This is a genomic window from Nonomuraea sp. B10E15 (assembly GCF_039871615.1).
In the GTDB taxonomy this organism is placed as follows: domain Bacteria; phylum Actinomycetota; class Actinomycetes; order Streptosporangiales; family Streptosporangiaceae; genus Nonomuraea.
The window spans coordinates 1-57671 of the sequence record NZ_JBDPMB010000007.1 but is presented as its reverse complement, the minus strand read 5'-3'; the positions used below and the strand labels follow the sequence as shown (position 1 = coordinate 57671).

The 57671-nt window shown below is 70.1% G+C and carries 51 protein-coding genes, 2 rRNA genes and 1 riboswitch (1 of these 54 running past the window's edge); of the genes, 26 read left to right on the top strand and 27 right to left on the bottom strand.

The window, feature by feature from the left end:
• Both ABGB14_RS21530 and ABGB14_RS21525 read right to left on the bottom strand, forming a co-directional pair.
• A protein-coding gene (locus tag ABGB14_RS21530) for a MarR family transcriptional regulator (protein ID WP_347645593.1) crosses the window boundary here: on the bottom strand, positions 1-319 show its 5' portion. It extends 260 nt beyond the left edge of the window; only the first 319 of its 579 coding nucleotides appear in the window; the start codon lies at positions 317-319; the stop codon falls past the left edge of the window.
• Positions 320-430: 111 nt separating this feature from the next.
• Positions 431-1873, bottom strand: coding sequence for an NCS2 family permease (locus ABGB14_RS21525; protein WP_347645592.1), 1443 nt, complete (start codon positions 1871-1873; stop codon positions 431-433).
• A gap of 82 nt (positions 1874-1955) precedes the next feature.
• Between ABGB14_RS21525 and ABGB14_RS21520 the strand changes: the two genes are divergently transcribed.
• On the top strand, positions 1956-2168 hold the full coding sequence (locus ABGB14_RS21520; protein ID WP_347645591.1) for a DUF2530 domain-containing protein: 213 nt from the start codon (positions 1956-1958) through the stop codon (positions 2166-2168).
• Positions 2169-2284: 116 nt separating this feature from the next.
• Positions 2285-3754, top strand: a complete 1470-nt coding sequence (locus tag ABGB14_RS21515) for an alpha/beta fold hydrolase (protein ID WP_347645590.1) — start codon at positions 2285-2287, stop codon at positions 3752-3754.
• A gap of 150 nt (positions 3755-3904) precedes the next feature.
• Here the strand turns inward: ABGB14_RS21515 and ABGB14_RS21510 are convergent, their stop codons facing one another.
• Together ABGB14_RS21510 and ABGB14_RS21505 are read right to left on the bottom strand one after the other, a co-directional pair.
• Complete coding sequence (locus ABGB14_RS21510) at positions 3905-6937, bottom strand: hypothetical protein (RefSeq protein ID WP_347645589.1); 3033 nt, start codon at positions 6935-6937, stop codon at positions 3905-3907.
• 215 nt (positions 6938-7152) lie between these two features.
• Complete coding sequence (locus tag ABGB14_RS21505) at positions 7153-7953, bottom strand: DUF3027 domain-containing protein (RefSeq protein ID WP_347645588.1); 801 nt, start codon at positions 7951-7953, stop codon at positions 7153-7155.
• Between the two features lie 125 nt (positions 7954-8078).
• Between ABGB14_RS21505 and ABGB14_RS21500 the strand changes: the two genes are divergently transcribed.
• Positions 8079-9611 (top strand): MFS transporter, encoded by a 1533-nt coding sequence (locus ABGB14_RS21500; RefSeq protein WP_347645587.1) that lies wholly within the window; start codon positions 8079-8081, stop codon positions 9609-9611.
• A 5-nt stretch (positions 9612-9616) separates the two neighbouring features.
• Here the strand turns inward: ABGB14_RS21500 and ABGB14_RS21495 are convergent, their stop codons facing one another.
• Together ABGB14_RS21495 and ABGB14_RS21490 are read right to left on the bottom strand one after the other, a co-directional pair.
• Positions 9617-10012, bottom strand: a complete 396-nt coding sequence (locus ABGB14_RS21495) for a cold-shock protein (protein WP_347624328.1) — start codon at positions 10010-10012, stop codon at positions 9617-9619.
• A 94-nt stretch (positions 10013-10106) separates the two neighbouring features.
• The gene (locus tag ABGB14_RS21490) at positions 10107-10727 is read right to left on the bottom strand and encodes a haloacid dehalogenase-like hydrolase (protein ID WP_347645586.1); all 621 of its coding nucleotides are present in this window, start codon (positions 10725-10727) and stop codon (positions 10107-10109) included.
• A gap of 101 nt (positions 10728-10828) precedes the next feature.
• Here ABGB14_RS21490 and ABGB14_RS21485 point away from each other — a divergent pair, with 101 nt between their 5' ends.
• Together ABGB14_RS21485 and ABGB14_RS21480 are read left to right on the top strand one after the other, a co-directional pair.
• Entirely contained in the window at positions 10829-11224 is a 396-nt protein-coding gene (locus ABGB14_RS21485) for a hypothetical protein (protein ID WP_347645585.1), read from the top strand.
• 60 nt (positions 11225-11284) lie between these two features.
• The gene (locus ABGB14_RS21480; RefSeq protein WP_347645584.1) at positions 11285-11902 is read left to right on the top strand and encodes a helix-turn-helix domain-containing protein; all 618 of its coding nucleotides are present in this window, start codon (positions 11285-11287) and stop codon (positions 11900-11902) included.
• Here the strand turns inward: ABGB14_RS21480 and ABGB14_RS21475 are convergent.
• Entirely contained in the window at positions 11895-12872 is a 978-nt protein-coding gene (locus tag ABGB14_RS21475; RefSeq protein ID WP_347645583.1) for a hypothetical protein, read from the bottom strand. The two genes, ABGB14_RS21480 and ABGB14_RS21475, sit on opposite strands and share 8 nt — an antisense overlap.
• 45 nt (positions 12873-12917) lie before the next feature.
• Here ABGB14_RS21475 and ABGB14_RS21470 point away from each other — a divergent pair, with 45 nt between their 5' ends.
• Positions 12918-15344 (top strand): helicase C-terminal domain-containing protein, encoded by a 2427-nt coding sequence (locus ABGB14_RS21470; RefSeq protein ID WP_347645582.1) that lies wholly within the window; start codon positions 12918-12920, stop codon positions 15342-15344.
• A 27-nt stretch (positions 15345-15371) separates the two neighbouring features.
• Here the strand turns inward: ABGB14_RS21470 and ABGB14_RS21465 are convergent, their stop codons facing one another.
• Complete coding sequence (locus ABGB14_RS21465) at positions 15372-16055, bottom strand: hypothetical protein (protein ID WP_347645581.1); 684 nt, start codon at positions 16053-16055, stop codon at positions 15372-15374.
• A gap of 340 nt (positions 16056-16395) precedes the next feature.
• Between ABGB14_RS21465 and ABGB14_RS21460 the strand changes: the two genes are divergently transcribed.
• From ABGB14_RS21460 to ABGB14_RS21450, 3 genes are all read left to right on the top strand, one after another.
• Positions 16396-17874 carry an AMP-binding protein gene (locus tag ABGB14_RS21460; protein ID WP_347645580.1) on the top strand — a complete coding sequence of 493 codons (1479 nt, stop codon included), beginning with the start codon at positions 16396-16398 and terminating at the stop codon, positions 17872-17874.
• 95 nt (positions 17875-17969) lie between these two features.
• Complete coding sequence (locus ABGB14_RS21455) at positions 17970-18326, top strand: DUF4190 domain-containing protein (protein ID WP_347645579.1); 357 nt, start codon at positions 17970-17972, stop codon at positions 18324-18326.
• A 148-nt stretch (positions 18327-18474) separates the two neighbouring features.
• Positions 18475-20121, top strand: a complete 1647-nt coding sequence (locus ABGB14_RS21450) for a DNA repair helicase XPB (RefSeq protein WP_347645578.1) — start codon at positions 18475-18477, stop codon at positions 20119-20121.
• 222 nt (positions 20122-20343) lie between these two features.
• Here ABGB14_RS21450 and ABGB14_RS21445 read toward each other — a convergent pair whose 3' ends face one another.
• A complete protein-coding gene (locus ABGB14_RS21445; protein ID WP_347645577.1) occupies positions 20344-20679 on the bottom strand; it encodes a hypothetical protein in 336 nt (111 codons plus the stop codon).
• A gap of 121 nt (positions 20680-20800) precedes the next feature.
• Between ABGB14_RS21445 and ABGB14_RS21440 the strand changes: the two genes are divergently transcribed.
• Both ABGB14_RS21440 and ABGB14_RS21435 read left to right on the top strand, forming a co-directional pair.
• Entirely contained in the window at positions 20801-22864 is a 2064-nt protein-coding gene (locus ABGB14_RS21440) for an AAA family ATPase (RefSeq protein WP_347645576.1), read from the top strand.
• 64 nt (positions 22865-22928) lie between these two features.
• Positions 22929-23459, top strand: a complete 531-nt coding sequence (locus tag ABGB14_RS21435) for a YbhB/YbcL family Raf kinase inhibitor-like protein (protein WP_347645575.1) — start codon at positions 22929-22931, stop codon at positions 23457-23459.
• 52 nt (positions 23460-23511) lie between these two features.
• Here ABGB14_RS21435 and ABGB14_RS21430 read toward each other — a convergent pair whose 3' ends face one another.
• The 6 genes from ABGB14_RS21430 to ABGB14_RS21405 all read right to left on the bottom strand — a co-directional run bounded on the left by ABGB14_RS21430 (position 23512) and on the right by ABGB14_RS21405 (position 28610).
• Positions 23512-23709, bottom strand: coding sequence for a hypothetical protein (locus ABGB14_RS21430; RefSeq protein WP_347645574.1), 198 nt, complete (start codon positions 23707-23709; stop codon positions 23512-23514).
• 153 nt (positions 23710-23862) lie between these two features.
• Positions 23863-25491 carry a chaperonin GroEL gene (gene groL / locus ABGB14_RS21425; RefSeq protein WP_347645573.1) on the bottom strand — a complete coding sequence of 543 codons (1629 nt, stop codon included), beginning with the start codon at positions 25489-25491 and terminating at the stop codon, positions 23863-23865.
• Between the two features lie 355 nt (positions 25492-25846).
• Positions 25847-26047, bottom strand: coding sequence for a cold-shock protein (locus ABGB14_RS21420; RefSeq protein WP_106250594.1), 201 nt, complete (start codon positions 26045-26047; stop codon positions 25847-25849).
• A 241-nt stretch (positions 26048-26288) separates the two neighbouring features.
• Positions 26289-26564, bottom strand: coding sequence for a MoaD/ThiS family protein (locus ABGB14_RS21415; RefSeq protein ID WP_132331077.1), 276 nt, complete (start codon positions 26562-26564; stop codon positions 26289-26291).
• Positions 26565-26588: 24 nt separating this feature from the next.
• Positions 26589-27821, bottom strand: coding sequence for a threonine synthase (gene thrC / locus ABGB14_RS21410; RefSeq protein ID WP_347645572.1), 1233 nt, complete (start codon positions 27819-27821; stop codon positions 26589-26591).
• A gap of 13 nt (positions 27822-27834) precedes the next feature.
• Positions 27835-27976, bottom strand: a riboswitch (SAM riboswitch).
• Between the two features lie 79 nt (positions 27977-28055).
• Positions 28056-28610 carry an RNA polymerase sigma factor gene (locus ABGB14_RS21405; protein ID WP_132511701.1) on the bottom strand — a complete coding sequence of 185 codons (555 nt, stop codon included), beginning with the start codon at positions 28608-28610 and terminating at the stop codon, positions 28056-28058.
• A 178-nt stretch (positions 28611-28788) separates the two neighbouring features.
• Between ABGB14_RS21405 and ABGB14_RS21400 the strand changes: the two genes are divergently transcribed.
• Entirely contained in the window at positions 28789-30213 is a 1425-nt protein-coding gene (locus ABGB14_RS21400) for a trehalose-6-phosphate synthase (protein ID WP_347645571.1), read from the top strand.
• A gap of 17 nt (positions 30214-30230) precedes the next feature.
• On the opposite strand, the gene otsB is transcribed toward ABGB14_RS21400, so the two are convergent.
• Complete coding sequence (otsB, locus tag ABGB14_RS21395; protein ID WP_347645570.1) at positions 30231-31001, bottom strand: trehalose-phosphatase; 771 nt, start codon at positions 30999-31001, stop codon at positions 30231-30233.
• 39 nt (positions 31002-31040) lie between these two features.
• Positions 31041-31343: a DUF3263 domain-containing protein gene (locus tag ABGB14_RS21390; RefSeq protein ID WP_347645569.1), complete on the bottom strand. Its 303-nt coding sequence runs from the start codon at positions 31341-31343 to the stop codon at positions 31041-31043.
• A 117-nt stretch (positions 31344-31460) separates the two neighbouring features.
• On the opposite strand from ABGB14_RS21390, the gene ABGB14_RS21385 reads away from it, so the two are divergent.
• The 4 genes from ABGB14_RS21385 to ABGB14_RS21370 all read left to right on the top strand — a co-directional run bounded on the left by ABGB14_RS21385 (position 31461) and on the right by ABGB14_RS21370 (position 35379).
• Positions 31461-32267: an SAM-dependent chlorinase/fluorinase gene (locus ABGB14_RS21385; protein ID WP_347645568.1), complete on the top strand. Its 807-nt coding sequence runs from the start codon at positions 31461-31463 to the stop codon at positions 32265-32267.
• Between the two features lie 352 nt (positions 32268-32619).
• Positions 32620-33768, top strand: coding sequence for a S8 family serine peptidase (locus tag ABGB14_RS21380; RefSeq protein ID WP_347645567.1), 1149 nt, complete (start codon positions 32620-32622; stop codon positions 33766-33768).
• Between the two features lie 25 nt (positions 33769-33793).
• Positions 33794-34198 (top strand): OB-fold domain-containing protein, encoded by a 405-nt coding sequence (locus ABGB14_RS21375; protein ID WP_347645566.1) that lies wholly within the window; start codon positions 33794-33796, stop codon positions 34196-34198.
• The gene (locus tag ABGB14_RS21370) at positions 34195-35379 is read left to right on the top strand and encodes a lipid-transfer protein (protein ID WP_347645858.1); all 1185 of its coding nucleotides are present in this window, start codon (positions 34195-34197) and stop codon (positions 35377-35379) included. The genes ABGB14_RS21375 and ABGB14_RS21370 overlap by 4 nt, the downstream gene beginning before the upstream one ends.
• Positions 35380-35432: 53 nt before the next feature.
• Here ABGB14_RS21370 and ABGB14_RS21365 read toward each other — a convergent pair whose 3' ends face one another.
• The 5 genes from ABGB14_RS21365 to ABGB14_RS21345 form a co-directional block, all read right to left on the bottom strand.
• Complete coding sequence (locus ABGB14_RS21365) at positions 35433-36449, bottom strand: dipeptide ABC transporter ATP-binding protein (protein ID WP_347624307.1); 1017 nt, start codon at positions 36447-36449, stop codon at positions 35433-35435.
• The gene (locus tag ABGB14_RS21360; RefSeq protein ID WP_347645565.1) at positions 36433-37479 is read right to left on the bottom strand and encodes an ABC transporter ATP-binding protein; all 1047 of its coding nucleotides are present in this window, start codon (positions 37477-37479) and stop codon (positions 36433-36435) included. Before ABGB14_RS21360 ends, ABGB14_RS21365 begins: the two co-directional genes overlap by 17 nt.
• A gap of 13 nt (positions 37480-37492) precedes the next feature.
• On the bottom strand, positions 37493-38461 hold the full coding sequence (locus tag ABGB14_RS21355; protein WP_347645564.1) for an ABC transporter permease: 969 nt from the start codon (positions 38459-38461) through the stop codon (positions 37493-37495).
• Complete coding sequence (locus ABGB14_RS21350) at positions 38454-39398, bottom strand: ABC transporter permease (RefSeq protein WP_347645563.1); 945 nt, start codon at positions 39396-39398, stop codon at positions 38454-38456. The genes ABGB14_RS21355 and ABGB14_RS21350 overlap by 8 nt, the downstream gene beginning before the upstream one ends.
• 126 nt (positions 39399-39524) lie before the next feature.
• Positions 39525-41033, bottom strand: coding sequence for an ABC transporter substrate-binding protein (locus ABGB14_RS21345; RefSeq protein WP_347645562.1), 1509 nt, complete (start codon positions 41031-41033; stop codon positions 39525-39527).
• A 613-nt stretch (positions 41034-41646) separates the two neighbouring features.
• On the opposite strand from ABGB14_RS21345, the gene ABGB14_RS21340 reads away from it, so the two are divergent.
• The 3 genes from ABGB14_RS21340 (at position 41647) to ABGB14_RS21330 (ending at position 43785) form a co-directional block, all read left to right on the top strand.
• Positions 41647-42582, top strand: coding sequence for an ABC transporter permease (locus ABGB14_RS21340; protein WP_347645561.1), 936 nt, complete (start codon positions 41647-41649; stop codon positions 42580-42582).
• Entirely contained in the window at positions 42575-43441 is an 867-nt protein-coding gene (locus ABGB14_RS21335) for an ABC transporter ATP-binding protein (RefSeq protein WP_347645560.1), read from the top strand. Before ABGB14_RS21340 ends, ABGB14_RS21335 begins: the two co-directional genes overlap by 8 nt.
• A gap of 188 nt (positions 43442-43629) precedes the next feature.
• Positions 43630-43785 (top strand): hypothetical protein, encoded by a 156-nt coding sequence (locus tag ABGB14_RS21330; protein ID WP_165977444.1) that lies wholly within the window; start codon positions 43630-43632, stop codon positions 43783-43785.
• An 835-nt stretch (positions 43786-44620) separates the two neighbouring features.
• On the opposite strand, the gene ABGB14_RS21325 is transcribed toward ABGB14_RS21330, so the two are convergent.
• Both ABGB14_RS21325 and ABGB14_RS21320 read right to left on the bottom strand, forming a co-directional pair.
• The gene (locus tag ABGB14_RS21325; protein ID WP_347645559.1) at positions 44621-45448 is read right to left on the bottom strand and encodes a hypothetical protein; all 828 of its coding nucleotides are present in this window, start codon (positions 45446-45448) and stop codon (positions 44621-44623) included.
• Positions 45449-45908: 460 nt separating this feature from the next.
• Complete coding sequence (locus ABGB14_RS21320) at positions 45909-47225, bottom strand: lysine 2,3-aminomutase (protein ID WP_347645558.1); 1317 nt, start codon at positions 47223-47225, stop codon at positions 45909-45911.
• Positions 47226-47401: 176 nt separating this feature from the next.
• Between ABGB14_RS21320 and ABGB14_RS21315 the strand changes: the two genes are divergently transcribed.
• The 5 genes from ABGB14_RS21315 (at position 47402) to ABGB14_RS21295 (ending at position 54683) form a co-directional block, all read left to right on the top strand.
• Positions 47402-47959, top strand: coding sequence for a DUF1707 domain-containing protein (locus ABGB14_RS21315; protein ID WP_347645557.1), 558 nt, complete (start codon positions 47402-47404; stop codon positions 47957-47959).
• Positions 47960-48134: 175 nt separating this feature from the next.
• Positions 48135-49154 (top strand): phosphate acyltransferase PlsX, encoded by a 1020-nt coding sequence (gene plsX, locus ABGB14_RS21310; RefSeq protein WP_347645556.1) that lies wholly within the window; start codon positions 48135-48137, stop codon positions 49152-49154.
• A gap of 41 nt (positions 49155-49195) precedes the next feature.
• Positions 49196-51508, top strand: a complete 2313-nt coding sequence (locus ABGB14_RS21305; RefSeq protein ID WP_347645555.1) for an HAD-IC family P-type ATPase — start codon at positions 49196-49198, stop codon at positions 51506-51508.
• A complete protein-coding gene (argS, locus tag ABGB14_RS21300; protein ID WP_347645554.1) occupies positions 51505-53232 on the top strand; it encodes an arginine--tRNA ligase in 1728 nt (575 codons plus the stop codon). The genes ABGB14_RS21305 and argS overlap by 4 nt, the downstream gene beginning before the upstream one ends.
• Before the next feature lie 161 nt (positions 53233-53393).
• A complete protein-coding gene (locus ABGB14_RS21295) occupies positions 53394-54683 on the top strand; it encodes a hypothetical protein (RefSeq protein ID WP_347645553.1) in 1290 nt (429 codons plus the stop codon).
• Positions 54684-55040: 357 nt separating this feature from the next.
• On the opposite strand, the gene ABGB14_RS21290 is transcribed toward ABGB14_RS21295, so the two are convergent.
• Positions 55041-55424 carry a cell division protein SepF gene (locus ABGB14_RS21290; protein ID WP_132331033.1) on the bottom strand — a complete coding sequence of 128 codons (384 nt, stop codon included), beginning with the start codon at positions 55422-55424 and terminating at the stop codon, positions 55041-55043.
• Between the two features lie 168 nt (positions 55425-55592).
• On the opposite strand from ABGB14_RS21290, the gene ABGB14_RS21285 reads away from it, so the two are divergent.
• Both ABGB14_RS21285 and ABGB14_RS21280 read left to right on the top strand, forming a co-directional pair.
• The gene (locus ABGB14_RS21285; protein ID WP_347645857.1) at positions 55593-56357 is read left to right on the top strand and encodes a PhzF family phenazine biosynthesis protein; all 765 of its coding nucleotides are present in this window, start codon (positions 55593-55595) and stop codon (positions 56355-56357) included.
• A 345-nt stretch (positions 56358-56702) separates the two neighbouring features.
• Entirely contained in the window at positions 56703-57185 is a 483-nt protein-coding gene (locus ABGB14_RS21280) for a GNAT family N-acetyltransferase (protein ID WP_347645552.1), read from the top strand.
• A gap of 56 nt (positions 57186-57241) precedes the next feature.
• On the opposite strand, the gene rrf is transcribed toward ABGB14_RS21280, so the two are convergent.
• Together rrf and ABGB14_RS21270 are read right to left on the bottom strand one after the other, a co-directional pair.
• A 5S ribosomal RNA gene (gene rrf / locus ABGB14_RS21275) occupies positions 57242-57358 on the bottom strand.
• Positions 57359-57438: 80 nt separating this feature from the next.
• Positions 57439-57671 (bottom strand): 23S ribosomal RNA (locus ABGB14_RS21270); the annotation flags it as partial.

Genomic DNA, 57671 nt, shown 5'->3' with positions numbered 1-57671 from the left:
CGGCCAATTCGCCGGGGGTTATCCCGAAATGCTGTTCCGTCTGGCTGTCGTGCCCGCTTTGCTGCTCGTGGGGTGGCGAGCTCCTGCGCTCGCTCTGATTGTCGCGCCCGCTTCGACCCTCGTTGGCTCGTTCCTTGCTCACTCCTGGCGAGCTCCTGCGCTCGATGGCGGCGAGGGTCGCGAACTGGGTGGGCGTCAGCGAGTGCGCCGCTGCCTGTCGTCGTAGGCGCCTGGTCAGCCTTGCCAGAGAAACGCGCAAGGCCGAAGCCAGGCCTGCGTCGCTGCGCAGGTCCGTCTTGTGCTGGGGTTTGGTTAGCATGAGTCATTACCTTTGCTAACTATAGGCGAAGGCAGGATATTTCCCTAACCGGTTTTTGCCCTCCTGGATACCAGGAAGCCGTCCCGCACGCGCGAGACGGCTCCCACCTGCTCAGACGCCGAAGAGCGCGCGGATCGGTCCGATCGCGAAGTAGAGCACGAAGAGGATCGTGACCGCCCACAGCAGCGGATGGATCTCCCTCGCCTTGCCCCGCACCGCCTTGATCAGCACGTAGCTGACGAAGCCGGCGCCGATGCCGTTCGAGACCGAGTAGGTGAAGGGCATGACCACGACGGTGAGGAACGCCGGAATCGCGATCTCGTAGTCGTTCCAGTCGATGTCGCGGATCGAGGTCATCATCAGGAAGCCGACGACGACCAGCGCGGGGGCCGCGGCCTCGTACGGCACGACCGTGACGAGCGGCGCGAAGAAGATCGCCACCAGGAACAGCAGGCCGGTGACCACGCTCGCCAGCCCCGTGCGCGCGCCCTCGCCGACGCCGGCGGCCGACTCGATGTAGGTGGTGTTGGAGGAGACGGAGCCCGCGCCGCCGGCCGCCGCACCGATCGAGTCGACGAGCAGGATCTGCTTCGTACGCGGGAGCGTCCCGTCCTCCTGGATCAGGTTCGCCTGGCGGCCGACGCCCACCATGGTGCCCATGGTGTCGAAGAAGTCAGTGATGAGCAGGGTGAAGACGAACAACACGGCCAGCAGCACCGATATCCGGCTGAACGCCCCGAAGGGGTCGAACTCCGTGAACAACACCAGCGGGTTGTGGAAGCCGAGGATCTGCTCGGGCATCGTGGGCACGTTCAGCTGCCAGCCGCCGGGGTTCTCCGCCGAGAACGCGCCCGAATCGGTGAGCAACTCCACGATGATCGCCAGCACGGTCGTGCCCGCTATGCCGAGGAGAATAGCGCCCTTGACCTTCCGCGCCACCATCGCCGCCGTGGCCAGCAGCCCGACCACGAACACGAAGATCGGCCACGAGGTGAGGTTGCCCCCGATGCCCATCTCCAGCGGCGGCCCGGCCGGCACCCGCCGTACGAATCCCGCGTCCACGAAACCGATCAGCGCGATGAACAGGCCGATGCCGACGCTGATGGCGGTCTTGAGCTGGGCGGGAATGGCATGGAACACCGCCACCCTGAGCCCGGTCAGCACCAGGATGGCGATGATGACGCCTTCGAGGAAGACCAGGCCCATGGCCTCCTCCCACGTCATCACGCTGGCCAGGTTGAACGTGACGAAGGCGTTCAGGCCGAGCCCGGCCGCCATCGCGAAGGGCACCCGGCCGATGACGCCCATGAGGATCGTCAGCACCCCCGCCACGAAGGCGGTCCCGGCCGCGACCAGCGCCACGTTCGGCGTCGTGCCGTCACCGATGACCTGCTTTTCCACGTCCGTACCCGTGGCAATGATGATCGGGTTCAGCACCACGATGTAGGCCATGGTGAAGAACGTGGCCAGACCACCCCGCACCTCGCGGGAGACGGTGGAACCTCGTGCGGAGATTGCGAAGAAATGATCTATTTTGCTACGTGTGTCGCTCACGACGCGAACAGTGGCAGGCGCGGTGAGCTGCGGAAAGAGCCAGTAATGATTTCGAGACCCGATTGCAAGCTAGGGTGGACACGTGAAGCAGCAGTGGCACCCCGACCCTGAGCCGATCAAGACCAACGACACCGCCGCCGTGGCCGTCGGCACCGCCGTGTGGGCCGTCGCCCTGATCGCCCTGCTGATCGTCAATCCCGCCCCGGAGAACACGTGGTGGATCTGGACCTGCGTGACCGGGGTCGCCTTCGGCCTGTTCGGCATCTGGTTCGTGCGCAGGCCCGGCCGGGAGTGACCGCAGTGGTCCGTTCCGGCTGACATTCGTCATCTCCCGCTGCTCCTCGAAGTCACCCCCAAGTGGTGTTTCCGCCCACTACGTCAGCACTTCTCCGGTGAACCATGCTTATAGGCATGAAGAAGCCCATAGCGACATTCCTCCTGGGCGCGGCGGTTCTCACGGCCTGCGGCACCACCGGCGAACCTGCCCCGGCTGCCAAGGACAAGGACAAGGACACGGGAAGCGTGGCCTGGGCCCAGTGCACGGATCTGGTGGGCCCTGACGGCAAACCGATCCCCCCGCCCGCCGGCACCGAGTGCGGCACGATCGAGGCCCCTCTCGACCACGCCGACCCCGGCGGAGAGAAGATCGACCTCGCCCTGATCCGGATGAAGGCCACCGGCGACCGCCTCGGCTCGCTCGTCTTCAACTTCGGCGGTCCCGGCGCGTCAGGAGTGGACACGCTGGCGCTGGCCGGCCGGGCCTTCGCCGGCCTGAACCAGCGCTACGACCTGGTCAGCTTCGACCCGCGCGGCGTCGAGCGCAGCGCCGGCGTCAAGTGCGGAGGGCAGGTCGACAAGCTTCTGTCCGCCGAAGCGGAGGCCGACGCGGACCGGCTGGCCAAGGAGTTCGCGCAGGCCTGCAAGAAGGACTCCGGCAAGATCCTGCCGCACGTCGGCACCGTGAACGCCGCCAAGGACCTCGACCTCATCAGAGCCGCGGTCGGCGACAGGCAGCTCAACTATTTCGGCTTCTCCTACGGCACCCACCTCGGCGCCGTCTACGCCACCCACTTCCCCAAGAACGTCGGCCGTTTCGTCCTCGACGGCGCCTTCGACCCGACGGTGACCTTCGATGAGCGCGCCGTCATCCAGGCCACCGGCTTCGACCAGGCCTTCGACGCCTTCGCCAAGGACTGCGTGGCCCAGAGCTGCGAGCTCGGCGCCGACCCCGCGGCCGTCGAGAAGACCGTCGAGACCCTGGTCGACAAGCTCAAGACCGAGCCGCTCAAGGTCGGTGACCGCGAGCTCACCTACAGCATGGCCCAGCTCGCCGTCATCACCCCGCTGTACGCCAAGGCGAGCTGGCCGGTGCTTGAACAGGCCGCCGCCGCGGCGCTCAAGGGGAACGGCACCGCCCTGCTCGCCCTGGCCGACTCCTACACCGGCCGCAAGGCCGACGGGACGTACTCGACGATGATGACGAGCCTGCAGGCCATCAACTGCGCCGACAACGCGGACCGGCCCACGGCCGCCGAAACCGCCAGGACCAACGCCAAGGTCAAGAAGATCTTCCCCATCCTGTCGGTCGAGGGCTCGGGCGAGGCGTGCGCGCACTGGCCGGTGCCCGGGAACGACGACGCCAAGCGCGTCGACGCGACGGGCTCCGCGCCCATCGTCGTGGTCGGCACCAAGGGCGACCCGGCCACCCCCTACCGGTGGGCCCCCGCGCTCACCGAGCAGCTCAAGACCGGTGTCCTGGTCACCTACGAGGGCGAGGGCCACGGCGCCTACCTGACCGGCAACGGGTGCGTCATGAAGACGGTGGACGCGTACCTGCTGGAGGGGAAGGTGCCCGGCGAGGGCACCACCTGCGCCGCCTGACCTCTCCGCGATCGCCGCACCCCCACGCGCCACCGGACGCGCGGGGGTGCGCCGGGCCCTGACCTGGGACCCGCGGTGACACGGCCGGGAGGGGTTCGGTCGAGGGAGGACGCGGGGCCGGGCACGTGAAGGGCGGGGCGCCGGCCGGGGTCAGGAGAGGTCGGCCTCGGCGAGCAGGAGAGGAACCGCCTGGGGATCACGCAGCAGGGCGGCCACCGCGAGCCGGTCGTTCCACTGCCCCGTGGCCCACGCCAGCCCTCTGGCCAGCCCGTCGACCCCCGTGCAGTGCACCGCCCCCTCGAAGAACCGCCACGAGCACTCGACCCCGTCGACGAGCAGTTTCTCGTGCTGGACGTACGTCTCCGGCGCCGTGGGCAGCAGGGAGCGCACCTCGCGAGGCACCTGCAGGACCTCACCCTGGGAGGTGACCTCGCCGGAGGCGAGCTCTCCCGCCAGCGGCAGGTCGAGCAGCTCCGACAGCGCCTCGGCCAGGTCGTAGGGGGCGAGCACCAGCGGCCGGTCGGTGACGAGCTGCAGCAGGTCGGGGGCTTCGACCACCACGACGTCGTCGGCCGGGGCCACCACGATGGAGCCCTTCTGCACCGTGCGCACGCGGGAGGGCGGCGCGACCCTGGAGGGATCGACGGCGGCCAGGGCGACCCACAGGGCGCGCAGTTGCGCCCGGTCGACCTCGATCGACTCGTCGGCCATGAGGTCGAGCAGCTCTTCGGGACCGCCGTGGGAGTCGAGCAGCGCGGGCAGCGTGGTGCGTACGCCGAGCATGGACAGGGCGCCTTCGTCGAGGCCCGCGGGGGCGTCGGCGTAGAGGCCCTGCAACAGGGGGTCGGCGCCGGGGAGCCGCAGCTCCAGCGGCCTGCGCCCGCCGAGCACGGGGTGGCGGGCCAGCCACCACGCGGTGTAGGAGGGCACCTCCACGCCCTCGACGCGCAGCGGGTGGAGGGCGGCGCGCAGCGGCGGCCTGGTCAGCAGCTCGAGCGCGGCCGGCCAGTCGGCCACGAGCTCCAGGTCGCGCACCGCCACGAACTCGGGCACCAGCGGCGGCACGTCGAGCTCGGGCAGCAGGTCGAGCACGTGGTCGAGCCAGTCGTCCTCGCCGTCGAGGTCGTGGTCGCACTCGTCCTGGTCGAGCAGCACGTCGGACTCGTGCACGAGCGCGAAGCCGTCGAGCACCCCGGCGGCCGCGAGCACGCGCGAGCCGTAGGTCTCCGCCAGCTCCGAGGCGGCCACGCCGAGGTGGGTGTCGGGCTCGATCAGCCCGGCCAGCGCCCCGTCGGCCAGCATGAGCTCGCCCGCGGGATAGAGCTCGCCATCGGTGCCGCGCAGGGCCAGCTCGGCCAGCCACGGCGCCTCGCCGGGCGCCAGACCGGACGCCTCCACCAGGGACAACACGGCCCGCGCCACCGGCTCGGGGTCGGGGCTGTCGAGCGACTGCGCGACGGCGGCCTTGGTCAGCGGGTCGTCGAGGATCGTCCGGGGCGTGGCCTCGGCGGCGCCGAGCCGCAGCAGCGCGGGATGGGCGGCCTCCGGGTGCACGATGCGCAGCCCGAGCGGCGTCAGGTCGAGGTCGGCGCCGCCGTCGGTCAGGATGAGCGTGCCGCGCGGCCCTCGCACGAGCCGGCCGTCGGTGAGCGGCACCGGCAGCGCGCCCAGCGACTCGGGATCGTCGACGGGCAGCACGTCGTAGAGCGAGCGCCACCACGCCGGCTCGCGCGCCTCCACGGCCTCACCGGACAGCAGGTCGACGACGTCGGCCAGCTCGACCCTGCGCACGCCCAGCGACGTCATCGCCGGATGCCTGGCCGGCCATCCGGCGGGCAGCAGCCCGGGGACGAAGCCGGCGACCGTCTCGAGCAGCTCGGCGGAGGCGCCCGCCACGACGGCGGCCTCGCGGCCCGCGACCACCCATCCGTCGTCGCCCGGCTCGGCCGCCGGGTGCTCGACCCGCCACTCGGCGTCGGGCTCGTAGACCTCTGCCTCGGCGAACGTGGGTGTCTGGACGGCCGGCGCGGGCGCCGACAGCGCGGGCAGCAGCGGCGTCTCGGGCAGCCGGGCCAGCACGGCCCTGCGGATGCGCGCGTCGAGCTCGCCCTTGCCCATGAGGGACGGGACCAGGTCGAGCAATCTGGACGTGCGCGGCAGCTCCTGGAGCAGCCGGACGTAGGCGTCGGCCACCCGCTCGACCAGGAAGTCGGTGAGCAGGCCCTTGGCGACGTGGCGGCGGTCGGTGGCCATCGGGAACGACGCGATCAGCAGCGCGGGCAGGTCGAGCGGCTCGTCGCTGGGCGTGGGCGCGTGCACGACGGCCGGCACCGTGCCGGGTGGCGAGCCCGGCTCGCCGGTGCCGGTCACCGGGACCGCCCAGCGCAGTGACCAGTAGGGGCGGGCACGCTCTTCGGTGGGCCTGTCGGCGAAGAGCCTGCTCACCTCGTCGGGCGTGAACTCGCCCGACTCCGACACGACGTGCCAGCCGTCGGCGACGACCGTGCGGACCGACCCGTCGACGTCGATCTCGATGGACTCCAGCGCGGGCATGCCGAGCAGCAGCGCGGGACTGGTCTCGGTGAGCATCCGCCGGACCGCGTCGACGGCGGCCTGGTCGCGCAGCGGAAGGCGGACGAGCGTGTCGAAACCGTCGGGTACGTCGAGCGGCGGCGCGTCGTACGGCAACCGCAGCAGCGGGACGTGCCCCGAGCGGTCGGCCAGCTCGGAAGCCAGCTCGGGGATCTCCGCCACCGCGGCGGAGGTCTCGGCGCGCGACCAGCGCACGGAGCCGTGCCCGCGCGAGCCGATGGCCGGCTCGTCGCAGACCGAGACCACGGCCGCGAACCCGACGCCGAAGCGCCCCGCCGCGCCGGCGTCGTCACGCTTGCCGGAGACGCGCAGCGTCGACAGGCCCTCGACGCCCGTGGCGTCGAGCGGCGCGCCGGTGTTGGCGGCCGTCAGCACGCTGCCCTGGAGGGTCAGCCGCAGCACCCCTGGCACGCCCGCCTGCAACGCCGCGTCGGCGGCGTTCTGCGCCAACTCGACGATCAGCCGGTCGCGGTAGCCGCCGAGCGCGAAGTCCTCCTCCGCGTTGGCGTCTTCGCGGAACCGGGCAGGCGAGGCCGTCCAGGCGGAGAGCACGGCCGCTCGCATCCGGTCGGTGCCGTAGGTGTCGCTCATCTATCACGATCCTGGTGTGAGGGTAGGGGGCCACCGTAGGTTAGCGGCCTTCACCGACAGGCGAGGCGCATCCGCGCCCCACCTACCCTCACGCCGCCGCGCATGCGCCCTGAGGGATCGCCGACCTCCCCAGCCGCGCGGGCGGCTCGGAAGTGGCCCAGCCCTCGGCCGGGCAGGCCTCGGAGCGGCCGGGCCCTTCACGCCGCCCCCGCGGGTCAGGAGTGGCCAAGCTCCTCGGAGGCGGACGCGTCGACCGAGCCCGTCTCCTCCTCCATCAGGTCGTAGCCCAGATCGTCGAGGATGGGGATGGCCTGCTCCATGGGGGCCGGCAGCACGGCGGCTTCCGAGTGGGCGCCGCAACCGTGGTCGGCGGCCACCACCTTGCCGTCGTCAGGCGCGTATTCGTTGGCGCAGACGCCGAACGACAGCCGGAGCTCACCCGCGAGCAACCAGTAGAAGCCGCAGGTGGAGCACTGCGCGGGAGCGGCGTGTGCGATCGGAGTGTGCGGCCCGTGCTCGCCCGCGTGCCAGCGCCTGGCAGCCCGGTCTCTGCCGATGGCCGAGAGCACACGGGCTCGGCCCAGGCCGTATTCGAAAACCATCTGGCGGTCGGTGTCATCGTCGGTCTCGGTGAAACCCGGCACCAGCCTGTCGTCGTCTTCCGCGGTCGGCAGCAGATCACCCACGCCGAGGTCGCCCGGCCGCAGCCGCTCGCTCCACGGCAGCCACTCGGGCGCCAGCAGCGCCCCCGAGCCGGGCAGGAGGACTGCCTCGCTGACCGTGACCTTCTTCGCGCGGGAGGCACGCGTGACGGTGACGGCCCAGCGCCAGCCGCGATAGGCGCGGTCGAGGCAGGCGAAATAGTGGGTGACGATCCGGTCGCCCTCGCCTTCGTAGCCGAGGTGCTCGCCGGGCTCGCCCGGGCGCGCCAGCTCCTCGGCCGCGGCGCGCGCCAGATCGACCGCGGCGACACAGGCCTGGTCGGGAGCGGAGACGCGGGCCCTGGTGCGGCTCATCGGACCGCCTCCGCCAAAAGGTGCTGTTCGCTCACACTTCATTCTCACCCATGGCGGGACCTAAGAGTCCCACAACGGGGGATCCCGCTCCGAGATCGCGGGTGAATCGGGTAAGACTGGTAGGCGTGCAGGGAGGCTGGGAGCGGGCGCGCGAGGTCTCGCGGCGGATGGCGCACGGCGTCGCCGACGCGGGTCGTGCCACTCTGCGCGCGAGCAGGGCCACGGCCAGCGGCACGGCGCGGGCGGGCAAGGTCACCGCGAAGGGCGCGCAGAAGGTCGGCCGGGCCACGCGCCGCCTCACCCACGCCGACGGCGCCGGCCGCACCGGGCTCGGCCGCCTGATCGAGCTGTCGGCGGGCAACAGCGCGAGCGACGCGCTGGTCACGGTGGCGCTGGCGAGCACGGTGTTCTTCGGGGTGCCCGTGGGTGAGGCGCGCGGCTCCGTCGCTCTCTACCTCGTCATCACGATGTTGCCGTTCGCGCTGCTGGCGCCGTTCGTGGGGCCGATCCTCGACAGGTTCAGGTCGGGGCGGCGCTACGTGATAGCGGGCACGCTGTTCGGGCGGGGCCTGCTGTGCTTCGCGATGGCCGCCGCGGTGGGGCCCGGCGACCTGCCGACGTTGTTCATCGGGGCGCTGGGCGTGCTGGTGTTGTCGAAGGCGCACAACGTGTCCAGGGCGGCGATCATGCCGAGCGTGCTCCCCGCCGACATCACGCTGGTGTCGGCGAACGCGAGGGTGGCGCTGTTCACGCTGGTCGCCGCGGGTGTGGCGGTGCCGGTCGGGGCCGGGCTGACCGCGTGGCTGGGCAGCGCGGCGGTGCTGCGCGTCGCGATGGTGGCCTTCCTGCTGCTCGGGGTCGCCGCCGTACGCCTGCCGCGGCACATCGACTCGCCCGACCTGGAGGAGGAGGGCGCCGCGCCACGCTGGCGCACGCTGCTCAAGGTGGGCCCCACGGTCGCCGAGGCCGTCTGGGCCAACGTGGCCGTCCGGGTCTTCTCCGGGTTCCTGCTGTTCTTCCTGCTGTTCCTGGTCCAGGACCGCGCGGTGCCGTGGCTGGCGGCGACGCAGTCGCAGGCGGCGGCCGACCCGTTCTTCGACATCCCCAGGACGATCGCGCTGCTCGCGGCGGCGGCCGGGCTGGGCGGCCTGGCGGGCGCCGCCGTCGCCAACTGGACCCGCAACCACGCGCCGCAGCTCATCGTGCTGGCCACGCTGGCCGTGACGAGCGTGACCACCATCCTGACCGCGATCTTCTTCGGCCTGTGGGCCGCGCTGGCGATCTCGCTGATCACGGCGTTCGCGCAGGAGCTGGGCAAGCTGGCGCTCGACGCGATCGTGCAGCGGGAGATCGGCGAGGAGGTGCGCTCGTCGACGTTCGGCGTGGTCGAGGCCGTGCTCCAGCTCGCCTGGGTGTTCGGCGGGCTGGCCGGGCTGCTGCTCTCGCTGTCGGAGAGCAGCACGGCCGGGCTGGTCACGCTGGCGGTCGCGCTGACCGCCGCGCTCGCGTGGCTGCTGGTCTCCAGGATCAGGCACAGGCGCGCCGCCGACGCCAAGCTGCACCGGCGGCGCGCCGAGGCCGCCGCCGACCAGCACCAGCACCAGCAGCGCCAGGACACCCTCGACCCGACCAAGCCGCTGACCAATCCCAACGGCTGAACGCGTTACGCGTCGAGGTCGTCGGCGACCGCCCGCAGCACCTGCGCGATCTTCTTGGTGTGCGCCGCGTCGGGGTGCTTGCCCCGCTGGTAGGAGGTCGACACGCCGTCGAGCAACTTGATCAGGTCTTCGACGATGACCACCATCTCGTCCGGCTTCTTCCGCTTGCCCTTGGGCTTGGCCTTGGCCAGCGTCGGCGGCTGCTCGAGGATCCGGACCGAGAGCGCCTGCTGGCCCCGGCGGCCCTCGGCCACGCCGAACTCGACCTTCTGGCCTGGCTTGAGCGGGCCTGCGCCGGTGGGCAGCGCGGATGAATGCACGAAGACCTCACCGCCGTCGTCGCGGGTGAGGAAGCCGAATCCCTTGTCGGCGTCGTACCACTTGACCTTGCCACTCGGCACAGGAGGACCTCGTTCAAACAGTCGAAAACGAAGGATGGATGAATGTAGGTTATGCCCCGAAGAGCGCCAGGGCGACCGGGTAAATGGCGGTGAATTACCCAAGTTCCGCTTGGGTGCGCCAGCCGGCGAACCAGGCGGCGAAATCGGTCAGGTCGGCCAACGCCACGTCCGCTCCGTGATCTCGCAGCTCTCCAACCGTGTACGGGCCCGTCGCGACCGTCACGCTCACCGCGCCGCCCGCACGTGCCGCTTCGATGTCCGCAACATGGTCACCAACATAGGCCGCCGCGCCGAACCGCGCGAGTGCCGATCCCTTCCCGGTGCCGAACGCCGAGCCGACCACCTCGTCCACGGGCAACCCCAGCAACTCGACCGTGCCGATCGCGTCCCTGAGGTTCTTGGCGGTGACCACGATGACCCGCCCGCCGGCCGCGTGGACGGCCTCGATCGCGTCGTACGCACCCGCCATCGCCGTATGCACCGGAACGCCGAGTTCCGGATATATCTGACGGTAAAGGTCGGCTGCCGCGGGCACCGCCTCGAGCGGCAGCCAGTTGGCCAGCTCCCTCTCCAGCGGAGGGCCCAGCCTCTCCACGATCGCCGCGCTGTCGAAGGGCACACCGAGGCGGACGGCCAGCTCGTCGTACGTGGCCGCGATCCCCGCCCGCGTGTCCGCCAACGTCATGTCAAGGTCGAACCCCACTGAAGTCACCACATGAGAAGGATGCCAAACAGTGCTCAACTCCCCGTAATGGGCCCTTGTTCTGGAACCCTGGTAATGGGAAGAAAGGAATTACTTATCGGAGAGGAGCGGCCGTGACCAACACCCCCAGACCGCCGCAGGCCGGAGACCGGCTCGTCGCCTCCTCCGCCCCGCCCCGCCCGCACCGGCCCGCCAGGCCCGGCGGCCGGATCGCCACGCCGTGGCGCCGTACGGTGTCGGCGGCGGCCTACCTGGTGAAGGTGGCCTGCAGGGTCGCCGCGCTCTCCGTGCTGCTCTACGCGGTGTTCACCGTGTTCAAGGCCAACCCGGCCAACATCTGGTACCAGTTCGTCGAATCGCTCGCCGCATGGTTGTCCCTGGGCCTGGCCGGCCTGTTCCAGCTCGCCGATCCGCGCTGGACGGCGCTCGTCAACTACGGCCTCGCCGCGATCGTGTGGCTGATCATCGGCTCCGCGCTGGCCGGCCTGATCCGGCGCGCCGCTCCGTGAGGGCGGCGGTGGGCCGCTCCGGGCAACGGCTACGCTCCTTACGGAGGTATCAGGATAGACATGACCAGATCGACCCGTGAGCGGATCGTCGACGAGGCTCTGCGACTGTTCGCCGAGCGGGGCTACGCCGCCACGTCCGTGGCCGAGATCGAGGCCGCTTCAGGGCTGTCCCCGGGCGCCGGAGGGCTCTACCGGCATTTCAAGTCCAAGTACGAAGTGCTCGCCGCCGCGATCAACCAGCACGCCGCGCGCACCAGGAGCCAGGTGGCGGAGAGCCTGGCCGAGCTGAGCGCCATGGAGGCGTCGGCGGACCTGGAGGAGCGCCTGGCCCACATGTGCCGCGCGGGGCTGGCCAAGGTGCGCGAGGAGTCGGAGCTGACCCGGGTGTTCTTCCGCGACCTGAGCCAGTTCCCCGAACTGGTCGCCGTGGTCAGGCAGGGGCTGCTGCAGCCCATGTTCGACGCGATCGTCACCTGGTTCATGGCGCAGCCCGAGTACCACGACGTGGATCTCGACTGGGCGGGCATCGCGGCCGTGCTCGGCGGCTCGGTCGTGCACTACCGGCTGTTCCAGGAGACCGTGGGCGAGCTCCCCGGGCACGCGGAGAAGGACCAGTTCGTCACCGCGTGGGTACGCCTGGCCGTCGGCCTGCTCCCCAGCCCGGCGCCCGTCAGGTGACGTCGAGCAGCCGGTAGGCCAGCCACACCACGCCCAGACCCGTACCGATCATGAACATGGTCCCGCTGACGTCGAAGAACTGCGTCACGAACGCCGACAGCCCGGCCTCCATGCCGACCCGCAGGCCGCCGATCAGCACACCGCCCACCGAGTAGCCGAGCATCGGCGCGCCGACGCCGAGGACCTTGTCGCGGATCGTCCAGGTCTCGCTGAACAGCACGAGCGCGGCGCCGAGCGCCCACACCATGACCGGCACCTGGAAGATCGCCACAGGCGGCAGGTCGAACGGCACCAGCAGCGCCGCCACCACCAGGATCACCATCGCGGCGGTGTCGCGCGGGTGCTCCTTGACGATGGTCCTGGCGTCCCTGCCGTCGGTGGCCAGCGGGTTGGCGCTGAACATGGCGACCTTGCGCAGCCCGGCGAACGGCAGGTCCATGCCGGGCCGCCGGGTCAGACGCTCCTGGGCGATCCTGCGGTGCTCGCGTACGCCCGGCGGCAGGTCACGGTCGCCGGCGACGGCGGCGAAGCGCAGCGTGGCGCCGGCCTCCTCCTTCGGCGGGGCGCCGGGAGCCGGGGCGGCGCCTGACGCGGTGCCTGACGCGGTGGTCGTGCCGGGCGCGTCGGCGGGCCCCGTCACGGGCCCAGTGGTAGAGGCCGCGGTAGAGGCGGTGGTGGGGGTCGTGACGGGCGCGGTGGTGGGGGCCGCCGGCGATCTGGAGCGCAGCGTCGCGATCCCGGCCGCGGCCAGCCGGCCGGCCTCGCGCTCGACCAGCGCGACCGGATCACCGAACCTGGCCAGCACCTTCGACACATCGCGCGGTTTCCTGCCGCCGCTCAGCTCGGTCTCGATCCTGGCCCGCAACCGCTTGGCGAAGTCGAGCCGCTGGTCGGCTCTGAGCACGCCGTGCGCGGCGTCGGCCGCCTTGGAGACGTAGTTCAGCACCTGCTGGTCGGCTCGCTCAATCACGTCAAGCAATGCTGCCCCAATCGGGGTGCACATACCATGGCAACGATGGAGTTCACGGAGTGGATCAGGGGACGCACCGACGAGCAGCTGCGGGTGCTCGTGTCCGCGCGTCCCGAGCTGATCACTCCGGTGCCCGCGCATCTGGAGGGCCTGGCGTCGCGCGCGGCCAGCCCTTCGGCGATCGGCAGGGTGCTCGACCGGCTCGACCGGTTCACGCTGGCGGTCGTCGAGACGCTCGCCGTCCGGCCCGGGCCGACATCCAGGAAACAGTTGCGCGACCTCATCGGCGCGGCCCTGGACGGCGACGAGGAGGCGGGGCGGGCCGACCCGGAGCCGGCGCTGTCGGAGGCGCTCGGCAGGCTGTCCGACTTCGCCCTGGTCTACGGCCCCGACGACGCCCTCGACCTGGGCCCCGGCGTGCGCAAGGTGCTCGAGGACCCGGCGGGGCTCGGCCCGAGCGCCGTCGACGCGTTCCGGCACCACGCGCCCGAGCTCCTGGAGGAGATGGCCGACGACGTCGCGCCGGGCACTGAGGGTGCGGGCAAGGAGCGGCTGGCGGCGGCGCTGGCCGAGCCGGCCGCGCTCGTCGGCGCCGTCTCGGCCGAGGCCAGGGGCGCGCTCGACCAGCTCGTCTGGGGCCCGCCGACCGGGCGGGTGCCCAACGCCAGGCGCGAGGTGCGCGTGGCCTCCGCCCGTTCGCCCATCGAGGAGCTGCTCGCGCGCGGCCTGCTGGCGGCCACCGGCGAGGAGAGCGTGACGTTGCCCCGCGAGGTGGGGCTCTACCTGCGCGGCGGGCGTGTGCACCGCGGTCTGCGGGCCACGCCGCCACCGCTCGAAGGGACCGCGCGCGACCCGGACCTGGCCGACCGCACGGCGGCCGGGCAGGCGTTCTCGTTCGTCAGGTCCGTGGAGGAGTTGTGCGAGCGATGGGGCGCCGACCCGCCGGGCGTGCTGCGCACCGGCGGGCTGGGCGTACGCGACCTGAAACGCACGGCGGGCGAGCTCGACCTGCCCGAATGGGTGACGGCGCTGGTCGTCGAGGTGGCGCACGCGGCCGGCCTGATCGCGGCGGGCGGCGGCGTCGACGGCGAGTGGCTGCCGACCTCCGGCTACGACCTGTGGCGGATCAGGCCGGTCGCCGACCGGTGGATGACGCTGGCGGCCACCTGGCTGCGCATGGACCGGGTGCCCGGTCTGGTCGGCGACCGGAGCGCAGGAGCTCGCCGGGAGAGAGCGGGCGCAGCGACGCCAACGAGCGGCGAAGCGGGCGCGACCGCCAGACGCGGCGACGAGCGCGACAGGCCGCTCAACGCCCTCCACGCCGACCTGCGCCGTTCGTCCGCCGCGAGGGTCAGGGAGGCCACGCTGCGGGTGCTGGCCTCCTCCCCCGGCCTCGCGCCCGAGCGTGATTCCGTGCTCGAACGGCTGGCGTGGGAGCAGCCGCGCCGCCGGGGACCGCTGCGCGAGCAGCTCGTCGAGTTCGCGCTGCGGGAGGCCGAGCAGGTGGGCATGACCGGGCTGGGCGCGCTGGCCGGGCACGGGCGGGCGCTGATCGAGGGCGACGACCCGGCAGGGGTGCTCGCGCCGCTGCTGCCGGAGCCCGTCGACCACGTGCTGCTCCAGGCCGACCTCACCGCCGTCGCGCCGGGCCCGCTGACCAGCGAGCTCAACCGCTGGATGGCGCTCACCGCCGACGTCGAGTCGAAGGGCGGGGCCACGGTCTACCGGTTCAGCGAGGGCTCCGTACGCCGGGCGCTCGACGCGGGGCACGGCGCGGAAGAGCTGCTGTCGGTGCTCGGCCGCCACTCGGCCACCCCGGTGCCGCAGGCGCTGTCCTACCTGGTGACCGACGTGGCCAGGCGGCACGGCCGCATCCGCGTGGGCACCGCGAGCGCGTACATCCGGTGCGACGATCCGGCGCTGCTCGACCAGATCATCGCCGACCGCCGCTCCGCCGCGCTGCGGCTGCGCCGGCTCGCCCCCACCGTCATCGCCTCCCGCTCGTCGCGGGCGGCGCTCGTCGACTCGCTGCGCGCGATGGGGTACGCCCCGGTCGCGGAGTCGATCGAGGGCGACGTGATCGTCTCCCAGCTCGAAAGCCGCCGCACCGAGGGCACGGCGCCGGTGCGCACCATCGCGTCGGCGAACGGCCTCGACCCGGAGGTGGCGGCGGCGGCCGTACGCGCGCTGCGGGCCGGCGACGCGGCGCACCTGGCGCGGCGCGAGCCCGTCGACGCGCCCAACGGCCAGGTGCCGCGCGGGCCCGCCACCGCGACGATCTCGGCCCTGCAGGAGGCGATCAAGCAGGGGGTGCGTGTGTGGATCGGCTATCTCGACTCCCAGGGCAACGCGACGTCGCGCATCCTGGAGCCGGCCCGGATGGAGGGCGGCTACCTGACCGCCTACGACGAGACCAGGGCCGCCGTGCACCGCTTCGCCCTCCACCGCATCACGGGCGTGACCGGCCTCTGAGGTGGGCGAGGCCGGTGAGGGCCGCGATCAGCGCGCCGGCTCGCCGTCGCGGACCAGCCGCGTGGCCAGCCGGACCACCGCGGCGGGCGTCGGCAGGGTGAGCGCCTGATTCCTGGCGTCGGCCAGCTGCTCGGCGCCGGTGCCCGCGCGCGGCCCGTAGGTGCTCAGGCAGAGGTCGAACAGCTCGCCGGGGTCGGGGGCGCACCACGGCTGCTCCACCTCGACCGCCTGGGAGGGGCCGCCGTTCCTGGTGATGACGAGGTAGGAGCCCAGCTCGGCCAGCTTGCGGGCGAGGTTGACCAGCTCGATCCGCTCGGCGCCGACCGCGATCCAGTCGTGCAGCACATACGCCTGCCCGGGCCCGTAGTCGGTCGCGGAGAGCAGCTCCAGAGCGGTGGCGGCCGGGGACAGCACGGTGATCGTGCTCTCGGCCAGCGACATGCGCGAGAGCAGGGCGATGGCCCCTAATCGTTTGCCCGTCTCCTCGGCGCCCACGAGGACCAGCAGGTGCCGCATGGCCAGACGGCGCACCGCCTCGGGGAAGCAGCCCGGCTCCCGGTAGGAGCGGAGCAGGATGTCGGCCTCCCGCCGGCTGAGGTCGTGCGTGACCGGGTCGGTCGTGGCGCGCGGCCGGTCATTGACGGCGATGACGCTCTGACTGAGCGTTATGGTGTCAAGGTCGATCTCGCCTGGTTCAGGCGTTTCGGTCACGTAGCCACCTCGGTAGTTGACTGGAAACTTGTCTACAGAAAAGATGGAAGATCAAAAACTTTCTTCTTTTCCCACAAGGGCAATACAGAGCGTCACAACAGCGCTCCGAACAGGCCTTATGCGTGACTCGCGAGATTATACGGACACGTCGACCACTCCCTTCACCTAGATCTTCCACCATGGAACGATCGAGGTCGAGCAGAAAGCACAAATGGCCACAGCTGGAGCCTTATATCGATTTACCGACCCCGGCGAGTATCGTCCGCACGGGCCGGTCAAGGGTGCCCAGGCACGACTTCAAGGGTTGACGGCGCATCGTCATTCGCATCAGGTTGGGCATGTGACCGAGCAGACGCTGGGCAGGCTGGCCGAGGAGTCCTGGAGCCGCTTCGACGACCACGACGCGATGTTCTACGACGGGGCGTGGCTCCGCAGCCACGCGCTCGCCGAACGCGCGCGCCGCATGTGCGGCGGATTCGTCGAAGCCGGCATCCGGCCGGGCGACCGGGTGGCCGTCATGATGGCGACCTCGCCCGAGGTGCCGCTGCTCTACCAGGCGTTGTGGGCGGCGGGCGCGGTGGTGACGCCGGTGGTGTTCCTGGTGGGGCCCGCGGAGCTGCGGCACATCCTGCTCGACAGCGGCGCCCGCGCGATCGTCACCTCGCCCGAGCTGGAGGAGACCGTACGCGCCGCCGCCGTCGACATCCCGACCTTCGTGGACACGGCCGAGCTGGAGCGGGCCTCCGAACACGGGCTCGTGCGGAGGGACCCCGGCGACCTGGCCGCGCTCATGTACACCGGCGGCACCACGGGCAAGGCCAAGGGCGTCATGCTGAGCCACCAGGGCCTCTGGCAGGTCGCCAGGGCCGCCTACGAGCTGTCCCGCCAGGAGGGCAAGAACCGCGCGCTGGTTCCCATACCTCTGTCCCACGCGTACGGGCTGATCACCTCGGTCGCCTCGATGCACGCCACGGAGCCGCAGCAGGCGGTGCTGATGCGCTGGTTCGAGCCGAAGGCGTTCCTGTCGCTGGCCGCCGAGCAGCGCGTCCAGTACGGCACCGTCGTCCCGTCCATGATCCAGATGCTCCTCGCCGAACCGCTGGAGTTGCATCCGCTGCCCGACCTCGCCTTCCTCACGTGCGGCGCGGCCCCGCTCGGCAGGGAGACGCTGGCGGAGTTCGAGCGCAGGATGCCGGGCGTGCAGATCCTTGAGGGCTACGGGCTGACCGAGACCAGCGCAGTGACGACCTTCAACCCGCCGGACCGGCGCAGGGTCGGCAGCGTAGGCCTGCCGCTCCCCGGCTACACGATCGCCATCCGCGACAGCGAGGGCGAGGCCACGGAGCCCGGGGACATCGGTGAGATCTGCGTCTCCGGCGAGTCGCTGATGCTCGGCTACTGGGGCGAGCACGAGCCCGACCCCGAGGGCACGGCGCTGGCCGGCGGCGAGCTGCGTACGGGCGACATCGGCTGCGTGGACGACGACGGCTACCTCTACATCGTCGACAGGAAGAAGGACCTGATCATCCGCGGTGGCTTCAACGTGTTCCCCCGCGACGTGGAGGACGCGCTCAACCGGCACCCCGACGTGGTGATGTCGGGCGTCGTCGGCCGTCCCGACCCGCGCGTCGGCGAGGAGGTCGTCGCGTTCGTGCAGCTCAGGCCGGGTGCTGAGGCCGGGGCCGAGGAGCTGATCGGGTGGGCCCGCGACCGGGTCGGCAGGGTGAGGTATCCGCGGGAAGTGAGGTTCGCCGACTCGATCCCGGTCACGAGCGTGCTCAAGCTCGACCGCAAGGCGCTGCGCGCGCTGCTCGGCTGAGGAGCCGCCCGGCACGTCACGGCCCGACCGAGTACGCTCACTCGGTCAGCCGCGCCTCAATTCCGTGATAAGTGTTGACCTGTCTGGAGGTGACCATGAGCCAGCAAGACCCATCGGGCTATCCGTACCAGCCGTACGGCGCGCCCTACGGCGACCAGCCGCCCCCGCAGTATGGCTACGGCTACGGCTATCCGCCGCCTCCGCGCGACGAAGGTCCGCTCGCCAACGCGATCGTCTCGCTCGTGCTCAACCTCCTCGCGCTCGTCTCCTGCTGCAACGTCCTGGGCCTGCCGGGCGCGATCCTCGCGGGACTGGCGCTGAGCAAGGCGCGCAACGAGCCGCAGACCGCCCGCACGATGGTGATCTGGAGCTGGGTCCTGTTCGGGGTGGGCTTCGTGCTGGGCGTCGGCACGTTCCTCTTCCTGGGCCTCAACGGCTACTTCGACGACTGACGGAGCTCAGCGGGTCTCCACGAGACCACCTCCGAAGGGCGGCAGGACTAATCCTGACGCCCTGGATGTTGCACACTGGAGCGGCCGAGCCGGGATCAGGAGACGATGGTCCTGCAGGGCCCCGCCCCAACCCCACGGAGACAAGCCAGTGAGCGATGGACCGCTGATCGTCCAATCGGACAAGACGCTGCTGCTCGAGGTCGACCACGAGCGGGCCGACGCGTGCCGCAAGGCGATCGCGCCGTTCGCCGAGCTCGAGCGCGCCCCCGAACACGTGCACACCTACCGCGTCACCCCGCTGGCGCTGTGGAACGCCCGCGCGGCCGGGCACGACGCCGAGCAGGTCATCGACGCGCTGATCAGCTTCAGCCGCTACCCGGTGCCGCACGCCCTGCTGGTCGACGTCGCCGAGACCATGGCGCGCTACGGCCGCCTGCGGCTGGAGAAGGACCCCGCCAACGGCCTGGTGCTGACCTCCACCGACCGGGCCGTGCTGGAGGAGGTGCTGCGCTCCAAGAAGATCCAGCCGATGCTGGGCGAGCGGCTCGGCCCCGACTCCGTGATCGTGCACCCGAGCGACCGGGGCAACGTCAAGCAGGCCCTGCTCAAGCTCGGCTGGCCCGCCGAAGACCTGGCCGGCTACGTCGACGGGGAGCAGCACCCGATCACGCTGAAGCAGGACGACTGGAAGCTGCGCCCCTACCAGCAGGAGGCGGCCGACGCCTTCTGGCACGGCGGCTCCGGCGTGGTCGTGCTGCCGTGCGGCGCGGGCAAGACGCTCGTCGGCGCGGCCGCCATGGCGCACGCCCAGGCCACCACGCTGATCCTGGTGACGAACACGGTCTCCGCCCACCAGTGGAAGACCGAGCTGCTCAAGCGCACGTCGCTGACCGAGGACGAGATCGGCGAATACTCCGGCACGAAGAAGGAGATCCGCCCGGTCACCATCGCCACCTACCAGGTGATGACCACCAGGCGGAAGGGCGTCTACAGCCATCTGGAGCTGTTCGACGCCCGCGACTGGGGCCTGATCGTCTACGACGAGGTGCACCTGCTGCCCGCCCCGATCTTCCGGATGACCGCCGACCTTCAGGCCCGCAGGCGGGTCGGGCTGACCGCGACGCTGGTGCGCGAGGACGGCCGCGAGGGCGACGTGTTCTCGCTGATCGGCCCCAAGCGTTACGACGCGCCGTGGAAGGAGATGGAGAACCAGGGCTGGATCGCGCCGGCCGACTGCGTCGAGGTGCGGGTCACGCTCACCGACGACGAGCGGCTGGCGTACGCGATGGCCGAGTCGGAGGAGCGCTACCGGTTCTGCGCGACCACGCCGTCCAAGACGCAGGTGACCGAGGCGCTGGTCCGCCGCCACCTGGGCGAGCAGGTGCTGGTCATCGGCCAGTACATCGACCAGCTCGACGAGCTCGGCGAGCACCTCAACGCGCCGGTCATCAAGGGCGAGACCCGGGTCAAGGAACGCGAGCGCCTCTACCAGGCCTTCCGCGACAAGGAGATCCAGGTCCTGGTGGTGTCGAAGGTGGCCAACTTCTCCATCGACCTGCCCGAGGCGGCCATCGCGATCCAGGTGTCGGGGACGTTCGGCTCGCGCCAGGAGGAGGCGCAGCGGCTCGGACGCGTGCTGCGGCCCAAGGCCGACGGCGGTGGCGCCCGGTTCTACACGGTGGTCAGCCGCGACACGGTCGACCAGGAGTTCGCGGCGCACCGGCAGCGGTTCCTCGCCGAGCAGGGGTACGCGTACCAGATCATCGACGCCGACGACGTGCTCGGCGGCGTGTGACGGCGATCCCGGCGGTCATGCCCAGCCGCTCGCCCGAGCGGCCGGGCATCAGCGTGGCTTCACGTCCACGAGACTCCGCGGGTCGAAGACAATCGAACCACCCCCCTCACCTGCGTACTATCACGCCGCCTGCGACATACCCCCATGATCCGACAAACCCACCTGATATGCCCGAATATTTCGGTATTCCGAGCTTGATCCCTTGTGGGCTGATCTGCCCCTCTATCTGACCAGCAGACCGCCGACGAAGAGCACCGCCCCCGCGACGATCCAGAGCAGCACGCCGGCGCCCATCAGGTGGCCGAACGTACGCGGATCGTGCCGCGACCACGGCAGCAGCCAGGCCGCCACCGTGCAGCACGCGGCGACCACCGCGAACACCCCCGACAGCGTGGCGACCGTGCCGAGACGCTGCGAACACGTCGCCATCGACTCGCCACCGGCGCAGAACGCCTGCAGCCCCCACCCCGCGAACACCGAGAGTCCCCACAACGCCGCCAGGAGGAAGCTCGCGACCGTGGGAATGATCGGCGAGAAGCGGAGCCGGACCCGCACCACCCCCTATGCGTACCCAGGCCGCCGGAGCTAAATGCTTTGGAAGCCCGCAATCGTGGCGACTAAACTGGCGGATTCGCTGCCTGTAACCACCTCCGTCGTTCAACCAGGGAGGCGCTTCCGCATGCCCGCACACCAACTGGCCCCCGACATACCCACCGACGTGCTCGCCGCCGAGCAGGCCCATCTGGCCGAGTCCAGAGCCGCGCTCAAAGCCATGCGCGCCCACGCCCAGTCCCTCTCGTCCGACGCGGCCGGCGACTGGGTGTCGCAGCAGATCCTCCAGTCGCTGCTCGACCAGCGGGTGGCCGCGCTCGCCGACCATCCCGACACCCCGCTGTTCTTCGGCCGCCTCGACCGCGCGGAGCGGAAGAGCCCGCGGCAAGAGAGCGACGGGCCGGGAGATCGCGACCATGAGCACGAGGGAGAGAGCGACGACCTTCCCGGCACGATCTACGTCGGGCGCCGCCACGTGCACGACGGCCACAGCAGGCCGCTGGTCATCGACTGGCGCGCGCCGGTGTCCCGCGCGTTCTACCAGGCCAGTCCCGCCGACCCCATGGGGATCGCGCGCCGGCGCCGCTTCGGCTACCACGGCGGGGCGCTGACGGCGTTCGAGGACGAGCCGCTCGGCGAAGGCGTCGAGATCGGCCCGTCCAGGATCCTCACCGAGGAGATCGAACGCCCCCGCACCGGCCCGATGCGTGACATCGTCGCCACGATCCAGCCCGACCAGGACGAGATCGTCCGCTCCACCCTGGCCCAGACGGTGTGCGTGCAGGGCGCCCCCGGCACCGGGAAGACCGCCGTCGGCCTGCACCGCGCCGCCTATCTGCTGTTCACCCACCGCGAGCGGCTGGCCAGGTCGGGCGTGATGATCGTCGGGCCCAACCGGGCCTTCCTGTCCTACATCTCCTCTGTGCTGCCCGCGCTCGGCGAGGTCAAGGTCGACCAGACCACGGTGGCCGGCCTGCTCGGCGAACACGCCGCGCCCGAGGACCCGATGGTGGCCGCGGTGAAGGGCGACGCCAGGATGGCGGCGGTGCTCGACCGCGCGCTCTGGCTGCACATCGTGAAACCGGAGGAGGGCCTCGTCTACACCAAGGGCGCCTACCGGCACCGGGTGGCCGACTACGAAGTACGCGAGATCGTGGCCTCCCTGCGCGGCACCACGCGCTACAACCCCGGCCGGGCGGCGCTGGCGCAGCGGCTGGCCCACATGGTCCTCGTACGCATGGAGCAGCGCGGCGAGTCGCCCGACGACCGGGTGCAGGACGCGGTGGCCCGGTCGAAACCGGTGAAACAACTGGTGGAAGCGGTCTGGCCCAAACTGACGCCCGAACAGGTCCTTCACCGCTTGCTGTCAGATCCGGAATTCCTAGCGCGAGCCGCTAAATCAGATTTGTCGCCTGAAGAGCAGGAAACGCTCCTGTGGCGCAAGCCGTACCGGAGCTGGAAGTCCGCCAAATGGTCGGCCGCCGACGCCGCGCTCCTCGACGAGCTCCGCGACCTGATGGAACGCACGCCGTCGCTGGGCCACCTCGTGGTCGACGAGGCCCAGGACCTGTCCGAGATGCAGCTGCGCGCCCTCGGCCGCCGCTGCCGCAACGGCTCGGCCACCGTGCTCGGCGACCTCGCCCAGGGCACCACGCCATGGTCGACGCGTTCGTGGGAGTCGGTGCTCGGCCACCTGGGCCAGCGGGAGGGCGAGGTCACGGAGCTGACGCTCGGCTTCCGCGTGCCGAGGGAGGTTCTCGACTACGCAGCCCGCCTGCTCCCCTCGATCGCCCCGGGCCTCGCCGCCCCGCAGTCGCTGCGGCCCGGCGCCGGGTCGCTCACCGTCCGCGAGGGCGGCTCGGTCGCGCAGGCCGCCGAGGAGGCCCTGGCCAGGGACGGCTCGATCGGCGTCATCGCCCCTGACGCGATGGTCGACGCGGTCTCCGAGGCCCTCGCCGGCCTCCCCCACGCCGTTCTCGGCCCCGACTCGACCGAAGAGCACCGCCTGCTCATCGTGCCCGCGACCCTCGCCAAGGGCCTGGAGTACGACCACGTCGTCGTCGTGGAGCCCGCCGACATCGTCGCGGCCGAGCCGCGCGGCCTGGCCAGGCTCTACGTGGTCCTCACCCGGGCGGTGACCTCGCTGACGGTCCTGCACGACAAGGCGCTGCCGCCACAGCTGGCGGGCTGACGGGCGTCCGGCACGGCCGCTTCTAGGATGGCTGGGCAAGGAGCTCTCAACCTAGGAGGATGCCGTGCCAGCACCCCTTCCCCATGAACACCTGCCGTCGGTCCCCGCGCTCGTGGTGGAGAGCGACGACCTCCAGGACGGCGAGCGGCTCAACGACCTGCACGTCTTCAACGACTGGGGCATGACCGGCCAGAACCTCTCGCCCCAGCTGCGCTGGTCCGGCGCTCCCGCCGGGACCCGCTCCTACGCCGTCACCTGCTTCGACCCCGATGCCCCCACAGGCAGCGGCTTCTGGCACTGGGTGCTCTTCGACCTCCCCGCCTCGGTCACCGAGCTGCCGACGGGCGCGGGCACGGCCCCGGAGTTCAAGGGTCTGCCCGCGGGCGCGGTGCACGCCCGCAACGACTACGGCACCAGGGACTACGGCGGCGCCGCCCCGCCTCCTGGCGACCCGCACCGCTACGTCTTCACGGTCCACGCGCTGGGGGTCGACTCGCTCGGCCTGGACAGCGGCACCAGCCCGGCGGTGGTGGGCTTCAACATCACCGCCAACACCCTGGCCCGCGGCCACCTCATCCCCCACTACGGGGTCTGACGACGGGAAAGGCGCCCCACCGCACGCTGGTGGGGCGCCTTTCGCGTGGGCGCTAGTCGCAGCTCTCGGCCAGCGACCCCACGTTGCCGAGCAGCGGCACCCAGGCTTGCAGCGTGCACAGCGGCCCGCTCCGGGTCACGGTCTGGGTGAAGACGACAGGATTGTCGGCATGCGCGGGAACGGCGGTGAGGGTCACGGCGGCGAGGCCGAGAACGGCCACGCCCAGCATGCGCTTGCTGCGGGAGAACACTTGTCTGCTCCTTCGATGAGGTGATGCGTGGGGACAACCCTTTCTCACTCCACGTAGCAGTTCAATTGCGAAACGTAATGGCAGTTAAACAAAAGCAAGAGCGGCCCGGAAAAACCGGGCCGCTCTTTTGGGACGCGCCTCGCGAAATAGGACCTAGAAGTCCATGTCGCCGCCGCCGGGCATGCCGGCGGGAGCGGCCGGGGTCTTCTCCGGCTTCTCGGCGATGACGGCCTCGGTGGTGAGGAAGAGCGCCGCGATGGAGGCGGCGTTCTGCAGCGCCGAGCGCGTCACCTTGGCCGGGTCGAGAATGCCGACCTCGAACATGTTGACGTATTCGCCCGACGCGGCGTTGAGGCCCTCACCCGGGGTGAGGTTGCGCACGCGCTCGACCACGACGCCGCCCTCGAGGCCGGCGTTGACCGCGATCTGCTTCAGCGGCTCCTCCAGAGCCTTCTTCACGATCGCCGCACCGGTGGCCTCGTCGCCGTTGAGCTCGAGCTTGTCGAACGCCTTGGCGCCGGCCTGCAGCAGCGCCACGCCACCACCCGGGACGATGCCCTCCTCGACGGCCGCCTTCGCGTTGCGGACGGCGTCTTCGATGCGGTGCTTGCGCTCCTTGAGCTCGACCTCGGTCGCCGCGCCCGCCTTGATGACGGCCACGCCGCCGGCCAGCTTGGCCAGCCGCTCCTGGAGCTTCTCGCGGTCGTAGTCGGAGTCGGTGCGCTCGATCTCGGCGCGGATCTCGTTGACCCGGCCGGAGATCTGCTCGGCGTCACCGGCGCCGTCGACGATCGTCGTCTCGTCCTTGGTCACGACCACCTTGCGGGCACGGCCCAGCAGGTCGAGGGTGGCGGTCTCGAGCTTGAGGCCGACCTCCTCGGCGATGACCTGACCACCGGTCAGGATCGCGATGTCGTTGAGCATGGCCTTGCGGCGGTCGCCGAAGCCCGGGGCCTTGACGGCCACGGAGCGGAACAGGCCGCGGATCTTGTTGACCACCAGGGTCGCCAGGGCCTCGCCCTCGACGTCCTCGGCGATGATCAGCAGCGGCTTGCCCGACTGCACAACCTTGTCGAGCAGCGGCAGCAGGTCCTTGTTGGCGGAGACCTTGCCGTTGACGATCAGGATGTACGGGTCTTCGAGCACGGCCTCCATGCGGTCGGAGTCGGTGACGAAGTACATCGACGTCATGCCCTTGTCGAAGCGCATGCCCTCGGTGAGCTCGAGCTCGAGACCGAAGGTGTTGCTCTCCTCGACGGTGATGACGCCTTCCTTGCCGACCTTGTCCATCGCCTCGGCGATGAGCGCGCCGATCTCGGGGTCGGCGGCGGAGATGGAGGCGGTCGAAGCGATCTGCTCCTTGGTCTCCACGTCCTTGGCCAGCTTGGAGAGCTCCTCGCTGACCCGCTCGACGGCCGCCTCGATGCCCTTCTTCAGAGCCATCGGGTTGGCGCCGGCGGCCACGTTGCGCAGGCCCTCACGCACCAGCGCCTGGGCGAGCACGGTGGCGGTCGTGGTGCCGTCGCCGGCTACGTCGTCCGTCTTCTTGGCGACTTCCTTGACCAGCTCCGCGCCGATCTTCTCCCACGGGTCCTCGAGCTCGATCTCCTTGGCGATGGACACACCGTCGTTGGTGATCGTGGGAGCGCCCCACTTCTTCTCCAGCACGACGTTGCGCCCCTTGGGGCCCAGGGTCACCTTGACGGCGTCGGCGAGCTGGTTCATACCGCGCTCGAGACCGCGCCGGGCGTCCTCGTCAAACGCGATCATCTTGGCTGCCATAAGGCTAGACCTCCCAGATGCAGGGTGGCTTGTCGTGGACCGAGCCGACGCCCGCGACGGCATGGGTCAGCATCTCCGTTCGGCAGACCCCATCGTCTCGATCCGGTGTTGGCACTCTACTGCATAGAGTGCCAACGAACTGTTTAGCACTCTACCTTGCCGAGTGCAAGCGAACTCACCCGTGGCCGGCGCTCCCCCCCAGGTCAGTCGTCTGTCCGGCGAGCCGCCCCGTGGGCGCACCGCTGGCCGCGGTTCGCGCACGCGGCTCGCCGTACCAGGATCGACGAAAGGAAGGTGACGGTTCGCCCGGACTGCGCTGCCGCGCGATCCCGCCGGTGCATACCAGTGCGGTGAATCAGACCGTCCTGACGGACTCCGCCTGCGGCCCCTTCTGGCCCTGCGTGATCTCGAACTCGACACGCTGTCCCTGTTCGAGAGAGCGGTACCCGTCCATCATGATCGCTGAGTAATGGACGAATACATCCTTACCACCGTCTACCGCGATGAAGCCGTAGCCCTTGTCCGCGTTGAACCACTTGACGGTGCCCTGCGCCACTTCCGACTCCTCTTACTGGGCTCCCAGACCTCGCCCATTCCTTCGCGAGACCCGTAATCGCCTGACTTAACGGAAAATCAGCCAGGCGATCGCCCTCGACCATACCTGTGGCACGGGGTTTGGCAACAGAGTCAATCCGCAGACTGCGCATTTCCTCTCATCGACGGTTCAACGTTGAATTGCCGGGAAAAGAAGAAGGCGCCCACAAGGGGCGCCTTCGCCGAAGTGTGATCTGCCGCACTCAACCGCCGGCGACGGCGGGGATGATGGAGATCTGGGTGCCCTCCGGGGCCGGAGTGTCCAGCCCTTGGGCGAATCGGACGTCCTCTTCCCCCACATAAACGTTGACAAAACGCCGAATCTTGCCCGATTCATCCAGAATTCTCGCGCCGATACCCGGGTAGTCAGAGTCCAGCTTGGCCAGCACGTCACGAAGAGTCGCACCCTCGCCACTGACCTCCGCGTTGCCCCCGGTGTAGGTGCGCAGAATGGTGGGAATCCGCACAGAAACGCTCATGGTTTAACTCGCCTTTCCTGGTTGTCAGACAGTCGCGCGGAACGCGTCGAGGGAGGGCTTGATCACGGCCGTGGGCCTGGCGTCGCCGCTGATCGCGTCGAGCGTCTTGAGGCCGTCGCCGGTGTTCAGCACCACGGTCTCGGCCTCCGGGTCGAGTTGCCCGGTCTCGGTGAGCTTCTTCAGCACGCCCACGGTCACGCCGCCCGCGGTCTCGGCGAAGATGCCCTCCGTCGAGGCCAGGAGCTTGATGGCGGCCACGATCTCGGCGTCCGTGACGTCCTCGACGCCCCCTCCGGTCCGCCGCGCGATGTCCAGCACGTACGGCCCGTCAGCGGGGTTTCCGATGGCCAGCGACTTGGCGATGGTGTCGGGCCTGACCGGCTGCACGACGTCGTGCCCCGCCTTGTAGGCGGTCGACACCGGCGAGCACCCGGCCGCCTGCGCCCCGAAGATCTTGTAGGGCGTGTCCTCGACCAGCCCCAGCGCCACCAGCTCCTTGAAGCCCTTGTCGATCTTCGTGAGCTGCGAGCCCGAGGCGATGGGGATGATGATCTGCTCGGGCAGCCGCCACCCGAGCTGCTCGGCGATCTCGTACGCGAGCGTCTTGGAGCCCTCGGCGTAGTAAGGGCGCAGGTTGATGTTGGTGAACCCCCACTTGTCACCGAGCGGGTCGCCGATCAGCTCGGAGCAGAACCTGTTGACGTCGTCGTAGGTGCCCTCGATGCCGACCAGCCGGCCGCCGAACACCCGGGCCATGGCGATCTTGGCCTGTTCGAGGTTGGCCGGGATGAACACGCACGCCTCCAGCCCGGCCCGCGCCGCGGCGGCCGTCACCGCGCCCGCGAGGTTGCCCGTGGAGGAGCAGGAGAGCGTGTGGAAGCCGAAGTTGCGGGCCGCCTCGACGGCCATGGCGACCACGCGGTCCTTGAAGGAGTGGGTGGGGTTGCCCGAGTCGTCCTTGACGTGGAGGGATCTGATGCCGAGCGCCCGCCCGAGATTGCCGGCCCTGACCAGCTTGGTCCACCCGGGGTTCATGTTGGGCTTGTCGGCGACGTCGGCCGGCACGGGCAGCAGCGAGCGGTAGCGCCAGATGTTGGCGGGACCCGACTCGATGGCCGCGCGGGTCACCTCGCCGAACTCGTAGGCCGCTTCGAGCGGCCCGAAACACTCCTGGCAGGCGAAGCTCGGACCGAGCGGGTAACGCGCGCCGCACTCGCGGCAGGACAGACCGACGGCGGGACCGAAATCGAGCGACATGAAGCGAGGCCTTCCCTCATCTTCGTCTGCGGCCACCTTGACCACAGACCGGAATTGGCACCTTGTCCCGGTCGGCCTCGCCAGGTCGCGAGTCACAAGCCGGGAGGGTTGCCGGGGCTTCGCAGGGCCGGTCCCTCCACCCCTCTGGATGAGCAATATTCAGTTGTCGACTCGGACTCTACCCGCCCACGTGGCGGAAACGTCCTCCCGTCTCAAATAATGGGACGAGAGGTCTCAGCGATAGTCGTCTCCCAGCACGCCCTGCACGTATTTGCGCGCCTGGTGGATGCGCGACTTCGCGGTGCCGAGCGGGATGCCGAGCTGGTCGGCCACCTCGTTGTAGTCGAGCTGGACGATGTCGCGCAGAACCAGCGCCTGCGCCAGATCCGGCTTGTCGGCCTCCAGCGCCTCCATGGCGTCGAGCAGGTCGAGCCGCGAGCCCGCGATCACGCTGACGCGCCGCACGTCGGGCTTCTGCATGGGCAGCTCGTCCGAGCTCTGCTCGGCCGCCCGTCGTTTGAGCGACCGGTACGTCGTGCGCGCGCAGTTGGCCGTCACGATGTGCAGCCAGGTGCTGAACCTGGCCCGCCCCTCGAAGCGCCCGATGTTGCGCGCCACGGCCAGCAGGGTGTCCTGGGAGGCCTCCTCGGCGTCCTGGTGGTAGGGCAGGATGCGGGCGCAGTGACGCATCACATCGGGCTCGATCCGCCGCAGCAGCTCGCCAAGAGCACGGTGGTCTCCTGCCGCGGCGGAGCGGGCGAGTTCCTCGGTTAGCTCATCAAGCGCCATAGCTGGGATCCTATGGTCGTAGGGAGCCTTGTTGGCATCCTTCCTTTTCCGATGGGCCGATCACCACGATGATCAGTGTGGTTCCGTCTACGCCGACACGCCAGTCGGAAGGAGTCTCCTTGAGGTCTCACGCCAGCTCACCGCCCTGCGCGCGGCCCGCTCGGCAGGAGCGGTCGCCGTGAACAACGTCCTGGTGGCCTCCAACCGCGGCCCCGTCTCCTTCACCGTCTCCGACGACGGCGAGCTGACCCTGCGGCGCGGCGGCGGCGGGCTGGTGTCGGGATTGTCCGGCGTGGCCAAGGGCGATGGCGTCCTGTGGGTCTGCGCGGCGCTGTCCGACGGCGACCGCAGCGCCGTGCGCCTGGCCCCCGGCGGCCGCATCGACCAGGCCGGCTACGACACCGGCCCGCTGCGCATGCTCGACATCCCGCCCGCCACCTTCCACCGCGCCTACAACGCCGTGGCCAACTCCACGCTGTGGTTCGTCAACCACCTGCTCTACGACATCCCCAACGCGCCGCTCTTCGGCACCAAGTTCGGGCGCGAGTGGGAGTCCTACCGCGACTACAACGGCGCGTTCGCGCTGGCGCTGGCCGAGGAGGCCGGCCACGAGGCCAGGGTGATGGTGCAGGACTACCACCTGACCCTGACCCCGGCGATGCTCCGCGCCGAGCGGCCGGACCTGCGCATCGCCCACTTCAGCCACACGCCGTGGGCGCCGCCCGAATACTTCTCCCTGCTGCCCGACGAGGTCGCGCGAGAGGTCCTGGAAGGCATTCTGGGGGCCGATCACGCCGGATTCCTCACCGGCAGGTGGGCGCAGGCGTTCATGGACTGCTGCGAGGCGCTGCTGGGCGCGGAGGCCGACCGCGTCGGGCGCAGCGTCACCCACGACGGCAGGACGACCCGCATCGGCGTGCACAGCCTCGGCGTGGACGGCGCCGCTCTCTGGGAGCGGGCCTGTGAGCCCGACGTCGAGTCCCACATGACCGCGCTGAGGGAGCAGGTGGGCGACCGCAAGCTGATCGTCCGCATCGACCGCACCGAGCTGTCGAAGAACATCGTGCGCGGCCTGGTGGCCTACGGCGAGTTCCTCGGCGCCCACCCCGAGTGGCACGGCCGGGTCGTGCACCTGGCCTTCGCCTACCCGAGCCGGCACGACCTGCCCGAATATCGCGAATACACCGCGTCGGTGCAGCGCTGCGCCCAGCAGATCGAGGACGAGTACGCCACGGAGGACTGGGACCCGCTGATCCTCAACGTCAACGACGACTATCCGCGCTCGCTCGCCGCGTACCGGATGGCCGACGTGCTGCTGGTCAACCCGATTCGCGACGGCATGAACCTGGTGGCCAAGGAGGGCCCGGTGCTGTCGCCGCGCTGCGCGCTGGTGTTGTCGCGGGAGGCGGGCGCGGCGGCCGAGCTGGGGCCCCACGCGCTCCTGGTCAACCCGTACGACGTCAGCGGCACCGCCGCAGCGCTGCACGACGCGCTCGTCATGCCCGAGGACGAGCGGCGGACGCGCCGCGACAAGCTGCACGCGGCGGCCACCGCCCTGCCGCCGCAGAAGTGGCTGGAGGCCCAGCTCGACGCCCTCGCCTGAGGGGTGCCGGAGCGCGGTCAGGAACGGCTGAACGCGGACGCCAGCTCGCCGAGCAGCGCCACCACTCCCTCGGGGCCGTCCACCACGATGTCGGCCCGCTCGGCCAGCGCGGTCACCTCGGCCGAGCCGCTGCACACGGTCACGCCGGGCAGGTTGGAGGCGTCGACGGCGTCGTAGGCGGCCAGGTCGCCGAGGTCGTCGCCGGCGAACAGGACGGATCTCGCTGCCCGCTCGGCCAGGAACAGGCTGAGCGCCTGGCCCTTGTCCATGCCCGGCGGCCGCAGTTCCAGGACGTAGCGGCCGGGCTCGATCACCAGGCCGTGCTTCTCGGCCAGCTTGGCCAGCGGCTCGCGCAGCTTGGCGAGGGTGCCGTCGGGGTCGGGGCTGCGCCGGGTGTGCACGGCCACGGCCCGGCCCTTGTCCTCGACGGTCACGCCCTCGACGCCCAGCGAGTCGAGCAGCAGCGGCAGTTCGGCCTCGCTGCGCGGCACGCCGGCGGGGGGCGGGGGTGCGGAGACGCGCCCGTGCTCCCAGCGCTCGAACCCGTAGTGTCCGAGCACGACCAGCCCCGGCACGTCGGCCAGCCCTGGCCCCAGCTCCAGCACGGTGGCCGGGGGCCTGCCGGTCACGATGACCACTGCGAGGACGTGGGCGCCCAGCTCGGCGAGAACCTCGGGGGCCTTCGGGTGGATCACGGCCTCGGCGGGATCGGGCACGATCGGCGACAGGGTGCCGTCGAAGTCGAGCCCGATCACGGCGCCTGCCGGATCGCTCAAGATCGCTTCCATTCCAGGGATGTTCCTCACGCGGCTGCCGTACCCAGCCGGTCAGGGGCGCATGCCAAGCCTTCTGGCGGCCCGGTCACGCTGACGGGTGGAGCGTAACCTGCGCAGCCTCTTGACCAGCATGGGGTCCTGCTCGAGCGCCTCCGGCCTGTCGATCAGCTCGCCGAGCAGCTGGTAGTAGCGCGTGGCGGAGAACCCGAAGGTCTCCTTGATGGCCTGCTCCTTCGCGCCCGCGTGGCGCCACCACTGGCGCTCGAAGGCGAGGAGCTCCTGATCGCGTTGTGAGAGTGATTGCCGGCGGGACGGCTCCTGGGCAGCATTGTCACCGCTGAGCGGTGCTCCCATGGTGTCCTCCTCGGAAGGGGCGTGTGACGTTCACGTCGCACGCACGCGGCCCGTGGCCATCGTAATGTGCGGGGCGCTGCTGTTCATGGCGGTTGGACAGACGTACAGTCACCAAATGTGACCTCAGTAATCACGCTGCTCACGGACTATGGGCTCGAAGACGGCTATGTGGCGGCCTGCCATGGAGTGATCGCCGGGATCGCCCCCGAGGCCAGGGTGATCGACGTGTGCCACCTGATCCCCGCGGGGGACGTACGACGCGGCGCGGCCGTGCTCGCCCAGACCATCCCCTACCTTCCCGCGGGCGTCCACATCGCCGCGGTCGATCCGGGGGCGGGCGCGTCCAGGCGCGCGGTGGCCGTGGAGGCGGGCGGCCGGGTGTTCATCGGGCCCGACAACGGGCTGCTGTCGTGGGCCGTGCGCGCCGGCGGCGGCGCGCAGGCGGCCCACGAGATCAGCGACGAGCGGCACTTCCTGCGGCCGGTCTCGCCCACGTTTCCCGGGCGTGACGTGTTCGCGCCGGTGGCCGCGCGGTTGTGCGGCGGGCTGAGCCCGGCGGAGCTGGGGCCGGAGATCCCGGTCGGCAGGCTGGTCTCGCTGCCGGAGCCGACCTCCCAGTTGCGTGAGGGCTCGGTGGAGGGCGAGGTCGTCTCGGTCGACCGCTACGGCAACACGCAGTTGTCGATCACGGCGGGCGACCTGCACGCGCTGGGCGTGCGGGTGGGAGACACGCTGGGGGTGCGGCTGGGGCGGCGGCAGCTCTCGCTGCCGTACCGGGAGACGTTCTCGGCGGTGCCGCCAGGGGAACTGGTCGCGTTCGCGGACTCGGCAGGGCTGATCGCGATCGCCGTGAACTCCGGTGACGCGGCGCAGCGCCTGGGGCTCCCACCCGGAGCACATGTCCGGCTTTCCCCTCTTTCCTAGGGCGAAAAGCCACAGATCGGAATTACTCCGCGTATCGGTCTGTTTACTGAAGCGTCGGGCTGGCGCAGCGGTCGCGTGTCAGAATGCCGGTCAAACGTCCCCTCCCCCTCCCTTTCGAGGTCGACGTGTACCAGCCCTCCGTTGTCCCGCTGCCGATGTCGTCCCCGCTCCTGCCTGCCCCGGAGCCTCCCGTGCCCGAACGCCGGTTAGTCCGACCGATCTTCACCGTGCCAGGCCTCCGCCCGGGCGCGCGAGTCACGTACATGCCTGCCGGGGTGGGTGTCGGCGGCCCGCCGCCGGCCCTCTCCAGCACCGGACGGCCCGCGACGGCACCGCACCGGGCGCTGACCGGATGAGCAGGATCCTCGTGCCCGCCCTGGTGACAGCGCTGGCAGTGGGCACGGTGCTGGGCGTCGCCGCTCCGAGCGCCTCCGACGACGTCGGCCGGGTCGCGCGGGCCGGCCAGTGGCAGCTCGGCGCGATGCGGCTGCCCGACGCCTGGCGGACGAGCAAGGGCGCGGGCGCCGTGGTGGCCGTGCTCGACACGGGCGTGAACGGCCGCCACCCCGACCTGGCGGGCGCCGTGATCCAGGGGCCCGACCTGACCGGGGTGGCCAGGAGCCCGCACCGGTGGGGGCGCCACGGCACCGCCATGGCCAGCCTGATCGCCGGTCACGGGCACGGTGAAAAGCGTGAGGGCGGCGTCCTCGGGGTGGCGCCGGACGCCAAGGTGCTGTCCGTCAGGGTCACGCTGGACAACGGCGACCCGCAGCGCAAGAAGCAGCGCTCGGGCGGGCGCAACGCGCTGGCCAGGGGCATCCGCTACGCGGCCGACCACGGCGCCGAGGTGATCAGCATGTCGCTCGGCGGGGGCAGCGGCTCCTGGGAGGGCTCGGCGACGGAGGAGGCGGCCGTCCAGTACGCGATCGCCAGGGGCGCCGTGCTCGTGGCCTCGTCGGGCAACGACGGCGCCGCCGCGAACAGGAAGAACTTCCCCGCCGCCTACCCCGGCGTGATCGCCGTGGGCGCCGTGGACCGGCGGCTCGCGGTGGCCGGGTTCTCCAACAGGCAGGACTACGTCTCGGTGGTCGCGCCCGGCACGGACATCGTGACGGCCGACGGTCGCCGCTCGTACGTGATCGGCGACGGCACCAGCTCGGCCGCGGCCATGGTCGCGGGCGTGGCGGCCCTGATCAGGTCGGCGCATCCGAGCCTGTCGCCGTACCACGTGCGGCGGGCCATCGAGCTCGGCACCAGGCGGCGGCCGGCCGGCGGCCACAGCCGCGCCTACGGGCACGGGGTGGTCGACGCGGCGCTCGCCCTGCGGGCGGCCGGCCGGCTGGACGTGCCGGCGCCAGGCGGCGTGGCGCCGGGACCGTATTTCTGCGAGGCGCCGCCGTCCTCCAGGACGCCGGTGATCGCGGGCATGGTGATGCTGGTGGCGGCGATGTCGGCGCGGGTGCTGGTGACGCAGCGCAGGCGGCGAAGGGATGTAACCTAGCAAGCGCTTGTGTGATACTCCGGCTATGACGTTTGCGATCGACGGCTGGTTCGCCATCGACCACGACGGCGTCCGCCTCCTCGGCACCGGATGCGCGGACTGCGGCACCGTCTGCTTCCCGCCGCGGCACGGCCTCTGCCCCGACCCCCGCTGCGGCGGCACGGAGCTGCGCGAGGTCCGGCTGCCGAGACGCGGGCGGGTCTGGTCGTACACGAACGCCTGCTACCCGCCGCCGGCGCCGTACGTGGCGGCGGAGCCGTACGAGCCGGTGACCCTGGCCGCGGTCGAGCTGGAAGAGGCGGGCATCGTGGTGCTCGGCCAGGTCACGGGCCTGACGGTGGCCGAGCTGGAGGTGGGCATGGAACTGGAGCTCACCTCGGGCCCGCTGGCCGACGGGCCCCAGGTGTGGATGTGGCGGCGGCCGTCATGAGCGTCGTGGTGCTGGGCGCGGGCATGCACCCCTGGGGCAAGTGGGGCCGTCCCTTCGTGGAGTACGGCGTGGCGGCCGCCCGCGCGGCCCTGGACGACGCCGGCGTGGCCTGGACCGACGTGGACTTCCTCGTCGGCGCGGACACGATCAGGAACGGCTACCCCGGCTTCGTCGCCGGCGCCACCTACGCCCAGGCGCTCGGCTGGTCGGGCGCCAGGATCGCGTCCTGCTACGCCGCCTGCGCCTCGGGCGCCCAGGCCGTCGACATCGCGCGCACCCGCATCCTGGCGGGCCTGTGCGAGGTCGCCCTGGTCGTGGGGGCGGACTCCACGCCCAAGGGCTTCTTCGCGCCGGTGGGCGGCGACCGGCCCGACGACCCCGACTGGCTGCGCTTCCGGCTCCTCGGCGCCACCAACCCCGCGTACTTCGGCCTCTACGCCCGCAGGCGCATGGCCGTCCACGGCTCCACCCGCGCCGACTTCGCCGCCGTCAAGGTCAAGAACGCGCGGGCCGGCTCGCTCAACCCCATGGCCCGCTACCGCAGGCCTGTCACCGTGGACGAGGTGCTGGCCTCCCCCATGGTCGCCGATCCGCTGCGGCTGATGGACATCTGCGCCACCTCCGACGGGGGCGCCGCCGTGGTGCTCGCCTCGGAGGAGTACGCCCGCCGCCGCGGCACGACCCCCCTGGTACGCCTGGCCGCCGTGGCCACCGTCACACCGACCTTCCCCAGCGCCGTCCTGGAAATGCCGAACTTCGCCACCGACTCCTGGGCTGCCGTTCCGCCGCCCGAGAGGCCGTTCAGGGCGGCGATCGCGCACGCCGCCTACGAGGAGGCCGGGGTGGGGCCCGAGGAGGTCTCGCTGGCGGAGGTGTACGACCTGTCGACGGCGCTGGAACTGGACTGGATGGAGGACGCCGGCCTGTGCCCGCCGGGGGAGGCGGACAAGCTGCTGCGCGCCGGCGAGACGGCCGTCGGTGGCCGCCTCCCGGTCAACCCGTCGGGCGGGCTGGCCTCGTTCGGCGAGGCCGTCCCCGCCCAGGCCATCGCCCAGCTCTGCGAGCTCACCACCCAGTTGCGCGAGCGCGCGGGCCCTCGCCAGGTTCTCCGCCCCCGCGTCGGCCTGGCCGTCAACCAGGGCCTCTTCGGCCACGGCTCCGCCCTCATCGCCACCCTCTGAGACGCGCAGGCCCTCCGAGCAGGGCTCGGAGGGCCTGCGCCGTGCAGGGTGGTTCAGCCGACGTGGACGACGTCGTGCGTCTCGGCGAAGTGGCAGGCGCTCTCGTGCGCCGTGCCCGGCCGGATCTGCAGCAGCGGCTCCTCCTCCGCGCAGATCTCCTGCGCCTTCCAGCACCGCGTGCGGAACCGGCAGCCCGACGGCGGGTTGGCGGGCGACGGCGGATCGCCCTGGAGGATGATGCGCTCGCGCTGCTCCCGCCCCTCGGGGTCGGGCACCGGCACCGCCGACAGCAGCGCCTGCGTGTACGGGTGCGCCGGCCGGTCGTAGATCTCGGTGTCCTTGCCGAGCTCCACGAACTTGCCGAGGTACATCACCCCGACCCGGTCGGAGATGTGGCGCACCACCGACAGGTCGTGGGCGATGAAGATGTACGCCAGGTCGAACTCGTTCTGCAGCCGCTCCAGCAGGTTGATGACCTGCGCCTGGATCGACACGTCGAGGGCCGACACCGGCTCGTCGCAGACGATGATCTCCGGCTGCAGCGCCAGCCCGCGGGCGATGCCGATGCGCTGCCGCTGGCCGCCGGAGAACTGGTGCGGGTAGCGGTTGATGTGGTCGGGGTTGAGGCCCACGACCTCCAGCAGTTCCTGCACCTTCGTGCGGCGGTCGCCCTTGGGCGCCACCTCGGTGTGGATCTCGTACGGCTCGCCGATGATGTCACCGACGGTCATCCGGGGGTTCAGCGAGGTGTACGGGTCCTGCATCACCATCTGGATGTTGCGCCGCATGCGCTTGAGCTCGTTGCCCCTGGCCTTGGCGATGTCCCGGCCGTTGATCGTCACCGAGCCCGACGTGGGCCGTTCGAGCGCCATGAGGACCTTGGCGAGGGTGGACTTGCCGCAGCCCGACTCGCCCACGATGCCCAGCGTCTCGCCCTTGTGCAGGTCGAACGAGACGCCGTCGACGGCCTTGATGGCGCCGATCTGCCTCTTGACCACGATGCCCTGGGTGAGCGGGAAGTGCTTGACCAGGTCGCGCACCTCGAGGATGCGCTCACTGGAGCTCGCCATCGAGGACCTCCCTCCAGTAGTGGCAGGCGCTGTTCCGCGTGCCGCTGACCTCGTGGAGCGGGGGCGTGTCGGTCACGCAGTCGTCCTGACGGTACGGGCACCGGGGGTGGAACGCGCAGCCCGTCGGCAGGTCGAGCAGGTTGGGCGGCAACCCCTTGATCGCGTACAGCTCGTGGCCCTTGAGGTCGACCCGGGGGATCGACTCCAGCAGGCCCTTCGTGTACGGATGCGCGGGCCCCTTGTAGATGTCGTGCACGGGGGCGTTCTCCACGATGCGCCCCGCGTACATCACGGCGATCTTGTCGGCCACGTCGGCGACGACGCCCAGGTCGTGGGTGATCAGGATGAGACCCATCTGGCTCTCGCGCTGCAACTCGGCCAGCAGCTCCATGATCTGGGCCTGGACGGTCACGTCGAGCGCCGTGGTCGGCTCGTCCGCGATCAGCACCTCGGGGTCCAGCGCGATCGACATGGCGATCATGATGCGCTGCCGCATGCCTCCGGAGAACTGGTGCGGGTAGTCGTGGACGCGCTGCTTGGCGGCCGGGATGCGCACGCGGTCCATCAGCTCGACGGCCTTCTTCAGCCCGTCGGCCTTGGACATGCCCCGGTGCACCCGGAACATCTCGCTGATCTGCCAGCCCACGGTGAACACCGGGTTGAGCGCGGAGAGCGCGTCCTGGAAGATCATCGCGACCCGCTGGCCGCGCACCTGCGTGCGGGCCTCCTCCGACAGCTGGAGCAGGTTGGTGCCCTTGAAGCGGATCTCCCCCTTGGGGATCACCGCCGGCGGCATGTCGAGAATGCCCATGATCGCCTGCGCGGTCACGGACTTGCCCGAACCGGACTCGCCCAGCACCGCGAGCGTCTCGCCGGGGTTGACGGTGTAGCTCACCCCGTTGACCGCGCGTACGATCCCGGCGCGGGTGCGGAACTCCACGTGCAGGTTGTCGACCGCGAGCAGTGGATGGTCGCCCAGCGCCCCTCCTTCGGAGAGCTCAGGCAGCACGTCCGCTGACGTCTTCTTCACGTGATCCCCCCTTCTACCTGAGCTTCGGGTCGAGCGCGTCGCGCACCGCGTCGCCCATCATGATGAACGCGAGCACGGTGACGCACAGGAACGCCGCAGGGAACACCAGCGGGAGCGGCGCCTCCAGGAACCGGTTGCGCGCGTCGGCGATCATCAGACCCCACGAGATGTCCGGGGACAGCACGCCGACGCCCAGGAACGACAGCGCGGCCTCGGCGGCGATGAAACCGCCCAGGTTGATCGTGGCCACGACGATGACCGGCGCGAGCGAGTTGGGCAGCAGGTGACGGAACATGATCCGGCCCGCTCCCGCTCCCAGCGCCCTGGCGGCCACCACGAAGTCCTGGCTCTTCGCGGTGATCACGGCCGCTCTCATGATGCGGTACGTCATCGGCCAGCCGAGCACTCCCAGCGCGACGATGACCAGCAGGATGCTGTTGGCCTTGCCGCGGAAGGTGGCCGCGATCAGCAGCGCGCCGAGGATCGCGGGGATGGCGAAGAAGATCTCGGTGAACCGCGAGGACACCGCGTCGACGGCGCCGCCCTTGTAGCCGGCGATGATGCCGAGCAGGCTGCCGATCAGCGTGGTGACGATCGTGGTGAACACGCCGATGATGATCGAGTTCCGGGCGCCGTAGATCGTCCTGGAGTAGAGGTCGCAGCCCAGGTTGTCCCTGCCGAACAGGTGGCCGGGGCTGGGCCCCTGACGCGCCGTCGACAGGTCGCAGCTCCTGGCGTTGAACGGGTCGATCGAGGTGAACAGCGACGGCCAGAACGACATGACCAGCAGCACGAAGATGATGATCACCGAGATGATGAACATCGGCCGGCGCCGCAGGTCGTACCACGCGTCGGTCCACAGGCTGGCGGGCTTGCCGCCCTTGGGCTTCTTGCCCTCGCGTTCCGGTGCCTGGGTGGGCTCCGTGACCAAGGTCTGCGTATCCGGGAGCCCGGGCCCGACCGGCGGGGTTGGGTTACTCATAGCGGATCCTCGGGTCGAGCAGGGCGTACAACATGTCGACGACCAGGTTGGCCAGGATGTAGATCAGCACCAGGATGGTGACGATGCCCACGACCACCGGTTGTTCCCGCAAGTAAACCGACTGGAAGAGCTGATTTCCAATCCCCTGCAGGTTGAAGATCGTCTCGGTGATGACCGCGCCGCCCATCAGGTTGCCGAGGTCGGCGCCCAGAAAGGTGACCAGCGGGATCAACGCGTTGCGCAACCCGTGCCTGCCGATGACGCGGCGTCTCGACAGGCCCTTGGCCGTGGCCGTGCGGATGTAGTCGGCCCTCAGGGTCTCCGCCAGGCTGGTCCTGGTGAGCCTGGTCAGATAGGCGATCGACGTTCCCGCCAGCACGAAGCCGGGCAGCAGGTAGCTGCGCCAGCCGGCGAAAGTGCCGGCGACGGGGAAGATGTCGGCGCCCGTCCACTGTTTCAGTTTCACGCCGAGCAGGAGCTGCAGCACGAACCCCGTCACCAGCGTCGGGACTGAGATGAACAGCAGCGTCGAGGCGAGGATCATGGTGTCGGTGGCCTTGCCCCTGCGCAGCGCGGCCCACAGGCCGAGGCCGACGCCGATGACGGCCTCCATGACCAGCGCGGTCAGCGCGAGGTTCAGGGTGACCTGGAACTTGCCCGCCATGATCTGGGAAACGGGGACGTCGGCGAAGTTGACGCCGAAGTCGCCCGCGAAGAGCACGCCGCTGATGTAGTACCAGTACTGCACCAGCAGTGGATCGTTGAGGTGGTATTGCTCGCGCAGGACCTCGGCGATCGCGGGGTCGGGACGCTTGTCCCCGAACAACGCCGCGATGGGGTCTCCGGGCAGCGCGAAGACGATGCAGAAGATGAGTAGCGTGGCGCCGAACAGGACGGGGATCGCCTGGATCAAGCGCCTGATGACATAACGGCCCATTCAAGCCCTCCGGTACACACCTGGAGGCAGCCCTCGGAGTCCGCGAACTACCCGGCTCGAGCGGCTGCCTCCAAGTTCAGCCCTCCGACGGGTGGACGGCGCGGCCGCCCACCCCGGCGAACGACGTCAGGCCTTCTCGACGTCTGCCCAGTCAATCTGGTTGAGCAGGTTGAGCTTGACGTTCTTCACCTTAGTGGAGTGCCCGAAGTTGCTCCGGTAGAAGTAGACCGGGATGTACGGGAGGTCCTTGATCAGGATGTCGTCGGCCTGCTGGTAGAACTTCAGGCCCTCGGCGGCGTCGGTCGCCTGGTCACCCTTCTTGATCAGCTCGTCGAACTCCTTGTTCGAGTAGCCGCCGTAGTTGGAACCGGACTCGATGGCCCCGGTGGCGAAGATCGGGGTCAGGTAGTTCTCGGCCGCCGGGTAGTCGATCGCCCAGCCCATGCGGAACAGGCCCTTGTACTCCTTGCTGTCCAGAGCGTCCAGGATGCCCTGGAACTTCTCGAACGGCTTCGGCGTGACCTCGATGCCCAGGTTGGCGCGGAGGTTGTTGGCGACGGCCTCGATCCACTCCTTGTGGCCGCCGTCGGCGTTGTAGCCGATCTCGATGGTCTTGGGGCCGCCCGCCTCGTCGTACAGCTTCTTGGCCTCGGCCGGGTTGTACGTGCACGCGTCACAGGCGCCCTGGCGGTAGCCGGGGATGGCCGGGTTGATGAAGTCGTCGGCGGGCGCGCGGGTGCCGGAGAAGACCGTCTCGGCGATGGTCTTCCTGTCGATGGCCAGCGAGATGGCCCGGCGGACCTGCACGTCCTGGAAGTCGGGGTTGTACTTCAGCGGGACGCCGATGTAGCCGATGGAGGCGTCGGCCTCGTCGAAGTAGCGGTCACCGAGCGCGGCCTTGGCGCTGGCGATCGCGGAGGGAGGCAGCGAGTCGTCGACGTCGAGGTTCTCGGCCTGGAGGTCGTTGTACGCGGTCTCGGCGCTGGTGTAGAGCTTGAACTGGAGCTTGGTCCAGTTCGAGGGCTTCTTGCCCGGGAACTTGTCGTACACCGACGCCTCGATGGTCGCGTCGGTGCCCTTCTTGTAGGGCTTGTCCAGCTTGAACAGGCCCTGACCGATCGGCTGCTCGCCGTAGGCCTGGGTCACCTTGCCGTCGGGGCCGAGGGCCGACTCCGGCAGCGGGTAGAAGGCGGTGTAGCCCAGCATGGTCTTGAACTGCGAGAACGGCGCCGCGAGCGTGACCTCGAGCGTGAGGTCGTCGACGACCTTGAGGCCCTTCATCTCCTTGGCCGACGGCTTCTTGCCCTCGCCCGGGTGGACGTCCTCGTAGCCGTCGATGCGCCCGAAGAAGTAGGACGCGCTCATGGCGTTGTCCTGGAGTGCCGCGTAGTTCCACGCGCGCGCGTAGTCGGCCGCGGTCACGGCGGTGCCGTCGTGCCACGTGTAGCCGGACTTCAGCTTGATCGTCCAGACCTTGCTGTCTTCGGTCGTGATCGACTCGGCGGCCTCCTCGACTGGCTGCTTGTTCTCGTCGTAGCCGACAAGCGGAGAGAAGAGCGCGGCGAGAACCTCGGAGCCTTCGGTCTCGGTGGTGTTCTGCGGAACCAGGAGCTCCTGAGGCTCACCGATTTCCATGCGGACCGGCGTGGTGTCCCCGCCGCCCGCGGCAGTGCCACCGCTGTCCGAGGCACCGCCGCCACACGCGGCAACCGCGAGGGCCAGCAGCGCGGTACCGGCGACGATCTGTGCGCCCTTAGTAACACGCATGGTGAAAGATTTCCTCCCTCTACAGGTGGGCGTAAGCGCTGAGCTGCGGTGATCGTGAGCAGCCTGACGGGGGGTCCTGGTATCCCCCCGGGTTTGGCTGACATGGTCAAACCAGCCGACGCCCTGCCAGTCGATCGCGACTATCCCTCACTACTTGCCACCAGGACGTCTCTGGCGCGTTGCAGTTCGGTCACACGTACGCCCATCAACCGTCACAGACATTTAGCCCTATCAGTATGGAACGGTACAGACCACACCAAGCAGGTCCTGCATGGACGTGAACTGCCGATGAAAATTACCCCCTACACGAAGGCGCTCGCGCCCTTGCCGCCACACGCCGCCACACCCCGCCCGGCTGAGCTACGGTTGAGCAGGTCTTGACGGCGCCTTGGAACCCAGCGTCCCGAGACTCCGTCCAACTGACTGTCGCCGACCCGTGCGACAGGCACCTCACCGACTGGGATCCAATAGAGTCCTTGCCATGAGCCAGCCGGAATCCGCTGTCGCGGACGCCCAGGCGGGCGGCCGAAGCGGGCAGGAGCCGCTGGCCAAGCTCGCCAAGCGATATGGGCTTCGCCGTGCCATCGCGCGGCCGAGGTTCCCTGTCTACCTGCGCCAGTTGTGGCAGCGCCGCCACTTCATCCTGACATACGCGACCTCGCGCAACGTCTCGAAATACTCGAGCTCGGCGCTCGGCCAGCTGTGGCAGGTGCTGACTCCCCTGCTCAACGCGGGCATCTACTACGTGATGTTCGGTGTCGTCCTCGGCGGCAGAGACGGCATCGACAACTACCCGGCGTTCCTGCTGACCGGGATGTTCATCTTCACCTACACGCAGCGCACGGTCACCGCCGGCGCCAAGTCGATCTCCGGCAACCTGTCGATGATCCGGGCCCTGCACTTCCCCAGGGCCTCGCTGCCGCTCGCCTACACGATCCAGGAGCTCCAGCAGCTCGCCATCTCCATGGGCGTCCTCCTCACCATCGTCTGGGCCACCGGCGAGTGGCCGACGTGGTTCTGGCTCATGATCCCGGTGGTGCTGCTGCTCCAGACGATGTTCAATGTCGGGATGGGCCTGGTGGTCGCCCGGCTCGGCGCGCAGATGCGCGACCTCAACCAGTTGCTGCCGTTCATCTCCCGCACCTGGCTCTACGCCTCGGGCGTGTTCTTCTCGATCCAGGACAAGGTCGTCGGGAAGGCGGAGTTGCCGCAGTGGGTGGCGGACGTGATGTACCTCAACCCCGCCGCCTCCTACATCGAGTGGATGCGCGAGATCCTCATCGGGTCGCACAACCAGCAGTACGGTTACCACCCCCCGGCGACGGTGGTGCTGTCTTGCGTATTCTGGGCGGTGTTCGTGCTCGGCTTCGGCTTCTGGTACTTCTGGCGGTCCGAGGAGAGGTACGGGCGTGGCTGAACTGACCAAGGAGCTGTCACAGGTGAAGGGCGAGAAGCCCGCCGTCCCGGGCAAGGATGTCAAGGTGCATCCCAACCCGGAGCCCTCGGGCAAGCGGCCTCTTGACGTCCCCACGGGCACTCCGACCGTCATCGTCGACGACCTCCACATCGTCTACCGTGTCTACGGCGCGGCCTCGGAGAGCGAGAAGGGCAACGCGGTCAACGCCCTCACACGCCTTCTGAAGCGCCAGGGACGCCCGCAGATGAAAGAGGTCCACGCGGTCAAGGGCGTCACGTTCGTGGCCTACCACGGCGACGCCATCGGCATCGTGGGGCGCAACGGCTCGGGCAAGTCCACGCTGCTGCGGGCCATCGCGGGCCTGCTGCCGCCGCACAAAGGAGCCGTCTACACCGACGGTCAGCCGTCGCTGCTCGGCGTCAACGCGGCTCTCATGCGCGAGTTGACCGGCGAGCGCAACATCGTGCTCGGCTGCTACGCCATGGGCATGACACCGGCCGAGGTCCGCGAGAAATACCAGGAGATCGTCGACTTCTCCGGCATCGACGAGTTCGTCCAGCTGCCCATGTCCACCTACTCCTCCGGCATGGGCGCCCGCCTGCGCTTCGCCATCTCCTCCGCCAAGACCCACGACGTCCTGCTGATCGACGAGGCCCTGGCGACCGGCGACCGCGAGTTCCGCAAGAAGAGCCAGGAGCGCATCCGCAAGATCCGCGAGTCGGCCGGCACGGTCTTCCTCGTCGCCCACGACCACAAGGTCATCGAGGAGACCTGCAACCGCGTCATCTGGCTGCACAAAGGCAAGATCAAGATGGACGGCGACCCGAAAGAGGTCATCGCCGCCTACAACAAGGGCTGACCCCGCCCCCACGCTGTCGCCACACCGACCCCGCCGCCGGTGTGGCGCCTTTCGTCGTGCCCGGCCTTCGATCACGTGTGCGAAACGCCGGCGACGGGAGGGGTTAATGACTGACAGCGAGCCTGCCGTTCCGATAGAATTCGAACGCCAATTCGATCTGGGGAACGGCGATGGAGTGGGAGCGCGCGATGGGAGAGCTTTCGGCCGCGATTGACCACCTGGCCACCGAAGACGTGTCCGAGATCCCGCGGATGCAGCTCGCCGAGCAGCTCCTGGAGCTGCACTGGCAGATGGCCAGGCTGCAGGCCCAGATAGCCCGCCGCACCGGCGTCCGACTCCCCTGAGCCCGCACGGCGCCGCTCTCCGCCCCCGCACGGCGTCGGGCCGCCCGATCCCGGCCGCATCGCGCCGGTCTGCCCTGGCCCCGCCGCACGGCTCGTGCGGTCTCCCTCCGCCCCGCCGCGACACGCCGTCCTGACGAGACCAACGCCATCGTTCCACCACGTCGCGGGAAAGGGCCCACTCGGGCCCGCACTGCATGCGCTCGCCGCTCGTCGAGCCACCCGCGTCGTCGACGCGTTCCCGGGCGCGTCCCGGGCGGCAGGTCCGGCCTTGGACCCGGCGCACGGGCAGGCCGTGCTGACGGCCGGCGATGCGCGCGTGTCGGCGGCCCGCCACGTGGCGGTCAGACGGCGTCTCCCTGGAGGCCCTCAGCCACGTTCGGCGGGTGGGGTGACCTTGGCGGTGCCGTAAAGGGAGGGGGAGAAAGCATGCCGCCGGCCCCGGGGTGGGGCCGGCGGCGGGCGGCTCGTGCGGCGCCGCCGCCCTGCAGTGGCGGCGCGGTGCGCGAGCTCGCCCCGGGCTCGGACGCGTCCGCCCTCGCCCGTCATGAGATCACCCGCGTGCGCGGCCCGTGCGCGCGACGACTCGCGACCCACGCGCGGCCGGCCCGGAGCGCTCGGCACCTGTGAGCGCCCCACCGGCCTGGCACGTCAGCACGACGGCGTCCCCGCCACGGTGAGATCCCTATCCGTGGACGGCGATGTCCCGCTCCTCCTGCCGAGGAGACGGCCTACGGGTCACCGGCACGACCTGGCTCCCGGCGTCGGCACCTGTGACGCCCGCGAACCCTCGTGCCGGCCCCCGGCGAGCCACGCTCGCCGGCGCCTCCGCCGTCGGCTAGTCGCGGTCCCAGGAGTTCCGCACCGAGCTCGTCAGCGCGCCGGTGGACCATCCGAGCGCGGTCATCACGTCACGGTGCGACGCGGCGGCCTTGGTGCCGCTGGTCTCGAGGGCGCCCGAGGCCTCCCGGACGAGCGGCGTGAGCTCGTCCAGGGTGGCGGCCCTGGGCAGGCCGGGCAGCGCCTCGGCGACCGGGGCCGCCTCGGCGGGCGCGACCTTCCCGATCACCGTGGACAGCCGTCCACCGGGCATGCCCGGCAGCGCGTTCTTGGCGGCCTGCGTGAGACCGGACGCGGAGGTCTGCGCCGCGACGCCCTTGACGGGCGCGCCCTCGGTGACCGGCAGCTTGACCAGCGTGTTGCCGAGGGACGACTCGGCCAGGCCGGCCAGGGCGGCGACAACGCCGTGCACGGTCGCGGCCTGGGTGGCGACCTCGCTCCTGCCCTGCCGGAACGCCTTGGCCGACGGGTTCGCCGCCTCCGCCATGCGGGCCGCGCCCGACAGCAGGGGCAGCGACGACTTCGCGCCGCGGCTGTTACGGACCCCCATCCCGCCGACGATCGGCGACAGCTCGGCCAGCGGGTCGCCACCCTTGGTGACGTCCTCGGCCGAGTTGGGCGTGCCCATGGTCCGCCGCTGGTTGTCGGCTATCCTCCGGTACTCGGCCAGAGCGTCCCTCTCGGCCTCTGTCAGCCCCCGCGGCTGGGCGGGGACGCCGAAGAGCGCGCTGACCAGCTCGCCGGTGATCCCGCCGCCGCCGAGCGGGCTCGTCGCGGTGGTGCCTGCGCTCCGGCTGCCGGAGAGGACGTCCGCTTGGGCCGGCACGGCCAAAGCCGCCGCCAAGCCAAATGTTGTGACGGCTACAGCCGCCTTGACTACTCGATTCATGATTGCCTTCCCGGCTCGTGATCGATCGCTCTCGAATGCGGTGGAAATGCGAATCGATAACCCCCGAATGCCGTGGCGTACGCGCTATGGGCACCACATCGGGCGTGCCGTCACGGCTGAGCTACGCCAGCAGTTCTATCACTCGCTGTGACCGGCCGCAGGCTCATGAATGCCCATGTAGAAGGGGTTTGCAGCACGGTTACCGAGTGAGGGGGGAGCGTTGAGCGGGGAGACAAAACGGAAATAGGAGGGTCTTGTTTCTGATAGTGCACGCCCGCGCGGCGCACTTCGCGCGGGCCGCCTCATAACCACCCTTCGGCCCGTGAACAATGGGTCGCGAAAACAAATGTCACGGGCCGGGGCGTAATTTTCCGGTCGCGTTGGACGCGCGCGACCGTCAGACGGGCAGCAGGGCTTCCTCCTGCTCGAACGGAAAACGATCGGCGAAGGCCGGCCGGAGGTCGCTCAGCCACACCGCGGTCGGATCGTAGCGCGCGAAGAACGGCCGCCTCACGAGTGAGGGGTCGCGCGCCTGGATGAGGTGGAGCATGAAGACCCGCTCCCCGGCGATCTCCGTGACGCCGTCGACGCACACCTTTCCGGGCGTGGCGGACATCGACGGACCGCGGACCGTGCGGCAGAGCCCGGAGACGGACGCGTAGGCGTCCCGGAAGATCTCGTACGCACGGGCCAGCGGCACCGCGAAGTAGTCCTGGGGACCCGTGTCGCGCTCGACGAACATGTAGTAGGGAATCATCCCCATCCTGAGCTGGCGCCGCCACATGCGCTCCCACACGGCGGGGTCGTCGTTGATGGACCTGATCAGCGGCGCCTGGGTGCGGATCGTGGCGCCGCTCCCGAGGATGCGCTTGACCGCCGACTCCACCAGCGGCGACTCCAGCTCGCGCGGGTGCGAGAAGTGGGCCATGAACGCGAGGTTCTTGCCCGCCTTCGTGACCTCCTCGAACAGGCCGAGCGTGGCGTCGGCGTCGGGGTCGGTGGTGAAGCGCTGCGGCCAGTAGGCCAGCGCCTTGGTGCCGATGCGGATGGACTCGAGCTGGTCCAGCTCCAGGAGCGGCTCGATATATCGCCTGATGACGGGCTCGCCCATGATCATGGCGTCGCCGCCGGTGATCAGGACGCTGGTGACCTCGGGATGGCTGCGGATGTAGCTCACCATCTGGCCGATGTCGTCAGAGGCGAACTTCAGGTCCGCGTCCCCGACGAACTGCGCCCACCTGAAGCAGTAGGTGCAGTAGGCGTGACAGGTCTGCCCCTGCTTGGGGAAGAACAGCACGGTCTCGGGATATTTGTGTTGCATGCCTGGGACAGGCTCATCGTCGATCTTCGGGACGTTGAGCTCCTTCTGGCCCGCGGGATGCGGGTTGAGCTGTGCGCGGACGCGGTTGGCCTCAGCCTGGATCTCGGCGTTGGGCGCCTCGGCCTTGAGCAGGTCGGCCAGCCGGGCGACGTCTTCCGCGGGCAGCATGTCCTCCTGAGGGAAGACGAGCCGGTATATCGGGTCGTCGGGCGCGGCCGACCAATCTATGAGTTCCTCGACGACGTAGGCGTTCGTCCGGAACGGCAACACCGTGGCCACGGCGCGAACCTTCAGCCGCTCCTCATCGCCGAGCCCCGCACGCTGCAGGAGCTCGTCGAGATGCTTGGACGTGTACGCCTTGAAGCGTCGGGTGCCTGCCTGGTTCAAGATCACTAGGCCTGTCCCATCTTTTTTGTTCGATCTGATGTAAACCTCACGACCCTGTCGCGCGTCTACGGTTCTTAATACCCGGACGCTCCCAGTCGCGTCACCGGTTCCACCAGGCTCCAAGTTTCTCTGGAGGTTTGGCGAGACTCGCGACATATCGCGAATAGGCCTACACTCGTCGTGTGACCGACGATCCGGACCTTCGCGCCTCCGACAACGACCGCGACCGCGTGGCCGCCGTGCTGTCCGAGGCGCTCGCCGCAGGCAGACTCACCAGCGTCGAGCACGCCGACCGCCTCGATCTCACCTACACGGCGAAAACGGTCGGGGAGCTCGTCCCCATCACCAAAGACCTGCCCGACATATCCGCCGCCGGCGTGCCCACCGCCATCGAGCAGCAGGTCATCGACTCGAAGTTCAGCAAGGTCGTGCGCAAGGGCCGCTGGGTCGCCTCCAGGAACACCAGGCTGTCCGCGCGGTTCGGCGCGCTGATCATCGACCTGTCCGACGCCGTCCTGCCCGGCCGCGAGATCACGATCGAGACGAACGCCTGGTTCAGCAAGCTGATCGTGCGCGTCCCCGAGAACGCCCACGTGATCGACGAGGGCAGCTCGATGTTCGGCAAGCGCAACGTGACCGGCGGCTCCGAGGCCGACGGTCCGCTGATCCGCGTCACGGGGGCGTCGAAGTTCTCCAAGGTGATCGTGTCGCGCGGGATGTCCGACTGGAACCTGCGCTGACGGCGCCCCGCCTCGCGACGGCGAACGGGCCCGGCACGACTGGAACCGCCCCATGCGGGAACCAGGAGGGCCTACCCGCCGGTTAACCTGGCACTGCCGTGCCTACGATGCGGACATCCGAGCCCGCGTTCCGGCCAAGCCATGACGGCGGGCTCGATGCCGTACGAGGTGATCATTGTCCGACAGCAGGCCCATCGCGCTCGACGCCATGGGCGGCGACCACGCACCGCACGAGATCGTGGCGGGAGCGGTCCACGCCGTACGCGAGCGCGGCCTGCGCGTCGTTCTCGTCGGCTCGCCCCGCGTGCTCTACGAAGCGCTCGCCGACCACGACGCGACGAGGGAGATCCCGATCGTCCGGGCCGAGGAGGCCCTGGCCATGGACGAGGGCGCGCTGGCCAGCCTGCGCCGCCCCCGCTCCAGCCTCGCCGTCGCCTGCCACCTCGTACGCCGCGGCGACGCGGGCGCGGTGGTCTCCGCCGGCTCCACCGCGGCCATCGTCGCCACCGGCAGGCTCAGGCTGAAAGGCCAGCAGGGCGTGCTCAGGCCGGCCATAGCCGTCGCCCTGCCCACGCTCCCGCACCCCACCCTGCTGCTCGACGCCGGGGCCAACGCCGAGGCCAAGCCGGAGATGCTGGTCCAGTTCGCCCATCTCGGCGCCGCCTACGCCGAGCTGGCCCACGGCGTCGAGCAGCCCAGGGTCGGCCTGCTGACCATCGGCGCCGAGGCCGAGAAGGGCAACAAGCTCGTCAAGCGCGCACACGAGCTGCTGCAGGGCTCTCCCGGCATCCACTTCACCGGCAACGTCGAGGGCTACGACCTGCTGACCGGCCAGGCCGACGTGATCACCACCGACGGCTTCACCGGCAACGTGGCGCTCAAGACCATGGAGGGCGCAGTCCGCTACGCGTTCGCCGAGCTCCAGGAGAGCATCGGCGACAGCAGGCTGGCCAGGCTCGGCGCCGCCATGCAGCGCTCGCGCCTGCGCGAGCTGCGCCGCCGCCTCGACGCCGAGGCGTACGGCGGCGCCGTCCTGCTCGGGCTGAACGGCACCGTCGTCATCGCCCACGGCTCGTCCAGGGCCCAGGCGATCAGCGCGGCCTGCCGACTCGCGGACGACCTGTCGTCGAGCGGCATCGTCACCGAGGTCGGCGAGCGGATCGCCGCCACGCATCGCTCCCACAGGCTGTGGTGACCCTTTAGGGTGTGAGACCGATCCACGCAACAGGGGGACATGTGGACGGGCTTGCCTCAACGCTGCGGGGCCTGACTCCCGCACAGGTGGCGCGGGCGCAGACCAACGATGTCCCGCGCCGCTCGAGCAGGTCGTTGAGCGCGATCCTCAGATCCAACGTCCTGACGCTGTTCAACCTCGTCATCGGGGTGCTCAGCGTCCTCGTGCTCGTCTTCGGCGAGTGGCAGGACGTCATGTTCGGGCTGATCATCGTGGCCAACGCGCTGATCGGCATCGTCCAGGAGCTGCGCGCCAAGCGCACGCTCGACCGCCTCGCGGTGATCAACGAGGCTCCCGTACGCGTCCGCCGCGACGGAAGCGAGCAGCGGATCGAGGCCCGCCAGATCGTCCTCGGCGACCTCATCCTGCTCGGCCCGGGCGAGCGCCTGCTGGTCGACGGCGAGGTCGTCGAGTCCGACGGGCTGGAGGTGGACGAGTCCCTGCTGACCGGCGAGGCCGACCCCGTGCACAAGCGGCCGGGCGACGAGGTCCTGTCGGGCAGCTTCGCCGTCGCGGGCTCCGGCGCGTTCGTCGCCACGAAGGTCGGCACCGACGCGTACGCCGTGCGGCTCGCGGAGGAGGCCAGCAAGTTCCACCTCGCCCACTCCGAGCTGCGGGACGGCATCGCCGGCTTCATCAAGTACGTCACCTGGCTCCTGATCCCGGTCGGCGGCCTGCTGCTCTACAGCCAGCTCAGCAACTCCGCCGATCTCGGCACCGCGGTCACCGGCGCGGTCGCGGGCATCGTCACCATGATCCCCGAGGGCCTGGTGCTGATGACCTCGATCGCCTTCGCCGTCGGCGTCGTACGCCTCGGGCGGCGCAAGTGCCTCGTCCAGGAGCTGCCCGCGGTCGAAGGGCTGGCCAGGGTGGACGTGCTATGCCTGGACAAGACCGGCACCCTCACGGCCGGCGGGATGGACCTCGACCGGGTGCTGCCGCTGCGCGACGGCCAGCCGGTCGAGGCGGCGCTGGCCGCCCTCGCCCACCTCGACCAGCAGCCCAACGCCACCGCCCAGGCCATCAGCGCCCGCTTCCCCGGGGTCGAGGACGGGTGGGTGGCCCGCGCGACCGTGCTGTTCTCCTCCACGCGCAAGTGGAGCGGCGCCGACTTCGGCGAGCGCGGCACCTGGGTGCTGGGGGCTCCCGACGTGCTGCTCGACGGGGGCGACTGTTACGACAGGGCCGCCGAGCTGGCCGCCGACGGCACCCGCGTGCTGCTGTTGTGCCGTACGGACGTCCTGTCGGCGGACGCGTCATGGGCGGAGCCCGAGCCCGTCGCCCTCGTCACCTTCACGCAGCGTGTCAGGCCCGACGCGCGAGACACCCTGCGCTACTTCGGCGAGCAGGGCGTGACGGTCAAGGTCATCTCCGGAGACAACCCCGACGCGGTCTCGGCGATCGCGACCGGCCTGGGCATCCCCGGCGGCGAACACTCGATCGACGCCAGGACGTTGCCGCGTGACGACCCGGACAGGCTCGGCGAACTGCTGGACTCCCACACGGTCTTCGGCCGGGTCTCCCCGCGGCAGAAACGCGAGTTCGTCGCCGCCCTCCAGTCCCGCGGCCACACCGTGGCCATGACCGGCGACGGCGTCAACGACGTGCTCGCGCTGAAGGACGCCGACCTGGGCATCGCGATGGGGGCGGGCAGCCCGGCCACCAAGGCGGTCGCCCAGGTGGTGCTGCTGGACGACAGGTTCGCCACGCTGCCGCACCTCGTGGGCGAGGGCCGCCGGGTGCTGGCCAACATCGAACGCGTCTCCCACCTGTTCCTCACCAAGAGCTTCTACGCGATCGTGTTGTCGGTGGTCGTCGGGCTGGCGGGGCTGATGTTCCCTTTCGCGCCACGCCACTCGACGCTGACGAACGCCCTGACCATCGGCATCCCCGTGCTCTTCCTCGCGCTCACGCCCACGCTCGAACGCGCCAGACCCGGGTTCGTCCCCCGGGTGCTGCGCTTCGCCGTACCCGCCGGGGTGTTGTGCGCGGCGGCGGTGCTGCTGGCGTTCTGGGCCGCCCACGACAGCACGACGACGCTCGTCCAGACCCAGACGTCCGCGGTGATCGCGCTCTTCCTCACCACCTGGTGGGTGCTCGTGCTGATCGCCAGGCCGCTCAACTGGTGGCGTACGGTCCTCGTCGGCGCCATGGCCGTGCTGTTCGCCGTCAGCCTGACGCTGCCCTTCGTCAGGGAGTTCTTCGCGCTCCAGCCCGGCGACGTGGCCAGGGATCTGACGGCCGTCGGCATCTCCGTCGTGGCGGCCGCGGCGATCAGCATCGCGGTCAGGCTCGCCGGTACCCTTAAAGCATGACCGACCCGCAGATTGTGCTCACCGAGCGCGTCCAGCAGGCGCTGGCGCACGCGTTCGGCCCCGAGCACGCCGACGCAGACCCGCTGATCCGGCCCTCCCAGTTCGCCGACTTCCAGGCGAACGTCGCGATGAGCCTGGCCAAGCGACTGCGACGGGCGCCGCGGGAGGTCGCCGAGGCGATCAAGAGCGCGCTGTCCGACTTCCCCGGCACGGTCGACGTCAGCGGCCCCGGCTTTCTCAACATCACTCTCGACGACTCGTGGATCGAGTCCGAGGCCCAGCGCGTGCTGGCCGACCCGCGGCTGGGCGTCGGCTCGATCGCGCCCTCCCAGACCGTGGTGATCGACTACTCCGCGCCCAACGCGGCCAAGGAGATGCACGTCGGCCACCTGCGCACGACGATCGTCGGCGACTCGCTGGCGCGCCTGCACGAGCACCTCGGCAACACCGTGATCAGGCAGAACCACCTGGGCGACTGGGGCACCCCGTTCGGCATGCTCATCGAGCACCTGCTCGACATCGGCGAGGAGACCGCGGTCGCGCAACTCGAGGCCGGCATGGGCACGGAGTTCTATCAGGCGGCGCGGGCCAAGTTCGACGGCGACGAGGCGTTCAAGCAGCGCGCCCGGGTGCGGGTGACCACGCTGCAGTCCGGCGACCCCGACACGATGCGGCTCTGGCACGTGTTCATGGACGCCACCGTCCGCTACTTCAACAAGGTCTACCAGCTGCTCGGCGTCACGCTGACCGACGCCGACCTCGCCGGCGAGAGCATGTACAACCCCATGCTCCAGAAGACGTGCGACGACCTGGAGGCCTCCGGGGCGGCGGTGATCAGCGACGGCGCGCTCTGCGTGTTCCCGCCCGGCTTCACCGGCTCCGACGACAAGCCTCTGCCGCTCATCATCAGGAAGAGCGACGGGGGCTACGGCTACGCCTCCACCGACATGGCGGCCATCCGCTACCGCGTCCACGACCTCAAGGCCGACCGCATCCTCTACGTCGTGGGGTCCGAGCAGGCGCTGCACTTCCGCATGGTGTTCGCGGCGGCGCGGGTGGCGGGCTGGCTGCCCGACACGGTCTCGGCCGAGCACGTCCAGATCGGCATGATGCTCGGCAAGGACGGCCGCCGGTTCAAGACCCGTTCCGGCGAGTCCATCAAGCTGTTCGACCTGCTGCAGGAGGCCATCGCCCGGGCCACGGCGGCGATCTCCGACCGGGGCTACGACGAGGCCACGAAGAGCGAGATCGCGCGTGCTGTCGGCATGGGCGCAGTGAAATATGCCGACTTGTCGGTCAGTCACGACAGCGAATACGTCCTCGACTTCGACCGCATGCTCGCCTTCACCGGCAACACCGGCCCCTACATGCAGTACGCCACGGCCCGGATCCGCTCCATCTTCCGCCGGGCCGGCATCGAGCCCTCCGACGCGAAGGGCCCGATCCTGCTGGGCGACCCCGCCGAGCGCGCCCTGGCCCTCCATCTGCTCGGTTTCGGCTCGCTCGTCGAGCAAGTGGCCGAGCAGTCCGAGCCCCACCGGCTGTGCGCCTTCCTCTACGAGACCTCCAGCCTCCTGAGCACGTTCTACGAGCAGTGCCCGGTGCTCCGGCCGGAAGTGCCGCCGGAGACGCGCGCCTCCCGCCTCGCGTTGTGCGCGCTGACCATGGCCGTGCTGGAGACCGGGCTCGGCCTTCTGGGCGTCCCTGTCCCCGAGCGCATGTAACACGCAGTTGACCCAAAGCTCCCGTTCCGTCGTGGGCGCGCCTTCACCGAGTTGGCGCGCCCCAGCGGCTAGGCTTTACGCGGTCATGAACTGAGGCCGAAATGGGGGAGTTCTCTGCCTTGAGCACGGACCTGACTGCGAGCCCCCAAGCAGCGACGGAGGTGCATCGCTACGCGGAGGCGTTGCTCGCACACCTCGCCGCCAACGGCTCCGCACCTCCCGCCGCCCCGGGCTTCCGCGACATCCCCGGCTACTGGCTGCCTCCCGCCGTCGAAGCGCTGGTCGCCATCCTCGCCGGCGACGACCCCCTCGAGCCGCTGAGCAGGGCGGCAGGGCGCGACCAGCAACAGACCGCGCTCTTCCTCTGCCTGGCCCTGGCCGTGTCCGGGCAGGGCAGTCGCATCCACGCCTCATGGCTCGGCACCGCCTTCGGCGAGCTGTCCCTCGACCGGCCGGTCACCCACGGGCAGCGCTCCCTCTGGCTGGCCGCCGCCAGAGGCGCCTACGGCCCCGCCGGCAAGATCTTCGTGCTGCGCAAGCTCGACGTGCTGGCCGTGCAGGAACACGCCGACCCGCAGCAGTGGATGCGGTCACTGGTGCCGGACGAGCCGTCGGTCGTCGTGCCGCCGTCCCTCGTCGACTTCCCCGAGATGGCGGAGATCCCCGAACTGGCCAAGCCCGCGGTGGCCGCCGCCCGCCTGGCGAGGTTGCGCGGCCGCGTCTCCGAGATCACCTCGGCCCGGCAGTCCGACCACGACTCCTCTGCCCCGCTCGACAACAGCACCGGCAGCCCCGCCACGTCCTGGGCCGAGGACGAACCACTCGCCGTGCTGCGCTCGCTGATCGGCCAGAGCGGACCGGCCGGCCCGATGGCCTCGCTCGGCTCACACCTGCTCGACGACCTGCACCCCGGCGCCGACCCCCATCTGGCGGCGATCGCCCTCCACGTGGCTGCGCCCATCCTGCGGGGCGTCGCCGAGGAACTGGAGGCCGACAGCCGGCTGGAGCCGCCGGAGACGCTGACGGTGCCGCTGCTCGGCCACCGCATCCACCTGCGGCCCGAGGGTCCCGACGAGCTCTCGATGGCCGCCGCCGAGGAGGCCATCGTCGCCGACGGGGTCGTACCCCGCGGCCGGCCATGGGCCGCCATGGTGCTGATCGTCGCCGGGGTCGCCTGCCTCGTCGGCGCCGTCTTCCTCAACCACCTGCTCGTCGCGGCCGCCGTGGCCATGATCGGTCTGGCGGGCTGGCAGCTCTGGCTGCGCCGCAAGCTCGTCGAAGCCGACGCCCGCTACGTGACGGCCCAGGTGGGCGAGCTGAAAGAGCTGGCCGAGGGGGCGGTGTGGGCCCTGCACGCCTACGCCCGCGAAGCCGATGCCCGCGCGAGGCAGGCCGCCTCCGACGCGGTGGAGCTGGCCCGCCTGATCCGCCGCGGCCCGCGCGCAGGCTGAGCTTCCCGCCGAAGGCAGGCACCCGGCTTCCTCACCCACGGTGGACTCGAGAACGCGCAGCCGCCTTTGACACAGCCCCGGTACCGGGCTTCCTCACCACTCAGTGGTTCACGCCGTACAGAGCCTCAGGGCCCGCATCGGGCTTCCCCGCCCGCACGTGGGGTTGAGACCCGCACACGTGGGGCTTTCACCGGCCCGCCATCGCGGACGGACCTGCAGGCCGGGCCTGCGGGGCTGAACGTGCGACCGCACCGCAGCCCGTTTCGGTGTGACCCGGCCGCCGTCCCGTCGCGCCCGCACGCGACAAGGAGCTCCGGTCCCGTCAGGAGACCCGCGGCCCGCATCACAGCGGGTCTCCTACGAAACCTCGATCTCCACGTGTGCCGGCGCGAGCAGGAAGACGCGGTCGGCGATGCGCTCGATCCTTCCCTCGCACCCGAAGGCCAGCCCTGCGGCGAAGTCGACCATCCTCGTCGCCTCGGGCATCGGCATGCCCGTGACGTCCATGATCACCGTCTGCCCGTCACGGAAGTGCTGACCGATCATCGGCGCGTCGTTGTACTTGAGCGGCTGGACCATCACGATGCGTGACGAGTCGACGTTCGCGCGCCACCGTCTGGCAGCCCGCTCCGTAGCCGGCACGTATTCGTCCTCGTAGTGCCCGTCGTCGTCGTAGCCCTCGTCGTATTGGTCGATTCCGCCCAGGCCAAGGTAGCTCACCACCTTGCGCACAGCCCCCATCGGCTTGTCCTTTCCTCAGGAACTCACCGTAATCGGCACGTCCCTACACATTGGACGGTAACCGACGATTCCGCATTCGCCACGCGACACGCCCAGGACTAATTCCATTTTGTACGGCTTGCAGCCCGGTTGCAGCTGGATATCCGACCCTTGGATAGCATCGAGCACATGCGCCTCTTCACTGTGGACGCCTTCACGGACACAGCTTTCAAGGGTAATCCCGCAGCGGTCTGCCTGCTGGACTCTCCGGTTACTGACCGATGGATGCAGAGCGTAGCCGCCGAGATGAACCTCTCCGAGACCGCCTACCTGCTCGGAGATTCTCTGCGCTGGTTCACGCCCATGGTCGAGGTCACGCTCTGCGGTCACGCCACCCTCGCGACCGCCCACGTCCTCTATTCGACCGGGGCGGCGAGCGGCCGGCTCGAATTCACCACGGCCAGCGGGACGCTTACCGTGAATCGTCGCTCCGACGGCATGATCACCATGGATTTCCCGGCGAAGGAGGTGACCCCCTCCACCGTTCCCGCCGGCCTGGAGAAAGCGCTCGGAGCGACCCCGGTCCGCGTCGGAAAAAGCCACCTCGACCTGCTGGTCGAGCTCGAGTCAGAGGAATGGGTACGGTCACTGACCCCCGATATTCCAGCCCTGGCCGCCGTCGACGCGAGAGGTGTCATCGTCACCGCGCGGGGCACCGAGACCGACTTCGTCTCCCGCTTCTTCGCCCCCAACGTCGGCGTCCCAGAAGATCCGGTGACGGGCTCGGCCCACTGCGCGCTCTCACCGTACTGGTCGACCCGCCTCGGCCGATCTTCCCTGGTGGGGGCCCAGCTGTCGGACAGAGGGGGCCTCGTACACGTGACTCACGACGGTGACCGCGTCCACCTGGCCGGCCGGGCCGTAACGGTGCTCTCCGGCACCCTGAACGTCTGAGAGCTCCATCCAGGGAAGCGGGCCCCGGGTCCACAACCGCGAACGTCACGTGCGCGGAGGCCCTCCGTTCGTCATGCCCTCCTCGCCGAAAGCCAGCGAACCGAACATGGTCGGCACACCACCCGGCCGAGCGCAGCATCGCCATGCCTCTGCCCGGCCGCCATCACGGCGCGGCGCATCGACCAACCCGCCACCACCAACCACCGTTCCCGTGACTCCGGTGGAGGCGCCGACCATGTGCCGACCGTCACAACCTCGTCCGCCGAAGGGCCACCCGACACGATCCTGCCCACGCGTAACAGATCCCCTCTCAGCGACGTGCACCGAACATGGCACACTGCACAAATGAGGATCAGAGTCGCGGACGAGCACGACTTCCCCGGTTTTCTCAGCTTGGCGTCCGAGGTCGAACACTGGTTCGGGCCCATGGTCGCCGAGTCCGGCTTCCACGACGCCGTGCGCAAGAACCTCCGCCGATCGACGGCGCTCGTCGCAGTCTCGTCGGGCCCGGGTCTCCTCGGCGGGCTGTTGTTCGGGACATCCCATGCCCCGACCTACCACGTCCGATGGCTCGTCGTCTCGGAGCAGGCGCGGGGACAGGGCATCGGCCGGGCACTGATGGCTGACGCGATGCGCAGGTACGTACGCGGCCCGGGCAGCGTCGAGGTGGTCACCTTCGGCGCCGACCACCCTGGCGCTTCCGCCAGCGGTGCACGCGCCTTCTACGAGCGGCTCGGCTTCACCCCTGCCGAGGCCACCGACCCCGGGCCGGAGGGCGGCTCCCGGCAGGTCTACCGCCTCGCCGTCCCTCCCAAGCCCTTCGGGTGACACAAAAAAGAGGGGGTCCCGACGCGCTCAGCGTCGAAACCCCCTCCACAAAGATTGTCCGGCGGTGACCTACTCTCCCACACCCTCCCGAGTGCAGTACCATCGGCGCAGAGAAGCTTAACTTCCGGGTTCGGAATGTAACCGGGTGTTTCCTTCCCGCCATAACCGCCGTAACCCCACGAAACAACAAACCACCGTTTGCTGCCTCAGAATTGCCTAGTGGACGCGAGCAAAAACTAGAAAAGTATGCTTTGTGGTCAAGTCCTCGGCCTATTAGTACCGGTCAGCTCCACACGTTACCGTGCTTCCACACCCGGCCTATCAACCCGGTCGTCTACCGGGAGCCTTACCCCCTCACAGGGTGGGAGACCTCATCTCAAGGCGAGCTTCCCGCTTAGATGCTTTCAGCGGTTATCCCTTCCGAACGTAGCCAACCAGCCGTGCACCTGGCGGTACAACTGGCACACCAGAGGTTCGTCCGTCCCG

Excerpts from the sequence above, each read along its gene's own strand:
- ABGB14_RS21380 (WP_347645567.1), top strand. The coding sequence starts at position 32,620 with ATGAGCAGGATCCTCGTGCCCGCCCTGGTGACAGCGCTGGCAGTGGGC.
- ABGB14_RS21365 (WP_347624307.1), bottom strand. The coding sequence starts at position 36,449 with ATGGCGAGCTCCAGTGAGCGCATCCTCGAGGTGCGCGACCTGGTCAAG.
- ABGB14_RS21340 (WP_347645561.1), top strand. The coding sequence starts at position 41,647 with ATGAGCCAGCCGGAATCCGCTGTCGCGGACGCCCAGGCGGGCGGCCGA.
- ABGB14_RS21515 (WP_347645590.1), top strand. The coding sequence starts at position 2,285 with ATGAAGAAGCCCATAGCGACATTCCTCCTGGGCGCGGCGGTTCTCACG.
- ABGB14_RS21345 (WP_347645562.1), bottom strand. The coding sequence starts at position 41,033 with ATGGAAATCGGTGAGCCTCAGGAGCTCCTGGTTCCGCAGAACACCACC.
- ABGB14_RS21455 (WP_347645579.1), top strand. The coding sequence starts at position 17,970 with ATGAGCCAGCAAGACCCATCGGGCTATCCGTACCAGCCGTACGGCGCG.
- otsB (WP_347645570.1), bottom strand. The coding sequence starts at position 31,001 with ATGGAAGCGATCTTGAGCGATCCGGCAGGCGCCGTGATCGGGCTCGAC.
- ABGB14_RS21510 (WP_347645589.1), bottom strand. The coding sequence starts at position 6,937 with ATGAGCGACACCTACGGCACCGACCGGATGCGAGCGGCCGTGCTCTCC.
- ABGB14_RS21480 (WP_347645584.1), top strand. The coding sequence starts at position 11,285 with ATGACCAGATCGACCCGTGAGCGGATCGTCGACGAGGCTCTGCGACTG.
- ABGB14_RS21355 (WP_347645564.1), bottom strand. The coding sequence starts at position 38,461 with ATGAGTAACCCAACCCCGCCGGTCGGGCCCGGGCTCCCGGATACGCAG.
- ABGB14_RS21440 (WP_347645576.1), top strand. The coding sequence starts at position 20,801 with ATGCCCGCACACCAACTGGCCCCCGACATACCCACCGACGTGCTCGCC.
- thrC (WP_347645572.1), bottom strand. The coding sequence starts at position 27,821 with ATGTCGCTCGATTTCGGTCCCGCCGTCGGTCTGTCCTGCCGCGAGTGC.
- ABGB14_RS21375 (WP_347645566.1), top strand. The coding sequence starts at position 33,794 with ATGACGTTTGCGATCGACGGCTGGTTCGCCATCGACCACGACGGCGTC.
- ABGB14_RS21470 (WP_347645582.1), top strand. The coding sequence starts at position 12,918 with ATGGAGTTCACGGAGTGGATCAGGGGACGCACCGACGAGCAGCTGCGG.
- ABGB14_RS21415 (WP_132331077.1), bottom strand. The coding sequence starts at position 26,564 with ATGAGCGTTTCTGTGCGGATTCCCACCATTCTGCGCACCTACACCGGG.
- ABGB14_RS21505 (WP_347645588.1), bottom strand. The coding sequence starts at position 7,953 with ATGAGCCGCACCAGGGCCCGCGTCTCCGCTCCCGACCAGGCCTGTGTC.
- ABGB14_RS21290 (WP_132331033.1), bottom strand. The coding sequence starts at position 55,424 with ATGGGGGCTGTGCGCAAGGTGGTGAGCTACCTTGGCCTGGGCGGAATC.
- ABGB14_RS21350 (WP_347645563.1), bottom strand. The coding sequence starts at position 39,398 with ATGGGCCGTTATGTCATCAGGCGCTTGATCCAGGCGATCCCCGTCCTG.
- ABGB14_RS21330 (WP_165977444.1), top strand. The coding sequence starts at position 43,630 with ATGGGAGAGCTTTCGGCCGCGATTGACCACCTGGCCACCGAAGACGTG.
- ABGB14_RS21390 (WP_347645569.1), bottom strand. The coding sequence starts at position 31,343 with ATGGGAGCACCGCTCAGCGGTGACAATGCTGCCCAGGAGCCGTCCCGC.
- ABGB14_RS21370 (WP_347645858.1), top strand. The coding sequence starts at position 34,195 with ATGAGCGTCGTGGTGCTGGGCGCGGGCATGCACCCCTGGGGCAAGTGG.
- ABGB14_RS21285 (WP_347645857.1), top strand. The coding sequence starts at position 55,593 with ATGCGCCTCTTCACTGTGGACGCCTTCACGGACACAGCTTTCAAGGGT.
- argS (WP_347645554.1), top strand. The coding sequence starts at position 51,505 with ATGACCGACCCGCAGATTGTGCTCACCGAGCGCGTCCAGCAGGCGCTG.
- groL (WP_347645573.1), bottom strand. The coding sequence starts at position 25,491 with ATGGCAGCCAAGATGATCGCGTTTGACGAGGACGCCCGGCGCGGTCTC.
- ABGB14_RS21280 (WP_347645552.1), top strand. The coding sequence starts at position 56,703 with ATGAGGATCAGAGTCGCGGACGAGCACGACTTCCCCGGTTTTCTCAGC.
- ABGB14_RS21405 (WP_132511701.1), bottom strand. The coding sequence starts at position 28,610 with ATGGCGCTTGATGAGCTAACCGAGGAACTCGCCCGCTCCGCCGCGGCA.